General features: G+C 72.4%; 58 protein-coding genes, 1 tRNA gene and 2 pseudogenes (1 of these 61 only partly in view). 22 read left to right on the top strand and 39 right to left on the bottom strand.

Features of this window, described 5'->3' with window-relative positions; translation table 11 throughout:
- From B124_RS16990 to B124_RS17000, 3 genes and pseudogenes are all read right to left on the bottom strand, one after another.
- A pseudogene (locus B124_RS16990) lies at positions 1 to 395 on the bottom strand (hypothetical protein); the annotation flags it as partial.
- A 245-nt stretch (positions 396 to 640) separates the two neighbouring features.
- On the bottom strand, positions 641 to 1,663 hold the full coding sequence (locus B124_RS16995; protein ID WP_496503696.1) for an RNA polymerase sigma factor SigF: 1,023 nt from the start codon (positions 1,661 to 1,663) through the stop codon (positions 641 to 643).
- Positions 1,664 to 1,985: 322 nt separating this feature from the next.
- Positions 1,986 to 2,195, bottom strand: coding sequence for a hypothetical protein (locus tag B124_RS17000; protein ID WP_496503697.1), 210 nt, complete (start codon positions 2,193 to 2,195; stop codon positions 1,986 to 1,988).
- A 641-nt stretch (positions 2,196 to 2,836) separates the two neighbouring features.
- Between B124_RS17000 and B124_RS17005 the strand changes: the two genes are divergently transcribed.
- Positions 2,837 to 3,862, top strand: coding sequence for an ADP-ribosylglycohydrolase family protein (locus B124_RS17005; protein WP_496503806.1), 1,026 nt, complete (start codon positions 2,837 to 2,839; stop codon positions 3,860 to 3,862).
- 74 nt (positions 3,863 to 3,936) lie between these two features.
- Here the strand turns inward: B124_RS17005 and B124_RS17010 are convergent, their stop codons facing one another.
- From B124_RS17010 to B124_RS17030, 5 genes are all read right to left on the bottom strand, one after another.
- Positions 3,937 to 4,485 (bottom strand): DUF6578 domain-containing protein, encoded by a 549-nt coding sequence (locus tag B124_RS17010; RefSeq protein WP_496503698.1) that lies wholly within the window; start codon positions 4,483 to 4,485, stop codon positions 3,937 to 3,939.
- 185 nt (positions 4,486 to 4,670) lie between these two features.
- Positions 4,671 to 4,757: transfer RNA gene (locus B124_RS17015), tRNA-Ser, on the bottom strand.
- Positions 4,758 to 4,798: 41 nt separating this feature from the next.
- The gene (locus B124_RS17020) at positions 4,799 to 5,311 is read right to left on the bottom strand and encodes a nucleoside deaminase (RefSeq protein WP_496503699.1); all 513 of its coding nucleotides are present in this window, start codon (positions 5,309 to 5,311) and stop codon (positions 4,799 to 4,801) included.
- A gap of 56 nt (positions 5,312 to 5,367) precedes the next feature.
- Positions 5,368 to 5,916: a tRNA adenosine deaminase-associated protein gene (locus B124_RS17025; protein WP_496503700.1), complete on the bottom strand. Its 549-nt coding sequence runs from the start codon at positions 5,914 to 5,916 to the stop codon at positions 5,368 to 5,370.
- 191 nt (positions 5,917 to 6,107) lie between these two features.
- Positions 6,108 to 6,293 (bottom strand): hypothetical protein, encoded by a 186-nt coding sequence (locus tag B124_RS17030; RefSeq protein ID WP_496503701.1) that lies wholly within the window; start codon positions 6,291 to 6,293, stop codon positions 6,108 to 6,110.
- A 152-nt stretch (positions 6,294 to 6,445) separates the two neighbouring features.
- Here B124_RS17030 and upp point away from each other — a divergent pair, with 152 nt between their 5' ends.
- Complete coding sequence (gene upp / locus B124_RS17035; RefSeq protein ID WP_496503702.1) at positions 6,446 to 7,078, top strand: uracil phosphoribosyltransferase; 633 nt, start codon at positions 6,446 to 6,448, stop codon at positions 7,076 to 7,078.
- A gap of 454 nt (positions 7,079 to 7,532) precedes the next feature.
- Here upp and B124_RS17040 read toward each other — a convergent pair whose 3' ends face one another.
- From B124_RS17040 to B124_RS17075, 8 genes are all read right to left on the bottom strand, one after another.
- Positions 7,533 to 8,186 (bottom strand): LytR C-terminal domain-containing protein, encoded by a 654-nt coding sequence (locus B124_RS17040; protein ID WP_496503807.1) that lies wholly within the window; start codon positions 8,184 to 8,186, stop codon positions 7,533 to 7,535.
- A 94-nt stretch (positions 8,187 to 8,280) separates the two neighbouring features.
- A complete protein-coding gene (locus tag B124_RS17045; protein ID WP_018836497.1) occupies positions 8,281 to 8,577 on the bottom strand; it encodes a type II toxin-antitoxin system VapB family antitoxin in 297 nt (98 codons plus the stop codon).
- Positions 8,578 to 8,826: 249 nt separating this feature from the next.
- On the bottom strand, positions 8,827 to 10,359 hold the full coding sequence (locus tag B124_RS17050; RefSeq protein ID WP_496503703.1) for a M28 family metallopeptidase: 1,533 nt from the start codon (positions 10,357 to 10,359) through the stop codon (positions 8,827 to 8,829).
- Between the two features lie 136 nt (positions 10,360 to 10,495).
- On the bottom strand, positions 10,496 to 11,110 hold the full coding sequence (locus B124_RS17055; protein ID WP_496503704.1) for an HhH-GPD-type base excision DNA repair protein: 615 nt from the start codon (positions 11,108 to 11,110) through the stop codon (positions 10,496 to 10,498).
- A gap of 157 nt (positions 11,111 to 11,267) precedes the next feature.
- On the bottom strand, positions 11,268 to 12,203 hold the full coding sequence (locus B124_RS17060) for an HdeD family acid-resistance protein (RefSeq protein WP_496503705.1): 936 nt from the start codon (positions 12,201 to 12,203) through the stop codon (positions 11,268 to 11,270).
- A 360-nt stretch (positions 12,204 to 12,563) separates the two neighbouring features.
- Positions 12,564 to 12,932, bottom strand: a complete 369-nt coding sequence (locus tag B124_RS17065) for a DUF488 domain-containing protein (protein WP_496503706.1) — start codon at positions 12,930 to 12,932, stop codon at positions 12,564 to 12,566.
- A gap of 52 nt (positions 12,933 to 12,984) precedes the next feature.
- Positions 12,985 to 14,316 carry an SPFH domain-containing protein gene (locus B124_RS17070; protein WP_496503707.1) on the bottom strand — a complete coding sequence of 444 codons (1,332 nt, stop codon included), beginning with the start codon at positions 14,314 to 14,316 and terminating at the stop codon, positions 12,985 to 12,987.
- Positions 14,313 to 16,073, bottom strand: a complete 1,761-nt coding sequence (locus B124_RS17075) for an SPFH domain-containing protein (protein WP_496503708.1) — start codon at positions 16,071 to 16,073, stop codon at positions 14,313 to 14,315. The genes B124_RS17070 and B124_RS17075 overlap by 4 nt, the downstream gene beginning before the upstream one ends.
- A 280-nt stretch (positions 16,074 to 16,353) precedes the next feature.
- On the opposite strand from B124_RS17075, the gene B124_RS17080 reads away from it, so the two are divergent.
- Positions 16,354 to 17,262, top strand: coding sequence for a hypothetical protein (locus B124_RS17080; RefSeq protein WP_496503709.1), 909 nt, complete (start codon positions 16,354 to 16,356; stop codon positions 17,260 to 17,262).
- 428 nt (positions 17,263 to 17,690) lie between these two features.
- On the top strand, positions 17,691 to 18,557 hold the full coding sequence (locus tag B124_RS17085; RefSeq protein WP_496503710.1) for a GNAT family N-acetyltransferase: 867 nt from the start codon (positions 17,691 to 17,693) through the stop codon (positions 18,555 to 18,557).
- 51 nt (positions 18,558 to 18,608) lie between these two features.
- Here the strand turns inward: B124_RS17085 and B124_RS17090 are convergent, their stop codons facing one another.
- A complete protein-coding gene (locus tag B124_RS17090) occupies positions 18,609 to 19,001 on the bottom strand; it encodes an ester cyclase (protein WP_496503711.1) in 393 nt (130 codons plus the stop codon).
- A 314-nt stretch (positions 19,002 to 19,315) separates the two neighbouring features.
- Here B124_RS17090 and B124_RS17095 point away from each other — a divergent pair, with 314 nt between their 5' ends.
- A complete protein-coding gene (locus B124_RS17095; protein WP_496503808.1) occupies positions 19,316 to 20,218 on the top strand; it encodes an aminoglycoside phosphotransferase family protein in 903 nt (300 codons plus the stop codon).
- A 36-nt stretch (positions 20,219 to 20,254) separates the two neighbouring features.
- A complete protein-coding gene (locus B124_RS17100; RefSeq protein WP_496503809.1) occupies positions 20,255 to 21,541 on the top strand; it encodes an MFS transporter in 1,287 nt (428 codons plus the stop codon).
- Between the two features lie 89 nt (positions 21,542 to 21,630).
- Here B124_RS17100 and B124_RS17105 read toward each other — a convergent pair whose 3' ends face one another.
- Positions 21,631 to 22,761: a sialidase family protein gene (locus tag B124_RS17105; protein WP_496503712.1), complete on the bottom strand. Its 1,131-nt coding sequence runs from the start codon at positions 22,759 to 22,761 to the stop codon at positions 21,631 to 21,633.
- A gap of 193 nt (positions 22,762 to 22,954) precedes the next feature.
- On the opposite strand from B124_RS17105, the gene B124_RS17110 reads away from it, so the two are divergent.
- On the top strand, positions 22,955 to 23,953 hold the full coding sequence (locus B124_RS17110) for a helix-turn-helix domain-containing protein (RefSeq protein ID WP_496503713.1): 999 nt from the start codon (positions 22,955 to 22,957) through the stop codon (positions 23,951 to 23,953).
- A gap of 42 nt (positions 23,954 to 23,995) precedes the next feature.
- Here B124_RS17110 and B124_RS17115 read toward each other — a convergent pair whose 3' ends face one another.
- Complete coding sequence (locus tag B124_RS17115) at positions 23,996 to 24,415, bottom strand: MarR family winged helix-turn-helix transcriptional regulator (protein WP_496503714.1); 420 nt, start codon at positions 24,413 to 24,415, stop codon at positions 23,996 to 23,998.
- A gap of 87 nt (positions 24,416 to 24,502) precedes the next feature.
- Between B124_RS17115 and B124_RS17120 the strand changes: the two genes are divergently transcribed.
- Entirely contained in the window at positions 24,503 to 25,987 is a 1,485-nt protein-coding gene (locus B124_RS17120) for an MFS transporter (protein WP_496503715.1), read from the top strand.
- An 80-nt stretch (positions 25,988 to 26,067) separates the two neighbouring features.
- Here B124_RS17120 and B124_RS17125 read toward each other — a convergent pair whose 3' ends face one another.
- Complete coding sequence (locus B124_RS17125) at positions 26,068 to 26,967, bottom strand: LysR family transcriptional regulator (RefSeq protein WP_496503716.1); 900 nt, start codon at positions 26,965 to 26,967, stop codon at positions 26,068 to 26,070.
- Between the two features lie 80 nt (positions 26,968 to 27,047).
- On the opposite strand from B124_RS17125, the gene B124_RS17130 reads away from it, so the two are divergent.
- Complete coding sequence (locus tag B124_RS17130) at positions 27,048 to 28,478, top strand: MFS transporter (RefSeq protein ID WP_496503717.1); 1,431 nt, start codon at positions 27,048 to 27,050, stop codon at positions 28,476 to 28,478.
- A 143-nt stretch (positions 28,479 to 28,621) separates the two neighbouring features.
- A complete protein-coding gene (locus tag B124_RS17135; protein ID WP_496503718.1) occupies positions 28,622 to 29,350 on the top strand; it encodes an SDR family oxidoreductase in 729 nt (242 codons plus the stop codon).
- A 42-nt stretch (positions 29,351 to 29,392) separates the two neighbouring features.
- On the opposite strand, the gene B124_RS17140 is transcribed toward B124_RS17135, so the two are convergent.
- The 4 genes from B124_RS17140 to B124_RS17155 all read right to left on the bottom strand — a co-directional run bounded on the left by B124_RS17140 (position 29,393) and on the right by B124_RS17155 (position 31,775).
- Complete coding sequence (locus tag B124_RS17140) at positions 29,393 to 30,142, bottom strand: Clp protease N-terminal domain-containing protein (RefSeq protein WP_496503719.1); 750 nt, start codon at positions 30,140 to 30,142, stop codon at positions 29,393 to 29,395.
- Positions 30,143 to 30,200: 58 nt separating this feature from the next.
- A complete protein-coding gene (locus B124_RS17145; protein ID WP_496503720.1) occupies positions 30,201 to 30,584 on the bottom strand; it encodes a PIN domain-containing protein in 384 nt (127 codons plus the stop codon).
- Positions 30,581 to 30,865, bottom strand: coding sequence for a hypothetical protein (locus tag B124_RS17150; protein ID WP_496503721.1), 285 nt, complete (start codon positions 30,863 to 30,865; stop codon positions 30,581 to 30,583). Before B124_RS17150 ends, B124_RS17145 begins: the two co-directional genes overlap by 4 nt.
- Positions 30,866 to 30,977: 112 nt before the next feature.
- Positions 30,978 to 31,775 (bottom strand): metallophosphoesterase, encoded by a 798-nt coding sequence (locus tag B124_RS17155; RefSeq protein WP_496503722.1) that lies wholly within the window; start codon positions 31,773 to 31,775, stop codon positions 30,978 to 30,980.
- A 350-nt stretch (positions 31,776 to 32,125) separates the two neighbouring features.
- Here B124_RS17155 and B124_RS17160 point away from each other — a divergent pair, with 350 nt between their 5' ends.
- Positions 32,126 to 33,376, top strand: a complete 1,251-nt coding sequence (locus B124_RS17160; protein ID WP_496503723.1) for an alginate lyase family protein — start codon at positions 32,126 to 32,128, stop codon at positions 33,374 to 33,376.
- 219 nt (positions 33,377 to 33,595) lie between these two features.
- Positions 33,596 to 33,895 (top strand): annotated as a pseudogene (locus B124_RS17165) (sigma-70 family RNA polymerase sigma factor); the annotation flags it as partial.
- Positions 33,896 to 33,946: 51 nt separating this feature from the next.
- On the opposite strand, the gene B124_RS17170 reads toward B124_RS17165, so the two are convergent.
- Positions 33,947 to 34,864, bottom strand: a complete 918-nt coding sequence (locus B124_RS17170) for an alpha/beta hydrolase (protein ID WP_496503724.1) — start codon at positions 34,862 to 34,864, stop codon at positions 33,947 to 33,949.
- Between the two features lie 12 nt (positions 34,865 to 34,876).
- A complete protein-coding gene (locus B124_RS17175) occupies positions 34,877 to 35,698 on the bottom strand; it encodes a helix-turn-helix transcriptional regulator (protein WP_496503725.1) in 822 nt (273 codons plus the stop codon).
- A 106-nt stretch (positions 35,699 to 35,804) separates the two neighbouring features.
- Here B124_RS17175 and B124_RS17180 point away from each other — a divergent pair, with 106 nt between their 5' ends.
- Positions 35,805 to 36,182, top strand: a complete 378-nt coding sequence (locus tag B124_RS17180) for a cupin domain-containing protein (RefSeq protein ID WP_496503726.1) — start codon at positions 35,805 to 35,807, stop codon at positions 36,180 to 36,182.
- Between the two features lie 3 nt (positions 36,183 to 36,185).
- Here B124_RS17180 and B124_RS17185 read toward each other — a convergent pair whose 3' ends face one another.
- Entirely contained in the window at positions 36,186 to 36,650 is a 465-nt protein-coding gene (locus B124_RS17185) for an ATP-binding protein (RefSeq protein ID WP_496503727.1), read from the bottom strand.
- A gap of 208 nt (positions 36,651 to 36,858) precedes the next feature.
- Here B124_RS17185 and B124_RS17190 point away from each other — a divergent pair, with 208 nt between their 5' ends.
- The 3 genes from B124_RS17190 to B124_RS17200 are packed head-to-tail and all read left to right on the top strand — an operon-like array spanning position 36,859 to position 39,051.
- Complete coding sequence (locus tag B124_RS17190; RefSeq protein ID WP_496503728.1) at positions 36,859 to 38,040, top strand: helix-turn-helix domain-containing protein; 1,182 nt, start codon at positions 36,859 to 36,861, stop codon at positions 38,038 to 38,040.
- Positions 38,041 to 38,087: 47 nt separating this feature from the next.
- Positions 38,088 to 38,642: a GNAT family N-acetyltransferase gene (locus B124_RS17195; protein WP_496503729.1), complete on the top strand. Its 555-nt coding sequence runs from the start codon at positions 38,088 to 38,090 to the stop codon at positions 38,640 to 38,642.
- A 52-nt stretch (positions 38,643 to 38,694) separates the two neighbouring features.
- On the top strand, positions 38,695 to 39,051 hold the full coding sequence (locus tag B124_RS17200; protein WP_496503730.1) for a hypothetical protein: 357 nt from the start codon (positions 38,695 to 38,697) through the stop codon (positions 39,049 to 39,051).
- A 379-nt stretch (positions 39,052 to 39,430) separates the two neighbouring features.
- On the opposite strand, the gene B124_RS17205 is transcribed toward B124_RS17200, so the two are convergent.
- The 5 genes from B124_RS17205 to kdpF all read right to left on the bottom strand — a co-directional run bounded on the left by B124_RS17205 (position 39,431) and on the right by kdpF (position 44,470).
- Positions 39,431 to 39,862, bottom strand: a complete 432-nt coding sequence (locus tag B124_RS17205) for a hypothetical protein (protein WP_496503731.1) — start codon at positions 39,860 to 39,862, stop codon at positions 39,431 to 39,433.
- A 128-nt stretch (positions 39,863 to 39,990) separates the two neighbouring features.
- Positions 39,991 to 40,602: a potassium-transporting ATPase subunit KdpC gene (kdpC, locus tag B124_RS17210; RefSeq protein ID WP_496503732.1), complete on the bottom strand. Its 612-nt coding sequence runs from the start codon at positions 40,600 to 40,602 to the stop codon at positions 39,991 to 39,993.
- A gap of 14 nt (positions 40,603 to 40,616) precedes the next feature.
- A complete protein-coding gene (gene kdpB / locus B124_RS17215; RefSeq protein WP_496503733.1) occupies positions 40,617 to 42,710 on the bottom strand; it encodes a potassium-transporting ATPase subunit KdpB in 2,094 nt (697 codons plus the stop codon).
- Entirely contained in the window at positions 42,707 to 44,371 is a 1,665-nt protein-coding gene (kdpA, locus tag B124_RS17220) for a potassium-transporting ATPase subunit KdpA (RefSeq protein ID WP_496503734.1), read from the bottom strand. The genes kdpB and kdpA overlap by 4 nt, the downstream gene beginning before the upstream one ends.
- A 9-nt stretch (positions 44,372 to 44,380) precedes the next feature.
- On the bottom strand, positions 44,381 to 44,470 hold the full coding sequence (gene kdpF, locus B124_RS17225; RefSeq protein WP_496503735.1) for a K(+)-transporting ATPase subunit F: 90 nt from the start codon (positions 44,468 to 44,470) through the stop codon (positions 44,381 to 44,383).
- Between the two features lie 233 nt (positions 44,471 to 44,703).
- Between kdpF and B124_RS17230 the strand changes: the two genes are divergently transcribed.
- From B124_RS17230 to crcB, 4 genes are all read left to right on the top strand, one after another.
- Entirely contained in the window at positions 44,704 to 45,948 is a 1,245-nt protein-coding gene (locus tag B124_RS17230; RefSeq protein ID WP_496503736.1) for an IS110 family RNA-guided transposase, read from the top strand.
- A gap of 614 nt (positions 45,949 to 46,562) precedes the next feature.
- Entirely contained in the window at positions 46,563 to 47,048 is a 486-nt protein-coding gene (locus B124_RS17235) for a fluoride efflux transporter FluC (RefSeq protein WP_496503737.1), read from the top strand.
- Positions 47,045 to 47,398, top strand: a complete 354-nt coding sequence (locus tag B124_RS17240; RefSeq protein WP_496503738.1) for a DUF190 domain-containing protein — start codon at positions 47,045 to 47,047, stop codon at positions 47,396 to 47,398. Before B124_RS17235 ends, B124_RS17240 begins: the two co-directional genes overlap by 4 nt.
- Positions 47,395 to 47,769: a fluoride efflux transporter CrcB gene (gene crcB, locus B124_RS17245; RefSeq protein ID WP_496503739.1), complete on the top strand. Its 375-nt coding sequence runs from the start codon at positions 47,395 to 47,397 to the stop codon at positions 47,767 to 47,769. The genes B124_RS17240 and crcB overlap by 4 nt, the downstream gene beginning before the upstream one ends.
- Positions 47,770 to 47,837: 68 nt before the next feature.
- Here crcB and B124_RS17250 read toward each other — a convergent pair whose 3' ends face one another.
- Positions 47,838 to 48,692, bottom strand: a complete 855-nt coding sequence (locus B124_RS17250; protein WP_496503740.1) for a hypothetical protein — start codon at positions 48,690 to 48,692, stop codon at positions 47,838 to 47,840.
- 496 nt (positions 48,693 to 49,188) lie between these two features.
- On the opposite strand from B124_RS17250, the gene B124_RS17255 reads away from it, so the two are divergent.
- Entirely contained in the window at positions 49,189 to 50,511 is a 1,323-nt protein-coding gene (locus tag B124_RS17255) for an FAD-binding oxidoreductase (RefSeq protein ID WP_496503741.1), read from the top strand.
- A 48-nt stretch (positions 50,512 to 50,559) separates the two neighbouring features.
- Here the strand turns inward: B124_RS17255 and B124_RS17260 are convergent, their stop codons facing one another.
- From B124_RS17260 to B124_RS17285, 6 genes are all read right to left on the bottom strand, one after another.
- The gene (locus B124_RS17260; RefSeq protein WP_496503742.1) at positions 50,560 to 51,360 is read right to left on the bottom strand and encodes a DUF8832 domain-containing protein; all 801 of its coding nucleotides are present in this window, start codon (positions 51,358 to 51,360) and stop codon (positions 50,560 to 50,562) included.
- 105 nt (positions 51,361 to 51,465) lie between these two features.
- A complete protein-coding gene (locus B124_RS17265; protein ID WP_496503810.1) occupies positions 51,466 to 52,782 on the bottom strand; it encodes an MFS transporter in 1,317 nt (438 codons plus the stop codon).
- 90 nt (positions 52,783 to 52,872) lie between these two features.
- Positions 52,873 to 53,241, bottom strand: a complete 369-nt coding sequence (locus B124_RS17270) for an ArsR/SmtB family transcription factor (RefSeq protein WP_125935767.1) — start codon at positions 53,239 to 53,241, stop codon at positions 52,873 to 52,875.
- A gap of 77 nt (positions 53,242 to 53,318) precedes the next feature.
- A complete protein-coding gene (locus B124_RS17275) occupies positions 53,319 to 53,741 on the bottom strand; it encodes a PIN domain nuclease (protein ID WP_496503743.1) in 423 nt (140 codons plus the stop codon).
- On the bottom strand, positions 53,738 to 53,953 hold the full coding sequence (locus tag B124_RS17280; RefSeq protein ID WP_496503744.1) for a type II toxin-antitoxin system VapB family antitoxin: 216 nt from the start codon (positions 53,951 to 53,953) through the stop codon (positions 53,738 to 53,740). The genes B124_RS17275 and B124_RS17280 overlap by 4 nt, the downstream gene beginning before the upstream one ends.
- Before the next feature lie 90 nt (positions 53,954 to 54,043).
- Complete coding sequence (locus B124_RS17285; protein ID WP_496503745.1) at positions 54,044 to 54,472, bottom strand: GNAT family N-acetyltransferase; 429 nt, start codon at positions 54,470 to 54,472, stop codon at positions 54,044 to 54,046.
- A gap of 310 nt (positions 54,473 to 54,782) precedes the next feature.
- Between B124_RS17285 and B124_RS17290 the strand changes: the two genes are divergently transcribed.
- Positions 54,783 to 55,062, top strand: partial view of a hypothetical protein gene (locus B124_RS17290; protein ID WP_496503746.1) — the start only. Its footprint extends 512 nt past the window's final position; the window shows 280 of its 792 coding nt (coding positions 1-280); it begins with the start codon at positions 54,783 to 54,785; the stop codon falls past the right edge of the window.

Raw genomic sequence — 55,062 nt, forward strand, 5'->3', positions numbered from 1 at the left:
GCGTCGGGATCAGCCGCGTCGGGATCAGCCGCGCCGGGATCGGCGGCCTCGGTCTCCGGGGCGGTGCCGGGCCCGGTGGTGGCGCCGGTCTCCGGGGCGGTGGCTTCGTCCGCCGGGGCGGCGGGGGGTACAGCCGGGGCGGCGGGGGCCGGTACGGCCGGGACGGCGGCGTCGGGCCCGCTCGGGGGCGCCGTGGCCGCAGCCCCGTGTAGTGGTGGCGGTGCTGGCGGGGCCGGCGGCGCCGGGGCGTGGCCGGCTGCCGCCGGGTCGGTGGACGGGGTCAGGGTGCGGTCCGGGCCCTGGGCCGTGGCGGCCGGGGCGTCGGGGAAAGCCGCTTGTGCGCCGAGCGGCGCGACTTCGGTGAGCATCTGCGAGCTGCCCAGTTCTGCGGACATGCCACCCCCTTGAGGTCGCGGACGGTTCCAGGCTGCCCCTCCCGGAACCGGTCGGGAGCATCCGCTCCCGCCGGGCCGCCGAGAGAAGCAGCCTCCGACTGAGATACCGGGTGCCGGGGCATGCCAAACACCGTTCCAGCAGAATGTCACAAGTCGGCAACGCGCTGTAGCGTCAAGTCGACATATACGCGCAGATACGGAGCCTGGGCGTCAGCGATGACCTCGAAGAGTCCTACCCGATCCGGTTAGGAATCGATCCGGTTTGCGGATCGCAGCCGTGCGAAGCTGCGCGACAGCAGCCGCGAGACGTGCATCTGGGACAGCCCCAGCTCCGCGCTGATCTGCGACTGGGTCATGTTGCGGTAGTAGCGCAGCATGAGGATGCGCTGCTCGCGCTCCGGCAGTTGGACGAGGAGGTGGCGTACGAGGTCGCGGTGCTCGACGCCGGCCAGCGCCGGGTCCTCGTACCCGAGCCGGTCCAGCAGGCCCGGCATACCGTCGCCCTCCTGGGCGGCCTCGAGGGAGGTGGCGTAGTACGAGCGGCCCGCCTCGCGGCAGGCCCGTACCTCGTCCTCGCCGACCCTCAGGTGCGCGGCGATCTCGGCGGTGGTGGGCGCGCGGCCGTGCCGTACGGTCAGGTCCTCGGTGGCGCCGCTGACCTGGGCCCACAGCTCGTGGAGCCGGCGGGGGACGTGGACGGTGCGGACGTTGTCCCTGAAGTAACGTTTGATCTCGCCGATCACGGTGGGCATGGCGAAGGTCGGGAACTGCACGCCGCGGGCCGGGTCGAAGCGGTCGATGGCGTGGATGAGGCCGATGGTCCCGACCTGGAGGACGTCCTCCATGGGCTCGTTGCGGCTGCGGAAGCGGGCGGCGGCGTAGCGGACGAGGGGGAGGTTGGCCTCGATCAGCGCGGTACGGACGCGGGTGTGCTCGGGGGTGCCGGGTTCCAGGGCGGTGAGCTGGGCGAAGAGGGCGCGGGTGAGGGCGCGGGAGTCGGGTTTACGGGGTTCTTCGGGGTCGCCGGGGTCGCCGTCGTGGGGACCGCCGGGGGCGCCGGGGGCGGGCTCGGGCTCAGCGGCGGCCGGGCGGCCGGGCGCGGGCTCCCCCGGCGCGGAAGCCGGGGCGGGGGCCAGGGCTGGAGCGGGGGCCGGAGCCGGGGTCTGGGCGGGCGTCGGCGCGGGTGCGGCGGCCGGTGGTGCGGCCGGCGTAGCGGCGGGTGGGCCGGGGGCACGCGGGGCGGTACGCGCGGACAACGGCTGCACCACACCACCACCCCTTCGCGGCCACATGACGTACGGCCGGCGCCACGGCGCGCACCGCAGGCGGGACCGGCAAATCGGGAAAATCCCGAAAATCAGTCATAGCATCACAAGAGATGCGCACTCTGTGCAAGCACCGTAATTCGCCGTGTTGGCGGCCAGTTGGCCGCCGCCGCGGGCCCCGGCCGGGAGCCGTTCGGCCAGGCCGGAGCGCTGGTCTCGTACGGGCGTACGGGGCCGATCGCGTGGTCGGCGATCACCCGGGCGGGCAGCCGCCGCAAGCCGGCCGCCGGCCCGCGCGCGGAGCCCCGGGCGCCACTCCGAGGCGTCAGTCCGAGGAGGAAGCGTCGTCCAGCAGGTCGGACATGACGTCGCCGATGCCCTTGGCCAGCTCCGAGATCCACTCGAAGACGATCTGGACGACATCGGCCGCCTGCGAGGGGGAGCTGATGATGGAGTAGATGGCGAAGAGCCCGACGAGCGCGAGCGCTATCTTCTTGTAGTCCACGAGCGTCGATGCCTCCCCTGTGCGGCACACGCCCGTTTCCTGCTCTCTCCCCAGGCGCAGTCGGCTAATTCTATCCGCGCTTGGAGTCGTACCCACGTTTTATGGACTAAAGGCCCGGTCACAGGGGGCTTTTGCAGGTCACGCCGACGGCCGCCCGCGGCGCACCATGGACGGAGAGCCCGCCGGGTCTGGCAGGACCCCGGCGGGCTCGGGGTGGGCCCACTGCGCGTCCGCCGCGGCTACTCCCCCCTCGCCGCGCGCGGTCGTAAGGCCCGCCCTCCGCGGGGGGAGGCGGCCGGATCCCCCCGGGGCCGCCTCCCCCTCCGCCGCCGTGCCCTCTTCGGGGGCCGCGCCGGCACCGGAACGGGAGGCGGACGGCGGTACGGAGAGTCCCCCGGCCGGCGAACTCGCTGCGGTAGATTGGGCGTTGATCGCGAGCCCGGAGTGGTCTCCTGCTCCCGCCGGCGGCCCGCGGACGACATGGAGCTGGGCAGGATCACCGACGTCACGCACTTCTGCGGCGTCGGCACGAAGCCCTGACCGACGCAACGGGCGGGAACCGAGAGGGGATTCCGGCCCCCGGACCCCGGTCCGCACACACCGTCGCGGCTGGCAGCGAGGGAAAGACAGTGGCCTGACCGGTGGGGAGCCGGTTGGATGGGCGGGTGACCATGACTGCTGGCGGCAAGCGTGCCGCGACCGGGGCGATGACCGGGTTGGCCCTCGGGGACGCCCTCGGGTTTCCCACCGAGTTCAACGACGTTCCGCAGATCCTCGCCAAGTGCGGGCCGTGGCGGTCCATGGGACTGCCCGACCCGGCGTTCGTCACAGATGACACGCAGATGACGCTGGCCCTCGGACGCGGGCTGCGTACGGCGATGGAACGGGGCCCGCTCGCGCCGCTGAGGGTGGTACGGCCGGTTCGTGAGGAGTTCGTCGACTGGTGGCGCTCGCCGGACAACAACCGGGCACCGGGGAATACGTGTCTGACGGCGTGCGAGCTGCTCAGCCACGAGAGGCCACGATGGCAGGAGGCCAGCCAGGTCGGCTCGAAGGGCTGCGGGGCGAACATGCGGGTGGCGCCCGTCGGCCTGATCCCCGGGCTGCCGCCGGAGACCCGGGCGGGTGCGGCGCAGCTCCAGTCCGCGCTCACCCACGGCCATCCGACCGCCCTGGCAGCCAGCGACCTGACGGCGCACGCGGTGTTCCTCCTGGCCAACGGCACGCAGCCGGGCCAACTCCTCGGCCTCCTACGGGACTACGCGCTGGCCAGCCGCTCCACCTACCGGGAGCGCTGGCTGGGAGACCTGTGGGAGTTCGCGCAGGACCACAGCGCGGTGGAGTTCGCCCGGCGAGGGTGGGACGAATGCCTGGCCGTCCTCGACGGGGTGGAGGCCGCCGTGCGCCAGGCGGACCCGGAGGCCGACCCGTGCGAGGCCACCGGAGCGGGCTGGGTCGCCGAAGAAGCACTGGCCACGGCGCTGCTGTGCTTCCTGCTCTTCCCCGAAGAACCGCTCACGGCGATCCGCCGCGCCGCCTGCACGTCCGGCGACTCCGACTCCATCGCCTGCCTGGCCGGCGCCTTCGCGGGCGCGTACCTCGGCGCCGACGCCTGGCCGCGCGAATGGGCGGAGCGCATCGAATACCGCGACGAACTCACGGCCCTCGCCCAACTCTGGGACGGCGCCGGGCAGTAAGCGGGGTGCCTTGTGACGTCGTAGTCCGTGGACGCGGCAGCGCATGGCGCCCATCGTCGCCGACGCGCCCCGCGTCAGCCGTCTGCGATCTCCAGGTCGACGAGCACGCCGGACTCGGAGCGGTAGTGGTCGCCTGCGGCGGGTGCGCGCTTGCCGTACGGTGCCCCGCTGTCGAACCACTTCGGGCAGGCCGGCACCTCCCGCAGCCAGCGCTCCCCCGGCACCCGTACGTACGCGGCCTCCGCAGGATCGAAGCGATAGCCGCTGGTCACCATCTGGATGCGGCGCACCGTGCCCGTGGTCGGCGGCAGCTCTCGCGGGCCGGGACCGTGCCGGTCCACCTCCAGCAGCCCGGTCAGCCGTACCGGATCCGTGCCGATTGCCGTGCCCGCCGGCAGCTCCCCCGGCCACCACGCCGCCAGACCACCGGAGCGGATCACCCAGCAGATGCCCTCCATCTCCACATCCCGCCGTTCGACCGGCCCTTCGACCGTGCTCAAGTCCGGGTCCGCCGGCTCCGGCCCCCGGAGGGACAGCGGCCAGGACACCTCATCGCCCACGGAGAAGGGGTCTCCACAGCACTCCATCTCCCAGTCCGCGTACATCACTTTCCACAGCGCCATCCCCCAAGTCTGCCGCCCCGCCCGCGCGGCGGCACCGCGCCGCGGAAGCCCATCACGGGCCGGACGATGATGGCGACGGGCTGGCCGGGGCGCTCGTACGAGTCAACTAAGACGCAAACTGAGACCGGCACAGCGAAAGGGCCGGACCCACCGGGGTCCGGCCCTTCGTTTTTCCTGTTCAAGAGCGGTAGCGGTGGGATTTGAACCCACGGTGGAGTTGCCCCCACACTCGCTTTCGAGGCGAGCTCCTTCGGCCGCTCGGACACGCTACCGCCACGCAGCTTAGCCCACCCCCCGCCGTGAGCAGAAATCGTTACTGGCGCGGGCCGCCCGCCGTCGGGTCGTCGCGGAAGAAGGCGGTGAGCAGGGCGGTGGCCTCCGGGGCGAGGACGTGGGGGATGACCTCCGGGCGGTGGTTGAGGCGGCGGTCGCGGAGTACGTCCCAGAGGGAGCCCGCCGCGCCCGTCTTGGGGTCGCGGGCGGCGTAGACGACGCGGTCGACGCGGGCGAGGACCGCGGCGCCCGCGCACATCGTGCACGGTTCCAGCGTGACGACCAGCGTGCAGCCCGTCAGCCGCCAGCCGCCCAGCGCCGCCGCCGCGGCGCGCAGGGCCAGGACCTCGGCGTGGGCGGTGGGGTCGCCCGTCGCCTCCCGCTCGTTCCTGGCGCGGGCCAGGATCCGGCCCCTGGGGGGTGCCTCGATCAGGGTCTCGTACGAGTTCGCGGACCCGTTCCCGGACGCGTTCACCGGGCCCAGGACCACCGCGCCCACCGGGACGTCCCCCGTCTCCAGCGCGCGTTCCGCCTCCGCCAGGGCCTGGCGCATCGGCGGTTCCCACAACTTCTCGTACGGGCCGCTCTCCCCTCCTTCGCCGGGCTGTGTCAGCGGACCGTCTCCAGCACGTCGGCCGCGCCGAGCAGCTCGGCGATCTCGTTGACCGCGTCGCCGTGCAGCGCCAGCAACTGCTTCTCCGAGACGCCGAGGTCCTCCAGCAGCTCCGTGTCGCCCACCGGGCCCGCCGGCGTGCCGGGCGGGGCGTCGGGGTCCGCGTCCGTGTCGGCGTCCGCGTCGAGGCCGGCGTCCGGCTCGCCGTCCTCCGTGCCGTCCAGGTCCGTCAGGCTGTCGAGCGCGCTGTCGTCCTCCGGCTCCCGGCCGAGCAGCTCGGGGGTGAGCAGGATCTCCCCGTACGCGCTGCGCCCGGCCGCGGCGGCGTTCGAGACGAAGACGCGCGGGTCGTCCTCGCCGTCTATGCGGACGACGCCGTACCAGATGTCCTCCTGTTCGAGCAGCACCAGCACGGTCTCGTCGTCATCGGCCGTCGCCTCGCGGGCGAGGTCGGCCAGGTCGTCCAGCGTCTCCACGTCGTCGAGCTCTGTATCGCTCGCTTCCCACCCGTCTTCGGTGCGCGCGAGCAGTGCGGCGAAGTACACCGTGACTCTCCCACTGGTCCTAGGTGTGCCGGGCCGGGTGGTCGAGCTTGCCTGCTCTCTCCCCCCGACCAGGGGCGGGGGACCCGCCCTCACCGGAATCGTGACAGAAACCCGCGCAGTCTGCGGGGTCTTCCGCGCTGCGTCGTGAATTGGACCGCCGCAGGGCCCGTGTTCCGCGGCCGGCCGGGCGTCTACCAGCGGAACGTCCGCATACGGTGGAGACGCCGCCGCCGCGCCGCCCGGGCGCGCCGCGGCTGCACGCGGGCCCGCAGTTCCTCGGCTTCGTGCAGGTCGTGCAGGAAGGCGGCGCGGCGCCGGCTGCGGTCGTCGGCGGCCTCGGCCAGCGGATCACCGCTGCGCAGATCACGATCCGGCATCACACACCTCCAGCGTCGGGGCGATCCGGGCGGACATATCCACCTTGCACCCGGTTGGCGGTTGTGTGTGAACCGCAGCCCGTTCCTTCACGCGTACCCCCGGGCCCCCACGCGTATCCGTGCCCTGCCGGGTCTCGGATAGATTCGGGTGCATGCGGATTCACGTGGTCGACCACCCCCTGGTGGCACACAAGCTCACCACGCTGCGCGACGAGCGCACGGACTCTCCCACCTTCCGGCGGCTGGCCGATGAGCTCGTCACGCTCCTCGCGTACGAGGCGACGCGCGACGTCCGCACCGAGCAGGTCGACGTGCGCACCCCCGTCGCCCAGACCACCGGGGTGCGGCTGGCCCGTCCCAGGCCGCTCATCGTGCCGATCCTGCGCGCCGGGCTCGGCATGCTCGACGGCATGATGCGGGTGCTGCCGACGGCGGAGGCGGGCTTCCTCGGGCTGATACGCGACGAGAAGACCCTGCAGCCCAGCACGTACGCGAACCGGCTGCCGGAGGATCTCTCCGGGCGGCAGGTCTACGTCCTGGACCCGATGCTGGCCACCGGCGGCACGCTGGTCGCGGCGATCCGCGAGCTGATCCGGCGGGGCGCGGACGACGTCACGGCGATCTGCCTGCTGGCGGCGCCGGAGGGCACGGAGGCGGTGGAGCACGAGCTGGCGGGCGCGCCGGTGACGGTGGTCACGGCGGCGATGGACGAGCGGCTGAACGATGCGGGGTACATCGTGCCGGGGCTGGGCGACGCCGGGGACCGGATGTACGGGACCGCCTAGCGGCGGGCGGCGGGCGGCGGGCCGGGGGCCGGGGTGCCAGCGCCGGTTGCCGGTTGCCGGTTGTCTGGTGGCCGGGTCTGGTGGCCGGGGCCGGTGGTGCCGGGGCTGCGGGGGTGCGTGTGCGCCGGGTGGCGGGGGCCGGGGGCGCGTTCGGGGCCGGGTGGCGGGCGGGTGTGCGCCGGGCTCTGCCGGGCGGGCGGGCGCGCCGGGGCGGCGGCTTGGCCCGAGTGGTGCGGACGAGGCGGCAGTGCCTTGACCGTCCAGGCGCCGGATTCTTCCGGGCGGGCGGTGCGCCGGGGCGGTGGCCTGGCCCGGGTGGCGTAGTCGGACGGTGCCGTTTTCGCGGTTTTTCTGCGGTCTTCTACGGTGCCTGCCGCGGCGGCTTCGTCGTCCCGGGGCCGGGTTCTCCGGGCGTGCCCGTACGGGCCCCGGGCGGGAGGCCGGTCCGTACCCCTCAGTCGCACCGCCCCGGCTTGGGGGCCGGTTCCGCCAGCGCCTGCAGCGCCGCCTTCGCCTCCGCCGGCTTCGCCAGCCCGTGGAAGTCGTCGCCGATGATCAGGTCGACCACCGCGCCCTTGCGCTCCACCGCCTTCGGCTTCGCCTTCGCCAGATGGGTGCCCAGCACCTTCAGCTCGCCGTCCACCGTCCCCGGGGCGCCGAGCAGCACGCCCGTGCCCCGTACCTTCTTGTCGTACTCCGCGGGTGCGTTGGCGACCTTGCCGATCCGGAAGCCGCGCTTCTCCAGTTCGTCGGCAGTCTTCTGCGCGAGGCCGGTCCTGGCAGTGGCGTTCAGCACATTGACCTCGACCCGTGCCGGCGCGGGCAGCCTCGCCGGTCTCTCCTCCGGCTTGTCCCCCTCGCCGGACTTCGCGCCCGTGCCCCGGGCCTCGCAGTCCTCCTGCTTGCCGGCCGGCGCCGCCCGCTCCTCCTCGCCGCCGCCCCCGAAGGCGTCGACGAGTTGCAGGGTGCCCCAGCCGACGACCGCGACCGCGAGCACGGCACCGAGCAGGGCCAGCACTTTCCGGCGTCTGCCGCTGCGCCGCCGCATACGTGGATATTTGGTGCCCTTGATGCGGTACGGCCCGCCCATCTCGGGGGGCGTCAGCATGCTCATGGCGGCAGCGTAGTAGCCGGACGGTGCCGTGCCTACTAAATGATCTATGCGATGGACCCGGGTCCCCCCGAAAGGGTCAACAGACTGGTCAGTCCAGCTCAAGAACGCGCGCGTGCAGCACCTGGCGCTGTTGCAGCGCCGCCCGCACCGCGCGGTGCAGTCCGTCCTCCAGATAGAGGTCGCCCCGCCACTTCACGACGTGGGCGAAGAGGTCACCGTAGAAGGTCGAGTCCTCGGCGAGCAGGGTCTCCAGGTCCAGTTGCTGCTTCGTCGTCACCAACTGGTCGAGGCGTACCGGGCGTGGCGCGACGTCAGCCCACTGGCGGGTGGACTCCCGGCCGTGGTGGGGGTACGGCCTCCCGTTTCCGATGCGCTTGAAGATCACACGGAAAGCCTACCGGGGATGCGCCTCCGGGCGCAGCAGTGAGGCACAGGAGCGACAAGTCAGCGACAAGTGCGAAGCAAGGCAGAGGCAAGCGGAGGCCGGTGGAAACAAGGCGGAAGCAAGGGGGGAGCGACGAAGAAGTAACGAAATGAGAGCAAGCGTGGGGGAGGGAGGCGGGAGGGAAACGGCGGGAGCCCGGGCCGGCTGCGGCCCGGGCTCCCTCTGCGGCTGTGCTACGCCGTCACGCGCTCACCGCTCCGCGTGGTGGTCGTGCGCACCTCCGCCGCTGCCCTCGTGGCCCTCGGTCGGCACGAACGACACCGGCTCGCGCAGCGAGCTGACGTCGTGCGCGTACGTCCCCACCGCGTTGGCGATGACGTCGATGTTCGCGTCGAACGCCGGCATGCTGATGTTGTCCAGGTCGTCGCACGCCGCGTGGTAGCACGGGTCGTACGCCTCGCCCGCCGTGCCGCCCCACTTCACGGCCTGCGCCTCCGTCTTCGTACCCTCCGCGCCCGTGAACGTCCCGCCGGACGGGATGCCGGCCTCGATGAACGGGCCGTAGTCGGAGCGGCCGGTGAAGTCGGTGCCCTCGTGCGGCAGGCCCTTCTTGTCCATGAAGTCGGTGATCTGCCGTTCCAACTGTGCCGAGCCCTCCGGGCCCGGGCCCTCGCCGGCGCCGTCGGAGTCGTCACCGTCGTAGACGAAGAGGCCGTAGTTGGGCGAGGCGACCATGTCGAAGTTGAGGTACAGCTCGATGTCCCGCAACTGGCGCGGGGTGAGCCGGCTCACGTAGTCCGTGGCGCCGACGAGGCCCAGCTCCTCCGCCGACCAGAACGCGAACCGCACCTGGTTGCGCGGCTTCTTCTCGGCCTTGGCCAGCTCCTTCGCGACCTCCAGCAGCGCCGCGGAGCCCGAGCCGTTGTCGTTGATGCCGGGGCCCTCGGCGACCGAGTCGAGGTGCGCGCCGAGCATGACGGTGCGGTCCTCGGCGCCGCGCTTGGTCTCGGCGATGACGTTCCGCGTCGTACGCGGCTCGACGATCATCTGGATGTCGACGTGGACGGTGACCTCGCCCTGCGTCAGCAGCGTGGCCAGCGCCTCGCCCTCGGCCTTGGAGATGCCGCCGGTGGGCACCTTCACGGCGTCGGGGTCGCCGAGGGTGCCGTTCAGCGCGCCCTCGGTGTTGTTGTAGATCACGGTGGCGACGGCGCCCGCGTCCGCGGCGTTGGCCTGTTTGACGGAGAAGTTGCAGCCGCCGCGCTGGACGAGCGCGACCTTGCCCGTGTAATCGCCGCCCGCGAAGTCGCCGGGCTCGCAGCCCGAAGTGCCGTCGGCGTCCACGGGCGTGGCGGCCAGCGGGGCGTCGAGGCCGCCTTCGGGGGTCGCCTTCGAGAAGGTCATCGCGTATATCTCGATGTCCCGCGCCTCGGGCGAGACGACCGCGAACTCGTCCTTGAGCGTCTCGGAGTAGGTGAAGTCGAAGGTGTCGTACGAGACGTCGTAGCCGGCCTTCTCAAGCTGGTCGTAGACGTACGCTGCGGACGCGTCGTACCCGGGCGAACCGGCGGCGCGGTGGCCGCCGTTGCGCTCGGCGAGCCGCTGGAACGCCTGGAGGTGCTTGTACGCGTCCGCGGCGCTGGACGTGCGCACCAGCTCACGGGCCAGCTTCGCGCCGTCCTTCGCGGGGGTCGCGGCGCCGGCGGGGGCCGAGCTGGCCAGGAGCAGGGGGAATGCGAGGGCTGCCGCACCCAGCGCGGCCGTGAATCTTCGAGGGAACACAGGAGTCCTTCCGACGTCTTCGGTGGGCGAACCTGTCCGGCGTGTGGGGTCTCCTGTCCGCAAGGCGGACGGGGTCCGTGCAACCTAGCGACTCGAACGGCGTTGCGGAATGGGCCGGAGGGCAACTCCTCCCGGCTCAGGGCGTCTTCTTTGCCTTCGTGGCCTTCTGCGCCTTGTTCGCCTTCGCCGCGGCCTTCGCTTCCTGCTTGTACGCCCGTACCTCGGCCAGGGTGTCCGGGCCGGTGATGTCCGCGACCGAGCGCCGGCTGCCGTCCTCGCCGTACGCGCCCGCCGCCTCGCGCCAGCCGTCGGGCGTGACGCCGTACTGCTTGCCCAGCAGCGCGACGAGGATCTGCGCCTTCTGCTTCCCGTACCCGGGCAGCGCCTCCAGCCGCCGCACCAGCTCCCTGCCGCTGCCGACGCCGCGCCAGAGCGCCTCGGCGTCGCCGTCGTACTCGTGCACGAGGTACGTGCAGAGCTGCTGGATCCGCTTGGCCATCGAGCCGGGGTAGCGGTGCACGGCCGGCTTCTCGGAGAGCAGCGCGGCGAACGCCTCGGGGTCCTGCGCGGCGATGGCGTGGGCGTCGAGGCCGTCGCCGCCCATGCGGTGGGCGATCGTGTACGGGCCGGAGAACGCCCACTCCATGGGGACCTGCTGGTCGAGGAGCATGCCGACCAGGACGGCCAGAGGGCTGCGGCCGAGCAGCGCGTCGGCCTCCGGTTGCTGCGCGAGACGGACGGTGACGTTCATCGGAGCATCATGGCAGTTGGCCGGCGGGTGCCCGTTGGGCAACACGCGGGCCTCCGGCGGGGGCGGCGGCGGGTCTGCGGTGGGGCCTGGCTGCGGGCTCCGGCCGCGGGCCCCCGGCGTGCGCCGTTGCGCGCCGGGGGCGGACGGGGCGTCCCGCTCAGACGCCGGCCGGGAGGTGCTTCGCGCGGTGGCGGATGCCGATCGCGGTGACGATCTCAAGGACGCCGACCGCCAGCAGCCAGGCGCCGGCGAGGTAGGTGAGGACCGCGATCGACGTCAGCGGCGAGACAATCAGCACGATGCCGGCCAGCGCGGAGATCACGCCGAGGCCGAGCTGCCAGCCGCGCGCCGGCATCGTCTCGTCGGAACTGGCGGCCACCGCCTGGGTGATGCCGCGGAAGAGCCAGCCGATGCCGATCCACAGGGCGAGCAGCAGGATGGACTGCAGCGCGCTGCGGAAGCACAGCAGGCCCAGGAGGACGAACAGGGCGCCGCTGATGAAGGCCATGACGCGCAGCGCGGGCACGGCGTGCGTACCGAACGCGGCGACGAGCTGCATCACGCCGCTGACCAGGAGGTACAGGCCGAAGAGTATGCCGACGACGCGGAGCGTCTCGCCGGGCCAGGCGAGCGCGAGCACGCCGAGGACGAGGGCGGCGATGCCGCTGAGCAGCACCGTCTGCCAGGCGCCTCTGGCGAGGAGGCCGAGGGGACCGAGGGAACTGGGGGAGCCGGGGGAACCGAGGTAGCCCGGGAAACCGGGGGAGCCTTCGGGCGGGGTGCCGCGGTCGCGGGGGGCGGTATGTTCCGCGGCACCGCCGCCGGGGGACGGGCCGCGGTGCTCGCGGCCTTCGACGACGGTCAGCCGGCGCTCTGTGGACGGGGGACCGGCCGGGGAGCCGGCTGAGGGACCGGCTTCGTGACCGGCTTGCGAGCGGGCCGGGGTGCCGGCCTGGGGTGCGGTGCCGTCGTCCACGCGGCGGGTGCGGTCGCCGACGGGACGTATGCCGCCGTCCGCGGGGCGTACGCCCTCGTCGGCGTCCCGGCCGGGCTCGGGCCGGCCGGGGCGGTGTGCTGCCGGGCCGCTGCTCATGCTCCAGGCTGTGGGCGGGTCCGGCCGGACTGCCAGCGGCGGTGGGCCGAACGGGTGACCGGGCCGGTGCTGCCGCGGGGGCGTACGCCGAGGATCCCCCGGGAATCTGCGCTTGTCAGAGGGGCGGCCTACCCTAGGGCGGGTGTGCGGGGGAGGCTTTCCGCGGCGCCTGTTCGGCGCCTGCCCAGCCCCTGCTGGCTCCGGGCTGGCTCCGGGCTGGCTCCTCGCTGAACTCCGCTCCAGGTCCTCGCTCAGCCCTGTTCCAGGTCCTCGCTCAGCTCCGCCCGGCTCCTCGCTCAGCCCTGTTCCAGCCTGCTCAGCCCCACGCCAGTCCTTGCTCAGCCCCGCGCCAGCTCTCCCTCAGCCCCGCTTCAGCTCCTCCGCGAGCACCGGCACGTGGCTGCGCTGTACTTCCTTCGTGCTCGTCACCAGCGTCAGCGGTCCCCGCGCGTACAGCTCGCGCAGCCGCGCCAGCGCCTCGGCGCGCTCGCCGTCGGACAGCTCCGCGCGGTAGCGCTCGACGAAGTCGTCGTAGCGGTCGAGGTCCGCGTGGAGCCAGTGGCGCAGCTCGTCCGAGGGTGCGACGGCCTTCAGCCACTCGTCCACGTGCGCCCGGTCCTTGGCGACGCCCCGGGGCCAGAGGCGGTCGACCAGGACGCGGGTGCCGTCGTCGGGATCGGGGTCGTCGTAGACCCGCCGGATCCGAGGGGGTGCGGGTTTTGTCGCCATACGTCCACGGTAGCCGTGCGGCGAGCCCCCCGCGCCCGCCGCACGGCACCGCTCACTCCTCGTCGGCCCCGTGTCCTTCAGCCGCCACCGCCCGGAGCAGCCCGCCCGCCGGCGGCACGGGACCGCCCGCCTGCGAGCCGGCCGTCAGCCGGGGGAGCAACTGTGCCGTGAGGAGGGTCGAGAGCGCGGAGACGTCCTGGCCCCCGCCGCCGTCCGTGCGGATGACCGTCGGCTGCGGCGCGCTGCCCGCGAGCACCGCGCCCACCTCCAGCCGCCGCCGGGCCAGCTCGTACTGGAGCACCGCGCGGTTGTCGCGGTACGCCTGCGCCAGCCGGCGCTGCGCCTTCGCCTCGTTCTCGGCGGCGATCAGGCCGCTGCGCCCGCGGGTCTCGATCTCGAAGCGGACCTTCTGCGCCTCGGTCTCCTGCTGCTCCAGCAGCCGGGCGACCTCCTCGCGGGCCCGGTTCAGCGCCGCCTTGACCTCGACGAACCGTGCGTCGCGCGCCTTCTTCGCCCGTTCGATGTCCATCTGCAGGTTGTCGATGCGGCGCTTGCGGGTCAGGCCCCACTCCTGCTCGTACGCGGTCCGCTCCTTCGCCACCCGCTCGCGGGTGGCGAGGTGCTGCTGGTACTGCGCGGGCAGTTGGACGTCGGGGATGTTGGAGCCGGTGATGCGCACGCCGTAGCGGGCCAGTTGGTGGTTGAGCAGCTCCTGCATGTCCGCGACGTCCGAGCCGCGCAGGTCGAACGCCCGCTCCGTACGCACCCGGCGGGCGCGCTGGCGGATGGCGTCCTGGACGGCGCTGGAGAGCACCAGGTCGAAGTTGCCGGCGCCGATGGTGCGGACGAAGAGCACCGCGTCGGTGATGCGGAACTTCAGGAAGAACTCGATCGAGCGCAGCGGCACGTTCTCCTGCGTCGGGCAGGCCATCACCGGCGCCGAGTACGGGATCTCGGTGGCCGTGTCGACGACGAAGTCCACCCGCGACCAGGGGTGCCAGACGAAGTGCCGGCCCGGGCCGAGCGTGCGGGAGATGGCGCCGTAGCGGGTGAGGACGCCGTTCGTACCCTGCTCGATCTTCACGATCGAGGAGCGCCACCACCACAGCACGCCGACGGCGAGCAGGAAGACGCCGGTGCCGTACGAGGCCACGGACAGCGCGTCGTTTGCGCTGCCGCCCTCCAGCCCGGCCATCACGCCGGTCGACAGCGCCAGCAGCGACAGCCACAGCGGCACCATCCACCACAGCCGGCGGCGGTGGCGGGGGATGATGACGGGTATCAGGGTGCCGGCCTCGCCGCCGCGCAGCAGTTGGGGGATGTCGCCCCAGGCCGCGACGAGTTCGGAGATGACCGACCTGCGCTTCATGGTCGCCGTGCTCATGCCCCGGCCTCCTCGTGCCCGTAGTCCGCGGGCCCGAAGCCCGTGCTCTCGTGTCCGCTACCAGCGTGTGCGCTACCTGCGTGTCCGCCGCCTGCGTGGGCTGCGGCCACTGCCTGCGGGGTCTGCTCCCCGGCGCCGCCCGCCGGGGCCGGCACCGGTGCCGGCCGCTCGGCCTCGCGCAGCGCCCGGATCTCCGGCTCCCGCTCGGCGATCCGCGCCGCGACCTCGGCCAGCCGCTCCCGTACGGCCGCCATCTCGGCCTCCGAGAACAGGTCCGCGCCGTGCTCGCCGATCAGCTCCCGGGCGAGCGCCAGGAAGTCGACGCCGGCCCCGCCGCCGCCCGCGCCGTCCGCGGGGCCGCCGATGCGCAGCAACTGCGGCAGGTGGTCGGCGACCTGCTCCAGGGTGTCGAGGACCTGCTGCTGGTAGCGGTACTCCAGGATCTCCGGCGCCTCGGCCGTCGTCACCGCGCGGATGTCGAGCGCCTGCGCCTCCAGCAGCGCGGCGTTCGCCCGCGCCTCCGACTCGGCCTGCACGTACCGCTGGCGGGCCAGCGCCTCGGCGCGGTTGGTCTCGCGCTCGACGGCGGTGTCCATCTGCGCCTGGTACTGGGCGATGTCCGCCTGGATCGCGGACAGCTCCTCCTCGCGGGTCGCCAGCTCCTTGCTCAGGTCGCCCTCGTCCTGCTCCTTGCGCAACTGCAGCGCGTACTCGTGGGTGTACGCCTCCTTGGCCATCCGCACCATCTCCGGCGCCGCGAGGTCCATGCGGTACGGCTGGTCGGAGGGCTCGGCGTGGGTGATGTTGGCATTGGTCAGCTCGACCGCGGGCCGGAACTGGTGGTTCAGCGCGTCGAGCAGCCGGGTGGTGTCCTCGCCGACCATGTCGTAGATGCCGGCGGCCTCCTGCTCGTAGATGAGGCTGCGGATCGTCTCGCTGACGGCGTTGTTCAGCTTCTCCTGGAAGCCGCGCACGGCGCCGAGGGTGTAGACGAACTCCACCGGGTCGCTGATCCGGAACTGGATGAACAGGTCGATGGACGCCTTCACCCCGCCCTTCGTCGGGGCCTCGCGCACGGGCGCGTTGAAGGGGTACTCGCGGGTGGTGTTGAGGATGTACGAGACCCGCTTCCACGGGTTCAGCAGGATGACGCGGCCGGGGCCGACGACCTGCTCCAGCTTGCCGAACTTGGTGATCAGCGCATGGCACCCGTCGGGCACCATCACCATGCCCTGCCGCCACCACACGAACCCGACGGCGAAGACCGCCAGCACCCAGTAGTGGGCGCCGAACACCGGATTGGTCACCACGTCGTCGCCGGCGGCGGCCACCGCGATGGTGCCGACGGCGCCGACGACAAGCAGCAGCGACACCGGCAGCATGCTGAGGAACGAGCGCCCGCGCGGCAGCACCATCGGACAGATGGCGTGCACCTGCTCAAGCCCCTCGCGCTTCAGCTCACTGCGGTTCAGCACCTCCCCGGCCTCGTCCAGCGGCACGGACTGCTGCGTCATGACGGTGTCGAGGCTGCCGCCCTGGTCGCGGGCCGCGGGGAAGTCGGCCGGGTCCATCCCCTCCTCCCGGGGCACCCCACCGCCCCGGCTCCGACCGCCTTCCCCGCTCCCCCGGCCCCCCTGCTCCCCCTCGGGCAGCACACCGCGGCGACGCAACTCGTCCTGGGCGAGCTGCCTCGGATCGTTCCCCTGCATCACGGCCTGTGCCGCGCCTCTGATGCTCTGCGCGCGCGAACGTGCCATGTCGTCCCCCTCTTTCAGGTCGTGCGATCACTCTCCGCAATCAGAACTCTGTCGTACGGCAGTGCGCAAACATCAGGCGCGGATCGTGACAACACGGAGACGGGGTCATTGCACGATCCCGGCAGCGAGGGGGGTGCGGCGTAGCCGGCGGCCGGCGGCCGGCGGCTGGCGGGCGGCGTGCCGGAGGGCCGGAGGGAATCCGCCGGCTGCGGAAACCTTTCCGGCGGCAGCGGCGACTTCTTCACACACCCCCCACAGCCGAAAGGCGACCGTCATGGCCATGTCCGTTCACCGATCACCCACCGGGCGAAGCCGCCTGGGCCGCGCTCTCCTCGCCGCAACCGCCGCCGCTGCCGCGGTCACCGCCTTCGCCCTCGTCGCCCCGGCCGCCGGGCAGGAGCCGGCCGCCGAGTCCGCCGCCGAGTCCCCTGCCGTCCAGGAGTGGAACCCGCCGGCGAACCTGGCGCAGGGGCTGGACGAAGTCTGGAAGCACATGGAGGACACCTACGGCGACCTCTACGGCTTCAGGAACTACGGCTGGGACCAGCTGATGGCCAACCGCGACGGCACGATCCACTACTGCGTGCGCTGGGAGTCGGGCACCCCGGTCACTGCCGCGGAGCGGGACGACGTGCACGCGGCGCTGCAAAAGCAGTACAACAAGTGGATCGACTCGGTCGCGGGCTTCGACGGCTTCCCGTACGAGCAGGTGGAAGTGGACGTCGTCGGCTGGGCGGTGGCGGACCGCGACACCCTCCAGTGGCAGGACGACTCGGTCGACATCTACGCCGGCAACCTGGACGCCGACGGCGCCCCGCAGTGCTCGCCGGACTGCGGTCGCTTCTTCCACCAGGACGGCAACTACTCCCAGTGCCCGGGGGGCGAGGAGCGCCACTACGACCAGTCGCTGTGGCTGACCGAGGGGTTCGGCGGCGGCGCAGGCGGCGACTGGGGGCAGCGGATGGGGCGTAGCTACTTCATGGACGCCGTCGGCCAGAACCAGGAGAACATCCACATCCTGCTGCACGAGATGGGCCACACCTGGGGCCTGGACGACTTCTACGACTGGACGCCCACCGGCGTCGACGGCTTCCTCATGAAAGCGGGCAGCGCCACGCAGATCACGGAGTTCGACACCTGGATGCTGCGCGACTTCTGGCGGCACCTCAAGGACCGCTACGAGGTGTGAGGCAAAGGCCCCGTGCCGCCACCGCGCCGAGATCCCGGAGCCCGCGTTGGAGGCTGCCCCCGGACCCGGAGGCCGGCCGCACCGCCTCGCAGGGACCACATGCACCACCGCGTGCACGCCAACGGGCACAAGTCGCCCTCCGTGTGCGATTTGCCCCGATTTGGAGGCGGGTTTGCCGCGAGTTTTGCCTGGCCGCATTCACTCAGGGGGCTGGGTCATCGCACGATCCCGGCAGCGAGGCCCGGGACAATAACTGGTCGGCAGCTTTCAACGGCGGTGTGATCACCTACATCGTGTCGAACAGGTATCTCATCATCAACGTGATCGCTGTGGTCGGCTTCTGACTAGACCGAACGGTCTGCAACGTTGTCCGCTGCTCGCCACGTATTTCGGGTGCGTATCAGTCGGGGCCGGGGTGGAATCGGGGGATGGCGATCACGTTGCGTACGCCCGTCGTTGGCGAACTCGGCCATACCGCCCGGGCGCTGGGCACCTGGCAGCGCGACGACGGGCCCGTGCAGCTTCACCCCGGTGACCTCGGCTGGTTCTGGCGGTTCGGGGCGGCGCGGACGGCCGCGGCCGTGCGGGTCTGGAGCCGGGCGGGGGAGGTGCTGGCGGTCGGGTTGCTGGACGGGGCGGAGTTGTTGCGGCTGGGGGTCGCGCCCGGGGCGCTGGAGGACGGGGAGCTGGCGCGGCGGGTCGCTGAGGATGTGGCGGTGCCGGGGCGGGGGGTGCTGCCCGGGGGTGAGGTGTACGTGGCCGCCCCGCCGGGGGCGCTGGTCCGGGAGCTGCTGGCGCGGGACGGCTGGGGAGCCGACGAGCCCTGGACGCCGCTGCGCCGCGACCTCGGCGGGCCCGTACCGGATCCCGGGGTGCACGTCGAGGTGGTGGGGCCGGAGCAGGCGGGCGAGCGGGCCGCGGTCCAGCGGTCGGCGTTCGGCCGGTCCACGTTCACCGCCGAGCGCTGGCACACGATGGCCGCGGCGGCGACCTACGCCGACGCGCGCTGCCTGCTCGCCCGCGACGACCGCGGCGAGCCCGTGGCCGTGGCGACGGTGTGGTCGGCGGGGGCGGGCCGGCCGGGCATGATCGAGCCGATGGGCGTCCACGCGGACCACCGCGGCCACGGCTACGGCCGGGCGATCACCCTCGCCGCGGCGGGTGCGCTGCGGGAGATGGGCGCCTCCAGCGTCGTCGTGGACACGCCCGGTGCGAACACCGCCGCCGTCGCCACGTACGAGTCGGCGGGGATGAGGCGGCTGCCGGACCTGCTCGATCTGCGTCGTGGCGCTTAGCCGGCGGCGGCTGCCGGCAACCCGCCTCCTGCCTGGCCGAGCCCGACTGGGTCAGCCCGCGAGCTGCTTCTTCAGGGCCTCGACGTCGTGGACGTTGGACATCTGCACGAACTTTCCGTCGCGGATCCGGTAGAGGGCGAACTCGTCGATCTCGATCGGGGCGCCAGTGGGGGCCACCCCGAGCCATTCCTTGGTGGGCGTGCCGTGGTTGACGGAGTGGCAGGCCAGGGTTTCACCGTGGATCGCCACCTCCTTGATCTCCCAGTTCATGTCGGGAACCGCGTCGGTGATGCCCTTGAGCGCCGCGACGACGTCCGCGCGAGTGGCCGGCTCGCCGTGCGAGAGGATGGACTCACTGACGAACTCGTCCATGCGGTCGAACTCATGCGCGTTGAGCGCCTCGCAGTAGCGGTCGTAGAACTCGCGAATGTCGAAGTCGGACATGACTGCCTTTCTCGCCCGGTGTCCGGGCTGTACTCGTGTGCTCTTGGTTCATCTGCGAGATCGATAGTGCGGGAGCAGCGGAGTAGCATCCATAATGTGCAGTCCTGCATTCTTTACGCATCGTCCAGGAGGTGTCGTCGGTGCTCGGCTCATCGCCCGCACAGTTCCGGAACCGGGCACGGCAGCCGGCGGGCCCGGCCGCGAACGGAAGCTGACGGCGGCGTTCTCCTGCTCGGACGGCCGCGTCACCGCCGGATATTCGGTGGGAGGCGGGGAGCCGTCCGCGTAGGGTCGCGGGCATGTCTGCTGTCCGGATGCACGCCGACGAGGCCGAGATGGACGCCGGTCTCGTACGGCGCCTGATCGCCGCCCAGTTCCCGCAGTGGGCCACGCTGCCCGTCGAGCGGGTCGCCTCCGGCGGCACCGTCAACGCCGTCTTCCGGCTGGGGGACGAGCTGGCCGTGCGGATGCCCTTGACCGCGGGTGGCGCCAAGGACGTTGATCTGGAGTACTCCCACCTGCCCCGGCTCGCCGCCGCCCTGCCGCTGCCGGTGCCCGAGCCCGTCGCCAAGGGCGAGCCCGGCGAGGGGTATCCGTGGCCGTGGACCGTCTGCCGCTGGCTTCCCGGTACGGTCCTGCCGCCCGACGCCGGCGTCGCCGCCCCCGGGCCGCTCGCCGGTCAGCTCGCCGGCTTCGTCAACGCGATGCGCGCCGCCGACCCGGCCGGCGCCCCGGCCTCGTACCGCAGCGAGACCCTGGCCGACCGCGACGCCGGCACCCGCGCCGCCCTCGCCCAGCTCCGCCCCGAGGACGGCGTGGACGTGCCCGCCGTCACCGCCGCCTGGGAGGCCGCCCTGCGCACGCCCGCGCACGCCGGGCCGCCGGTGTGGCTGCACGCCGACCTGTCCCCCGGCAACGTCCTGCTCACCGGCGACGGCCGCCTCGGCGGCGTCATCGACTTCGGCTGCATGGGCCTCGGCGAACCCGCCGTCGACCTGATCGCCGCCTGGAACCTCTTCACCGGGCCCGCGCGCGAGGCGTTCCGCGCCGCCGTGGCGGGCGGCGGCCTTGCCGACGACGAGGAGGCGGCGTGGGCGCGCGGGCGCGGCTGGGCGCTGTCGATCTCGCTGATCCAACTGCCGTACTACCGGCACACCAACCCGGTCATGGTCGCCAGTTCGAAGTTCGTCATCGCCGAGGTGCTGGCGGATGGGTAGGGTGGCGCCATGAACCGGCGACATTGATTCGTACGTATCACCGCTTGTTTTTACGCGTACTCCTTCCTTGACGACTTCGTCCTGCTCTATCCCGTGTACGCGCTGCTTTTCGCCGACCACGGGCTGTCCCTGTGGCAGGTCTCCTCGCTCTTCGCCATCTGGTCGCTGTCGTCCGTCCTGCTCGAAGTCCCCTCCGGCGCCTGGGCCGACGCCTTCTCGCGCCGGCTGCTGCTGTGCGTGGGGCCGCTGCTGACGGCCGCCGGGTTCGCGCTGTGGGTGCTGGCGCCGTCGTACGGGGCGTTCGCGGCGGGGTTCGTGCTGTGGGGGGCGAAGGGCGCGTTCACGTCGGGGGCGCTGGAGGCGCTGGTCTACGAGGAGTTGGACCGGGCAGGCGCGGCTGACCGGTACGCGCGCACGCTGGGGCGGGGGCGTGCGGCGGGCACGGTGGGCGTGATGGCGTCGATGGCGGTTGCGGCGCCGGTGTTCGCGGCGGGCGGGTACGCGGCGGTGGGGGCGGCGAGCGTGGCGTCCAGCCTGCTGGGGGCGGCGGTGGCGACGCGGTTTCCGGAGCACCGGGGGGCGGGCGGTGGGGCGGGCGCGGGTGCGGGCGGTTCCGGAGGGGGTGGCGGTGGCGGGGGCCAGGGCGTCGGCGTACGGGATGAGGGTGGCGAGCACGGTGGCGCGGGCGGTGCTGAGTCCGGTGGCTCCCTCGGCTGGGGCGGCACCCTCCGCGCCGGGTTCGCCGAACTCCGCGCCGACTCCTCCGTCCGCGGCGCCCTCCTCCTCGTCCCCGCCGTCTTCGCCGTCTGGGGCGCCCTCGACGAGTACACCCCCTACCTCGTCCGCGAATCCGGCGTCGCCGCCCCCGCCGTACCCCTGTACCTGCTGCTTGTATGGGCCGGTGCCGCCGCCGGCGGGCTGCTGGCCGGGCGGGTCGAGGAGCGGGGGCGGGCCGGGCGGACGCCGGCGGGGGTGCTGGCCGCGCTGCTCGCCGGGTCGGCGGTGGCGCTGGCCGCGGGCGGGCTGCTGGGTACGGCCGCGGGGATCGCGCTGGTGGGTGTCGCCTTCGGAGGGTTCCAGGTGGCGACCGTGCTCGCGGAGGCCCGGTTGCAGGAGCGGATCACCGGCCCGGCGCGGGCGACCCTGACCTCGCTGGCCGGCGTCGGCACCGATCTGGGGACGGTCGCGGTCTACGGCGCGTACGGCCTGCTCGGCTCGGCGGCCGGGCTCGGGCACGGGGCCGCGTTCGCGGTGTGCGCGCTGCCGTATCTGCTCGTCGCCCCGGTGGTGTTGCGCGGTGGTCGGCGGCGTGGGGCGGGGTAGGCCCTCACCGGCCGGTGAGGCGGCGGGGCCGGTGAGGCGGCGGGGGCCGGCCACCGGTCGCCGGCCCCCGCGCCAGTCCCCGGCGCTGCTTACCTGTGCGGCGGCACCGACTCCAGGCCCACGTGCAGCACCTCCGGGTCGGCCGGGCTGACGGCGAGCGCGCCCATCCCGTGGTGGTGCGAGTGCCGGATCGCCAGCTCGTCCTCGTCCGCCTCGTAGCGGTAGAGGTTGGTGCCCGTCCACTCGTCGCCGTACTCGAAGTAGACGACGTCCGCGTCGGTCGGGTCGGGGCGGATCCAGCCGCCGTTGTAGATCACCACGTCCTCGCCGTCCTGGAACTGGTCGACCACGGGCTTGAAGGTGAGCCCGCCGTCCGTGGAGCGGTAGAGGTGCCGGCCGTGTTCGCCGGCGTCCAGCTCGGTGACGTTCAGCGCCTTCGCGTAGACCACGCGCGGGTCGACGGGCGAGATCGCCACGGAGAAGCCGTTGACGTCGTCGCCCGCGGCGCCGAGCTGGGAGCGCTGCCAGGTGCGCCCGCCGTCGTCGCTGGTGAAGCCGCCGGCGTCGCTCACCCCGACGACGATGCGGTCGAAGTCCGCGGTGGAGATCTTCGCGTCGTAGAACATGGTGTGCGGCCCGACTTCGGCCAGCGGGACGGGGGTGCCGACGGCGGCGAAGCTGCGCCCGCCGTTGACGGACTCCAGCACCCGGCCCTCGTCGGTGACGGCCCGCAGGCGGCTGGCGCGCCGCGGGTCGGCGCTGAGCCCGTAGAGCCCGCCCAGCGCCTCCCCGTCGAAGGCCGGCATCTCGGCGATCCTGCCGCCGTCGACCCGGTAGACCCGGTCGCCGCGCAGCTCCCACACGTAGGCGCTGCCGTCGCGCGCCGGGGAGACGAACCAGTGGCCGTTGCCGAGCTTGGCGACGGTGCTCCAGGTGCAGCCGGAGTCGGTCGAGCGGGTCACCTGGCCGTTGATGTCGGTGGCCAGCAGCCGGTTCGGGGTGGCGAGGGTCTCCAGGCCGGTCACCAACTGGTAGTACGGGGGGCGCTCGGCGGTGGTGGTCGGGGCGAAGGTGGCGCCGCCGTCCCGGGTGTAGGAGAGCGAGCCGTCGCTGACGACCTGCTCGCACTCCGGCCCGTCCCACTGCTTGCCGGACGTGGTGGCGTGGGCGGGAGCGGCGGCCGTGAACAGGCTCGCGACGAGCGCTGCGCCGGCCGTCACGGTGGTAATCGCACGGTGCAGGGGTTTCACCGGGACCCTCCTCCTCGATGACGTTGTCCTCACCAGGAAGTACCGTGATCGTCAGGATGTCCACGTCCTTTGGCTGGCGAACGGACGCCATGGCGCCCATGCGCCGCTCGCTCTGCCCCCATCAGGCGGGATAATTCCGATACGCCCCTGGGGAGTTCAGGCCATGTTCGAACCGTTCGGCGTCCTCGCGTCCGACGAGGCCCTCTACCGGCTGCTGCTCCGCCACCCGCCCCTCGACATCGCGGAACTGGGCGCCGTGGCGGGGCGTACGGAGGCCGAGACCGCCCCGGCGGTCGAGCGGCTCACGGAGCTGGGCCTGCTGACGCTGCTGCCCGGCGCCCCGGTCCGGCTCGTCGCGACCCGGCCGGACGCGGCCGTCGAGCAGCTCACGGTGCGCTGGCAGGACCAGGTCGCCGTGGCCAGGACCGCCGCCGCCGCGCTCCTCGCCGACCTGCCGGTGGACCGCCGGCACCGCCCCGAGGACCAGGTGGAGATCCTCTTCGGCCGCGGTTCCGTCGCGGCGCGCTTCGACCGGCTCCAGCGGTCGGTGCGGCGCGAGTTGCTGGTCCTGGACCGGCCGCCCTACGCGCAGGAGCCCGCCGAGCCGAACCGGGCGGAGCTGGAGATCCTGGCGCGCGGCGTGCGGGTGCGCGGGCTGTACGCGCCGGAGGCGCTGGAGGTGCCGGGCGCGTTCGACATCTTCGAGGCGGTCGTCGCGGCCGGCGAGCAGGCCCGGGTCCATACGGACGTGCCGCTCAAGCTCGCCGTCGCCGACGCCTCGACGGCCATCCTGCCGTTCAGCAGGGAGGCCCACGAGATGGTGGACAGCGCGTTCGTCATCCACGAAGGGGCCCTGCTGGACGCCCTGGTGCAGCTCTTCGAGCTGCTGTGGGCCGCGGCCGTGCCCCTGCCGGGACCGCTGCCGGCCGCGGGCGCCGCCGGGGGCCCGGCGGGCGAACCGGCCGCCGCAGCCGCCGAGTCCGACCGGCAACTGGTCACGCTGCTCGCCGCCGGGCTGAAGGACGAGGCCGTGGCGCGGCGCCTCGGGGTGAGCGCCCGTACCCTCAACCGCCGGGTCAGCGCGCTGATGCAGCGCCTCGGCGCCCGTACCCGCTTCCAGGCGGGGCTGCAGACGGCCCGCGACGGCCTCATCGACACCTGACGTTCGGTCCCAGGGAGGCGTACGGTCGCCAAGGGGGAGGCGTCAGTCCAACTGCACGTCGGCCGCCGGCTCCGTACCGGGCAGCTCTTCCGCCAGCACCTCGCGGTGCGTCGGCCTGGCGTCCTCGTACAACTGCCGGCCCTTCTCCGTCAGCAGCACGAAGATGCCCCGCCGGTCCACGTCGCACATCGCCCGATACACCAGCCCCGCGCGCTCCAGCCGGGCCGTCAGCCGCGACGTCGCGCTCTGGCTCAGGTGCGCCGCCTCGGCCAGCTCCGCCGCGCGGCACTTGTCGTGGTCGCAGGTGGCCAGGCCCTCCAGGGCCTCGAACTCGCTGACGCCGATGCCGTGCCTGCTCTGCAACTCGCGCTCCAGCGCGCCCCACACCGCCGCGTGACAGGCCAGGAGGCCGTGCCAGCGGTCCACCAGGGCGCGCTCCGCGCCGACGTCGCTCACGCTCACGCGACCCAAAGTAACATGCGCGTGAATTTAATGCGACTCCATTAAATGCTTTGGCATTAGATGCTTGCGCATGTAGTCTCGTCCGTCATGAGCACTTCCGCACCACCACACCTGTCCACGACCTCGACCAAGTGGGACGCCCGCCTCTGGGGCATCCTGCTGACCGTCTCCCTCGTGGTCGGCCTCGACGCTCTCGACGTGTCGATGGTGGGGGTCGCCCTCCCCTCCATCCAGGCCGACCTCGGACTGTCCACCAGCACCCTGCAATGGGTCGTCAGCGGGTACGTCCTCACCTACGGCGGACTGCTCCTCCTCGGCGGGCGCACCGCCGACCTCCTCGGCCGGCGGCGGGTGTTCCTCATCGCCGTCGCGGTGTTCGCCGTCACCTCGCTGCTCGGCGGGCTGGTCGACGACGGGGGGCTGCTGATCGCGACCCGGCTGCTGAAGGGCGCCTCCGCCGCGTTCACCGCACCCGCGGCGCTCTCCATCATCACCACGACCTTCCACGAGGGCCCCGCCCGCAACAAGGCGCTCGGGATCTTCGCCGTCTTCGGCGCCAGCGGCTACAGCGCCGGGCTCGTCTTCTCCGGCCTGCTCACCGAGGTCGGCTGGCGCTGGACCTTCTTCCTGCCGTTCCCCGTCGCGCTGATCGCGCTGGCCGCGGCCTTCCGCGTGCTGCCGAAGGAGGGGCCGCAGGAGCGTAACGGCGGCTACGACCTCCCCGGCGCGGTGACCGGCGTCGGCGCCATGCTGCTGCTCGTCTACACCGTCGTCGAGGCGCCGGAGGTGGGCTGGGGCGCGGCCCGTACGCTGCTGCAGTTCGTCGCCGCCGCGGTGCTGCTGGCCGCGTTCCTCGCCATCGAGGGGCGCAGCAAGCACCCGCTGATCCGCCTGGGCATCCTGCGCTCCGGCCCGCTGGCCCGCGCCAACCTCGGTGCCGCCGTGTTCTTCGGCGGGTACCTGGGCTTCCAGTTCCTGGTGATGCAGTACCTGCAGTCCGTGCTGGGCTGGTCGGCGATGGAGACGGCGCTCGGCTTCCTGCCGGCGGCGCTGATCGTCGCGTTCGGTTCGCCGCGGATGGTCCCGCTGATCATGCGGTTCGGCACCGGGCGCACCATCGCGGGCGGGGTGGTGGCGCACCTGCTGGCGTACGTGCTGTTCCTCGCCATCGACCGGGACGCGCCGTACGCGGTCGGCACGCTGCCGAGCATGGTGCTGCTGGGCATCGGCTTCACGCTGGCGTTCGCGTCGTTCAACATCCAGGCCACCGCGGGCATCGAGGACCACGAGCAGGGGCTCGCGGGCGGGCTGCTGAACACCTCGCTGCAGGTGGGCGGGGCGATCGGGCTGGCCGTCGTGACCGCGGTGCTGACCGCGAACGCGGAGGGCGCCACCGGCTCGCAGGCGCTGCTCAACGGCTTCGACCCGGCGCTGTACGTGGTCGCGGCCATGGCGCTGCTCGGTCTCGTCATCGCCGTGACGGGCATCCGCGGCCCGCGCCACCAGGCGCCGGAGTCGGAGCTGGAGCAGAAGTCGGCGGAGGACCGCGAGTTCGTGTACGCCACCGACTGAGCACCACCGCCCGGACTACGGGGAACCGGGGGTGAGCGGACCCGGGCCGGCAAGGCCCGGGTCCGCTCGTGCGCGCCGGTTCACCCCGCCGGGTGGTGCTCCTCCTCGTCCGGGTCCACCCCCAGGCTGTGGAGGAACGCCGCCGCCGCCGGGGACGGGCGGGTGCGGGGCCAGATGAGGCGCTCCTCGCGGGACGGGCCGTCCGTCACACGGACCGTGGCCAGGCCCGTCAGGCGGGGGGCGAACCCGCTCGCGAGCAGCGCCACGCCCAGGCCGGCGCGGACCAGGTCCGCCATGAAGTCCATCGACGAGACCTCGAAGCCCACCGTCCGCCGCAGCCCCGCCGCCGTGAACGCCTCCTCCGACTGCGCCCGCGCCGCCGTGCCCGCCGCGAAGTCGACGAACGTCTCCTCCGCCAGCCGCGCCAGGTCCGTCTCCCCGGCACCCGCCAGCGGGTGGTCCGGCGCCACGACGGCCAGGTGCCGGTCCCGTACGAGCACGCGCTCGCGGACCCGCTCCGCGCGAAAGCCCACCGGCACCCCGAGCAGCGCCAGGTCGTACGTCCCCTCCGCGACCGCCCCCACCAGGCGCTCGCTCGCCCCCACCGCCAGGCTGATCCGCACCTGCGGGTACGTGTCGTGGAACTCCCGCAGCGCCGCGGGCAGGTTCACCGCCGCCACCGTCGGGATCGCCCCGATCGCCAGCCGCCCGCGCACCTCCCCCGTCGCCGCCGCGACCTCCGCGCGGGCCCGCTCCGCCGCCGCGAGGGTGGCGCGCGCGGCGGGCAGGAACGCCTCGCCGGCGCGGGTGGGGCGCACCTTCCGGCTCGTACGGTCGAAGAGCCGGGCGCCCAGCTCCCGCTCCAGCTTGCCGATCTGGTGGCTCAGCGCCGACTGGACGACGTGGCAGCGCTCGGCGGCCCGGGTGAACCCGCCGGTGTCCGCGACGGCGACGACGTAGCGCAGTTGTTGCAGCTCCATACGATCCATCGTGATGCGTGATGGATCAGATGACAACTATGTGTTGGACTCATCACTGCTGGTGGGCGCAGTCTGAGAGCATGACAACGGACTCGGTATCCCCGCGCGAGCAGCCCGCCGCACTCGGGCGCGGCCTGCTGCTCCTCATGGCGACCGCCACCGGCCTGTCCGTGGCGGGCAACTACTTCGCCCAGCCCCTCCTCGACCTCATCGGCCGCGACCTGCACATCGGCAGCACGCTGGCCGCGCTCGTCGTCACCGCCGCGCAGACGGGCTACGCGCTGGGCCTCATCCTCCTCGTCCCCCTCGGCGACGTGACCGACCGGCGGAAGCTGTCCGTCGCGCTCTTCGTCGCCACCGCCGCGTTCCTCGCCCTCACCGCCGCCGCGCCCAACGGCCCCGTGCTGCTCGCCGGTACGGTGCTCACCGCGCTGGCGTCCGTCGGCGCGCAGATCGTCGTGCCGTACGCGGCCGGGCTCGCCGCTCCGGAGGAGCGGGGGCGGGTCGTCGGCGTCGTGATGTCCGGCATCCTGCTCGGCGGGCTGCTGGCCCGTACCGCCTCCGGGGCGCTGTCTGAACTCGGCGGCTGGCGCACCATCTACTGGGTCAACGCCCTGCTCATGGCGGGCATGGCCGTCCTCCTCCACCGCCACCTGCCGCGCCTGCCCGCGGCCCCGGACACCGGCATGCCGTACCCGGCGCTGCTGCGCTCCACCGTCGCGCTGCTGCGCGAAGAGCCCGTGCTGCGGCGGCGCTCGGTGATAGCGGCGCTGTCGCTGGCTTCGTACAGCGTGCAGTTGACGGCGCTGACGTTCCTGCTGGCCCGGCCGCCGTACGGCTGGTCGGAGTCGGCGATCGGGCTCTTCGGGCTCGTCGGGGCGCTGGGCGTGGTGACGATGATGTTCGCGGGGCGGCTGAACGACCGGGGCCACGTGCAGGCGGTGACGGGCGCCGGCGTGGTGCTGCTGACGGCCTCGTGGGTGGTGCTGGGCGTGGGGGGCGAGTCGCTGCCGCTGCTCGTCGTCGGCATCGTCGGCCTCAACATCGCGCAGCAGGCGGTGCTCAACAGCAACCAGGCGGTCGTGTACGCGATCCGCCCGGACGCCCGCAACCGCATCAACTCCGCGTTCATGACCAGCTTCTTCGCCGGCGGCGCGGTGGGCTCGGCGCTGACGTCGGTGGTGTGGTCGCGGGGCGGCTGGCCGGCGGTGTCGGCGCTGGGGGCGGTGCTGGCGTCGGGGACGGTGGTGCTGTGGGTGGCGGAGCGGGTGAGCGCGGCGCGCGGGGCGCGCCGGGCGCGCCGGGCGGGGGCGGACGGGGGGCTCGGGACGGCGCCGGACGCGGGGCGGGGGACGGCACCGGATGCCGGGCCGCGGACGGCACTTGCCGTCGGGGCGCAGGCCCCGCGGGGCCCCGGGCCGCGGACGGCGCCGGGCGCCGGGGCGGAGCGCGCGGCGCAGGCCACCGCCCCCGCCGCCGCCGGCCCCGCACGGCGGCGGGGCGCCGCCTGAGGCGTACGGGCGGAGCCGTGCGGCACCGACGACGTACCACCGCATCCGCTTCGGCGAGCGGTTGAGAAGATCGGCATACGGCCCGGCAGGGCCGCTCCGCGCCGCCGGAGACCGCCACCACCGCCGTACGCAGGAGCGATGACATGAGACTCGACGACCGCCGCGTGGTCGTCACGGCCGCAGGCCGTGACTTCGGCCGCACCCTGGCGATCCGGCTCGCGGACCTCGGCGCCGAGGTCTTCCTCTCCGCCCGGAACCTCGCCGCCGCCGAGCGGGTACGGGATGAGATCCGCGACCGGGGACAGCAGCGCGTCCACGCCTTCTCCTGCGACCTGACGGACCCCGCCTCGATCCGCGACTTCGCCGCCGGCGTCGCCCGGCACACGGACCGCGTCGACGTGCTGATCAACAACGGCTCCCGCTACCTCGAAGGCCCGGACCTCCTGTCCGCCTCCGACGCCGACATCGCCGACACCCTCGCGTCCGGCGGCACCGGCACCGTACTGACCGTGAAGAACTTCCTCCCCCTGCTGCTCAACTCGGACAAGCCGGACGTGGTGACCATGGTCTCCGCCTGCGGCACGGCCGGGCACCACCGCTCGGAGGCGCACGACGCCTTCTACGCGGCCAAGAGCGCCCAGGCGGGGTTCGCCGAGATCCTCTCCAAGCGCCTGCGGCCCGAGGGGGTCCGGGTGATCTCCCTCTACCCGCCCGACTTCGACAACCCGGACCCGCTGTCCGCGGAGTGGGAGACCACACCGCGGGGGGCGGAGGACGCCCTCACCGCGCAGTCGCTGGTGGAGTGCGTCCTCTTCGCCGTCGGCCAGCCGCGGGACTGCTTCATCAAGGCGTTCCACTTCGAGCAGGTCTGACGCGGCTCCGGGCTCCCGCCCCCGGACCGGCCGCCGGTGGCCCTACGCCCCGCCGCCACCCCCCTGCTGCTGCAGGGGCGCCAGCGCCGCGGCGATGTGCGCCTCGGCCGCCGCGCGGTCGACGCCGAGCCGGGACAGCACGCCGTCGCCGTTCTCCTGCTCCAGCAGCGCCAGCAGGATGTGCTCCGTACCGATGTAGTTGTGCCCCAGCCGCAGCGCCTCGCGGAAGGTCAGCTCCAGCGCCTTCTTCCCCTCCGCGTTGTACGGGATCAGCTCCGGCACCGTGCCCTCCGCGGCCGGCGGCAGCGCCGCGGTGGCCTCCTGCCGCACGGTGTCGAGGAGGATCTGCTGCGCCACGATCGAGGCGGCGCCGATCCCGGCGGGGTCGGCGATCAGCCCGAGCACGAGGTGGGCGGGGCCGATCTCGGTGTTGCCGGCGGCGCGCGCCTCGTTCTGGGACGCCATCACCACGTTCTTGGCGCGGCCCGTGAACCGGGCGAAGCCCTCGCTCGGGTCGAGCGTGAAGCCCTCGTCCGACCCCTTGGTCACGAACCGCTTCTGCGCCGCCTGCCGGGTGACGCCCATGCTCTTGCCGATGTCCGTCCAGGAGGCGCCGGAGCGCCGGGCCTGGTCGACGAAGTGGCCGATGAGGTGGTCGGCGACGTCGCCGAGGTGGTCGGCGGCGACGACGGCTCCGGTGAGCTGGTCGAGGACGTCGGGGTGGACCTTCTTGATGGCCTCGATGAGGTCGTCGAGGCGTACGGGATGCGTCGAGCGTGTGGGTTCCGTCATGCTGACAACCGTAGGTTGACACTCACGTATCGTCAACCCGGGGTTGACGCTAGTCGATCTACGGCTTTCCTGGATTCACCGGCTCGACCCCCGTCCCCGCGTACAGCTCCGGCAGGAGCGAGAGCACGACCCGCCCCGACGGCCACTCCGCCGACGGCCGGGCAAGGTGGACGGCGTGGGTGATCCGCCAGTCCACGCCGTCATCGATAAGCGCCCCGGTGGCAAGCGCGGCGACGAGGTCGAGTGGTTCGACATCGAGGCCGGGCAGGCAGGCGATGTGCTCCCCTAACCCTCTGCGTCCGCTCTCGGCGGCGGCAAGGGAGAGCGCGGGGACGTGACCGATCGCTTCCCCTTCGGCGGCCGCCACGACGAGCCCGGACAACTGCCGGTGGCCGGCCCCCAGGGCGAGAAGTACCGTGTGGTCCATGAGGAACGGCGTCACGCGGCAGCCCCTCCCGGTCCACTGCGCATACGGCGCGCAATGGTGTCGAGCAGCTCACGGCCCGCGGCCTGGTCTTCGGCGGTGACCTCGACTCCCATGTGCTCACGCAGGAGTTCCCGGGCCAGCTCGCCACGGGCCCGGAGGTCTGCGCGGGTGGGAGTCTCCGTTGCCAACCGCTCCACCAGCGCCCGAATGGTCGTGCCGTGCTCGGCGGCGAGTATCCCCAGGCGCTCGCGCGCGGCCCGGGAGACTTTGATGCTGGTGTCGGGGTCGTGAACCATGACCCTACTCTACTCGCGGTAGAGCCCATGAGGTCGACCGCGGTCTCGATCGCCTCGGCGAGGGGCGGATGGCTTCTTGGTCCGAACCGCCGGCGCTCAGCTGCGTCGACCCCTAGGCCGCCACCGTCCGATAGTGGGTGGTCAGCCGGTGGGCGTCGTCCAGGACGTGGAAGGCGACGGCCGGGGGCTGGTCGAGGTGGACGTGGTGGTCCGGGTGCGCGCGGTGCTCCCAGGGCAGCCGGACGGTGTTGACGACGCCGGGGGCGACCAGCAGCGGGCGGCCGGCGAAGGTGGTGGCCGCGGCGGTGTGCGCGTGCCCGGCGAGGAAGGCGGTCAGCCGCGGCTGCCGCCCGGCCAGCTCCGCGAGCCGGTCCGCGTCGAACTGCCGGATCTCGTCGACGTACGGGACGTGCAGCGGCACCGGCGGATGGTGGAACGCGACGAGCACGGCGTCCCCCTCCGGCGCCCGCGCCACCTCCTCCTCCAGCCACGCCAGCGTCTCGTCGGCCAGCCACCCCTCCGGCTTCCCCGGCACCGACGAGTCGCACGCGACGACGGTGAACCCTGCCCCGCGATGCACCTGGTCCACCGGCTCCCCGCCGCCCGGCTCCCCGCCGGCCGTCCCCCCGCTGACCGGCTCCCCGCTGACCGGCTCCCCGAGCAGCCCCCGCCGGAACGCGGCCCGGTCGTCGTGGTTGCCGGGGCAGACCAGCACCGGATGCCGGGACGCGAGCAGCCCGCGCGCGGTCTCGTACTCCTCGGCCGTCCCGTGGTCGGCGATGTCGCCGGTGACGAGGACGAGGTCCAGGTCGTACGGCAGATCCTCCAGATACCCGACCACCGCGCGGGCCCGGCGGACGCTCCGCTCGTCGTCGATGTGGATGTCGCTGAGATGCGCGATCACGGCCATGGCGTGCTCCCCTCCCCGGCACGCCGCGACCGGCGCCCGTGCCGCCGACGCTACGACGCGGGCGGCGGGGCGGAGAACGGCCACTTGGCGGCCGGTGGCCCGGTGCGGGCGGCGGCGTGCGGGCGGGCGGCCATTGCCGCCCCTGCCGCAGGCATTGACGCCGCCGAGGGCTGGATCCTACGGTCTGACCGGCTAACCGAACTTTGTTCGGTATTTCGTTCGTCCATGTGGAGATCACCACTGACAACACGCGACGAAAAACCGTTATCGCGGGACCTCCGGCACCGTCCCCTGAGAAGGGTGCACCGCACCGTGCGGCGCACCCGGTCCCCCACACGAAGGAGCCGTCCATGGGTCACCACAACGCACACCGCCTGAGCCGCCGCAGCGTGCTGCAGTGGGCCGGAGGTCTGACCGCGGCCGGGGCCGTGGGCGGCGGCGTGATCGCCGCCGTGGGCGGCGACCCCGCCGGCGCCGCGCCCGGGACGCCGGCCGGGGCCGCCGCGTTCACCCACCCCGGCCTGCTGCACGCCTACGGCGAGCTGAACCGGGCCAAGGTCCGGGTGGCCGCGGGCGACGACCCCTGGCTGTCCGGCTGGCAGCGGCTGACCGCCAACCCCCATGCGCAGAGCGGCTGGGCGCCCCGCCCGCAGGAGACCGTCATCCGCGGCGGCGACGGCCAGAACTACACCCTCCTCTACAACGACATCCACGCCGCGTACCAGAACGCCCTGCGCTGGCACATCGGCGGCACCGCCGAGCACGGCGACACCGCACGCGACATCCTCAACGCCTGGTCCGGCACGCTGAAGACGGTCACCGGCAACGCCGACCGCTTCCTCGCCGCCGGCATCTACGGCTGGCAGTTCGCCAACGCCGCCGAGCTGATGCGCGACTACGAAGGCTTCGACCTGGCACGCAGCCAGCAGATGCTGCGGGACGTCTTCTACCCCCTCAACGACCGGTTCCTGGTCAACCACAACGACGCCTGCATCACCAACTACTGGGCGAACTGGGACTTGTGCACCGTCGCCTCGGTCATGGCCATCGGCGTCTTCTGCGACGACCAGGCCCTCTTCGACCGGGCCGTGGAATACATGAAGACCGGCGAGGGCAACGGCTCCTTCCCCCACGCCATCCCGTTCGTCTACGACGACGAAGGGCTCGCGCAGTGGCAGGAGTCCGGCCGGGACCAGGGTCACACCGTCATGGGCATGGGCCAGATGGGCGCGATCTGCGAGATGGCCTGGAGCCAGGGCACCGACCTCTACGGCCACGACGGCAACCGGTTCATGAAGGCCGCCCAGTACGTGGCCAAGTACAACCTCGGCGAGGACGTGCCGTTCACGGAGTACCACTGGGGCACCGGGCAGAACTGCGCCCCCCGGACCCACACCGAGATCTCGGCGGCCAGCCGCGGCCAGGTCCGCCCGGTGTGGGACATGCTCCACTACCACTACGCGCGCCGCCGGGGCCTGTCCGTGCCGTACATCACCGCCATCGCCGAGAGCTTCCGCCCCGAGGGCGGCGGCGGGGACTACGGCCCGAACAGCGGCGGCTACGACCAGCTCGGCTTCGGCACCCTGCTCTACGCCAAGTAGGCGCCCTGGTGCGGGCGGTGACCGGGATGGCAGGGGCGGCCGGGGTGACCGGGGTGACCGGGGTGGCCTGGGTGACCGGGGTGGCCGAGGCGGCCGGGCGTTCCCGGCGGTGACGGTGGAGGGGCGCGAGTGGCGTGCCGCCGCCCACCGCAGGCCGCCACCGTCACCCGTCCTGCCGGCCCTGCCGGTCCTGTCGGCCCCGCCGCCGACCCCCCGGCCGAGGCCGCCGACTTCGCCGAACTCACCGTGCTCCGGCTGCAGCTCCAGGGGCAGCGGCGCGAGGTCGCCGAGGCGACGCGCTGGCTGGACGACGAGGACCGGCAACTGCTCTCCCTGTGGTGGCTGGAGGTCGCCGGCGAGCTGAGCCGCCGCGACCTCGCCGACGCGCTCGGGGTGAAGCGCGCGCACGCGGCCGTGCGCGTCCAGCGGATGAAGGAGCGGCTGGAGACCGCGCGCTCGGTCCGTGTCGCATTCGGCTCGGGTCCGTGGAGTCGCAGGGGGCGTGAGCCGGGGAGGCCACATCGCCACCGGCGAGCTGCGCGCGGTCGCAGGCCACGGGTACCCCGGTTCCTACGATTGCGTCATCCGGTCGCGCAGCCAGGACTCGACGTCGCTGAGTGCCGTCCTCGCCATCGCCGTGGGATGGCCCGTGAAGCCGTGGGGTGACTCCGGGTAGACCCGCAGCTCGACGTCATTGCCGGCCGCTGACAACCGGCCTGCCAGCGCCAGGTTGTCCTCCAGCAGCACGTCTGCGCTTCCGACGACCAGCAGCGTCGGGGGAAGCCCGCGAAGGACGCCGTAGAGGGGGGAGATGCCGGGATCAGTGCGGTCTTCCACGTGGCCGGCGTACGCCTGGATGAAGTACTCGTCCGCGATGCGGCGGCCGGCCGGGGTACGTGCGCTCAGGTCGTAGGTGCCGAACTGGAGCGCAGCGCCGGTGAATCGGCCGACGGCACCTTTGTCACGCAGCCGGAGCAGGGTCGCCAGGGCGAGTGTGGCGCCCGCGGAACTCCCGCCGATCGCAAGCCGGGACGTACCGAAGCGGGCTTCGGCTTCTTCGACGAGCCAGAGCGCCGCCGCTTCACAGTCGTCGGGTGCCGCCGGCCAGGGGTGCTCAGGGGCCAGCCGGTAGTCGACGCTGACGACGGCGAGGTGCAGGGCGTCGGCGAGCGCGCGGTTGCGTCTGTCTCCTCGCGCCGCGGAGTCCATGTAGAAGCCGCCGCCGTGGATGTCCAGGTAGACGCCTCGCGGCGGACCGTCGACAGGGGTGAAGACCCGGACAGGGACGGGCGCTTCCGCGGCTTTGACCGTCACTTCGGCGGCGGGCGGATCGGCGGCCTGCGGAGCAGCCATCCTCGCCCTGACCTCCCTCAGCTCCTCCAGTGAGCCGGGGCCACGGCCCGCCACCCTCGACGCGTAGAAGCTACGGGCCTCCTCGACCTGCTCCGCGGGCACGTCTGCGAACAGTGCCTCCAGCGCGAACCGCACGCGCCCTCCTCGTCACTCGGGTCCCCGCTCCACGCTATCGGCGTAACGCCCGGGTGTGGTGCCCACGTGGCGCGTGAAGTGGCGGTGCAGGTGGGCTTGGTCGTGGAATCCCACGGTGGCGGCGACCTCGGCCGGCCGGTGGCCGTCGAGGAGGAGCCGACGCGCCTGATCGATGCGCTTGCCGGTGAGGTAGGTGTGCGGCGGCAGGCCGTACGTCTGCTTGAAGCAGCGGATCAGGTGGGTGGGGTGGGCGTGCAGCACGGCGGCGGCCTCGCGCAGGGATACCCCGGCGCGGACCCGTGAGTCCAGTAGTTCCCGCAGCCCGGCGGCGAGCCGGCTTGTCTCCCGCCCCGGTGCGCGGGGCTGGAGCGCGTCGAGGTGGAAGCGGAGCCGTTCACGGATGAACGCGAGGCGGGACTCGGCTTCGAACCCCTCGCCGGCGTGGACAAGAGCGGCGTGCAGTTGATGGATCCGCTGGCGCAGCAGCCCGTCGCTGAAGACGGGAGCATCCACCGCACGGCCGGCCAGACGCCGGGGGAGCACGGTGTCGTCGAGATAGAGGTTGCGCTTGCGGAAACCTCCCGCCGTGACGGTCCGGCCGTCATGGGGGACGCCGGGAGGCAGGAGCAGGACGCTGACGGTGCCGGTCGCTCCGTGGCGGCGGCGGTCGAGTGCGAAGTCGACCGAGCCGTCGTCGAGGATCATCAGGTCCCACGTGTCGTGGGTGTGGGCCGGGTACGCGTGGTCGGTGAAGTGCGCGTGGAAGACCTCGGCGATCCCCGGGACCGGCGGTCTCCACGCGCTGACGGAGGTGCGGGGTCGGTCCGGGGCCATGCCAGCAACGTACAAGACCGGCGGAATCTCCGCGCGGCAGGCTCGTCACGTCGGCCGGGGCCTGAGAGGCCGCTCCCGGCTGCCCGCCCTGAGGGAAGGATGTCGAATGTCCGAGTCTGTTGTCCCTGCTCCTGTCAACCTCGCCGAAAAGCTGTCGCAGTTCAGCGAGCTGTGGTCGCAGAAGCAGGTGGCTGTGCTGAACGACTACGAGGTCAAGCTGGCCAAGCTGAAGGGGGAGTTCGTCTGGCACACCCACGAGGACACCGACGAGCTGTTCCTGGTCATCAGCGGGCGGCTCACCATCCAGCTCAGGGATGCCGATGTGGTGCTGGAGCCTGGTGAGCTGTTCGTGGTTCCCCGCGGGGTCGAGCACTGCCCCGTGGCGGACGAGGAGACCGCGATCCTGTTGTGCGAACCGGCGGGAACGCTCAACACGGGTGACGCGGGAGGACCGATGACGAAGGAGGCCGAGGTCCTCGGCTGACTCTCAGCACGCGCTGTCAGCCCCGCGCCCCTCCCGCGCCCCTGAGGGCCGTCCGCCCACCGGATGCCCGTCGCCCGCGGATCCGGGCGCGTTGCAGGGGACCTTGAACGCCGCCCAGACGACTTTGCCGATGCCGGTACGGTCCGAGGCGCCCCAGTCGTCGGCGAGTGCGTCGACCAACCGCAGGCCGCGACCGCGGTCGGCGATATCCGCGGGGGCGCACATGTGCGGGCGTGTGTCGCTGGCATCGTGCACTTCGATACGCACGGTGCCGTCTTCGACGGTGACCTGGACCCGGAACTCGCGACCGCGTGGGGTGCCGTGCACCAGGGCGTTCGTGGCGAGTTCGGACACGCACACGCGGATGTCGTCGGCGCGGGCGACTGGGCCTACCAGAGCCGCGACGAAGTCGCGCGCTTTGCCGACCGAGACGGCACTCCGGGTGAACCCGCGCGCGTAGGTGGTCATGGTGCAAACCTCGTTCCGGGTGGTGTTGAGCGGTGGTGTCACCCTGCTCCGGATGTCCCTGGTCACGCCCGCCTCCCTCATACGTGAATGCGGGCGGTAACCAGATAACTCCTCTGTGCGAAGATCAGTCGACACAGAACTGACACACCGCGATTGGGTGCACACTGGGGGTCGCGGTCGGACCCTTCGCGGGTGGGAGAGTGACGCCATGGACGGCAGGACGCCTACCGCAGGCGAGAACATCGAGGTCTTGCGCAAAGCCCGCGGGATGAGCCAGGTGAAGCTCGCCCGCCTGTCCGGCGTCTCCTCCAGTTACCTGCGCAAGATCGAGAAGGGCGTGCGGCCGGCTATCCCTCCCGTGGTCGCCGCGGTCGCACGAGGTCTGCGGGTGACACCCGCCAGGATCTACGGGCAGCCCTTCAGGGATCCGTCCGAGCAGGCAGAGCTGCTGGACGACCTCCGGGGAGCCGTGCGGCGCCACACCCTCCCCAAGGAGGATGTCCCGGAGCCCGGCGACCTCGAAGCCGGACTGGAGCGGGTCTCGGAACTCCGGGCGGATACGGACTACTTAGGGCTCCTGCGCAGGCTCCCCAAGCTCCTAGGCCAGGCAACGGCCACCGCCTTGGCGGCCGGTGGCGACTCGGTCGCCTGGGGCTACGTCGCGGACACCTACGGGGCCGCGTACACAGTGGCCCACCGTTACTCCCAGCCGGATCTGGCAGACGTGATCGTGTCCCGCCAGCAGTGGGCGTCCACACAGACCTGGAACCCGGGGGCGGAGGCGGCGGCGTCCTGGAACGAGGCCGGGTGCTACCAGTCGGCCGGGCAGTACGAGGACGGGCTCGCCATAGTGGAGCGGGCCATCGTCAAGTACGAGTCGACATCCAGGAACGACCCTCTCCGGTCGGTGATCCTCGGATCACTCCATCTGCGCGGGGTGGTGCTCGCCAGCCGCCACAAGGACGCAAACGCCACGCAGGACCACATCCGGCGCGCCCGTGCGCTGGCCGAGCACATGCCCTACGACGTGGTACGGCACCATCTGACCTTCGGTCCCGGAAACACCGCGCTGTACGAACTGGCCGCCCACGTAGAACTGGAGAAGCCGCACAAGGCCGCGGAGATGGCTCCAGAGCTCATCAAGCGCCCGCCGGACGGGCTGAAGCCCAACAGAATGAGCCGTCTCTACATCGACGTGGCCCGAGCCCGTCTCGCTGTCAACGATCGTGTCGGCGCGGAGGAAGCCCTCAAGCTCGCCTTCACCCTTGCTCCTCAGATGGCCCAGGTCCACCCGATGAGCCGGGAGGTCCTGCGAGTCCTGGTCATACTCCACCAACGGTCCCGGCCCGACCTGCTCACGATGGCCCACCGGGCTGGCTTGACCGACTGAACGACACGAGGTGCGTGTCACCTTGAGCGGATCGAGGTGTCCAGCCGGTGGAACTGAAACGGCACGGCCACACCGACGCCGCCGACGTGCGGTCCCTGCTGCTCGACATCCATGACGAGGTATACGCGGACAACCCCGACCCCTTCCACTCCCGCGAACGCTTCACGTACTTCCTGGACCTGTGGTCCTCCCGGAAGAACTGGCGGTGCGTGTCCGGGTGGGAGGACGGAAGCCCGGTGGGATACGCATACGGGTCGATGCTCGCGCCGGGTGGGTGGTGGAAGGGGAGCGAGCGGCGGTCTGACCTCCGCGGGTCCGTGTTCGCTCTCTCGGAGCTGATGGTGCTGCCCGAGTGGCGCGGTACTGGTCGCGCCAAGAAGATCCACGACGCTTTGATCGCTCCCGTGGCGGCGGACCTGGTGTCCCTCCAGGTGGAGGCCGCCCACGCCAAGGTCGTCTGCCTGTACGAGAGCTGGGGCTACGAGAAGTCCGACGAGTTCACGTCGGACGACGACTGGCCTCGGTACACGGTGATGGTGAAGAGGCTGCCCCGGGCGGGCGGGGTTGGGGGCCTGGGCCCCTTTGCGGGCAGCGGTCTGTGAGGCGGTCCAGGTTCGGTCGTCCAGGCTTCCACGGTCGGTCTGTAGTGAGGCTATGGCTACGACGACGATTCAGGTCTCCCGTGAGGTCAGGGATCATCTGGCCGAGCGTGCCAAGGAGCGGGGGATGAGCCTGGGCCAGTTGGTCGAAGCCCTCGCCGCGGAGCAGCCGACCGCGGCCCAGCGGGCCGAGCGCCTGGCTGCCGACCGCGAGGTCGCGCGCCGGCTGATCGGCGTCGACCTGAGCGACGAGGAGTTCGATCAGGCCCCCGACATCCTCGGCAACATCTACAGGATGGCCGCAGAGAAGGCCCGCGCCGCCCGGGATGCCGCCGCCTCGGTCGGGGGGCTTGGGGGCGTGTCAGGAGGCGAAAGTCGGGTTACATGGGTGATTTGCCCGTGTTTGGCTTGAGGGTTACCCAGAGTTTGTCCCTACGACGTCCACTTCGAGGCCGTCGGCGGTCACCGGGTTCAGCGTGATCCAGCACTGACACCCCCGGCCTGGTTGCCGAAGACTTCTGCGCGTTACGGGAGGCGGAGGTGAGAATTCAAGCTCAGACCGGCAAACCCGCCCCGTCGCCGACTTCCTCGCGTAGCCCACGACATCGGGGCCGTACCGGTACCACCGCGCCGCGACCGTCGGGCGGCGGGCTGCTCGACGTCGGACTCCGTGACGTGGCATGCACGTCCGGGGTCGCCTGGCCGAGCTTGCCGAGGAGCGGGGATGCGCCCGGGCCCGCTGGTCGACGAAGCCTCCGGCTCGATGAGCAGCCCGGTCTGCAAGACCACTGTCACAGCCCAAGCAGGCGTCGGGCCTCGGCCAGCCGCTCGTCTCTGATGCCAGCGGATGCGTCGCCCAACGCAACCGCCTGGGTCTTGAAGCCGTCCCTGCGGTGGAAGACCACCCCGTACATACCGTCAGTCACCGCGACGATGTCCTCCCGGCGCACCTGGTACGTGGCCAGCGGATTGACGATCACCACGGTCTCGTCGCTGAGCTCCACCCGTGGCCGGAACAGCAGCAACCTCCCGAGCAGGCAGATCACGACAAGCAGAGCTGTCGCCACACCGGCGTGCGCAGCCCTTTCGCCGGACCGGTCGACCAGCCAAGCCAGCCAGGCGCCCAGCACCCCCAGCACGGCCAGTGCCCCGAACGCCCCAGCCCAGAGCATCAGCTTCGGGTGCACCCGCCGCACCGCCGCATCCCCATCCTGCTCACGCACGCACTCATGGTGCCGGGCCGAGTTCAGACCGCCGGGATCCCAAACAAGTAGGCAGCCCTACCGATCGGGGTGGCCTCCGGCCCCGGCGGGGGACGGGGTCGCCGTCCCGCGCCGGGGGTGCCGCGGGGTCAGTGGGTTGTGAGGTGGGTCAGGGCTAGGTTCAGTTCCAGGACGTTGATCTTTTCGTTGCCCAGGATGCCCAGGTCGCGGCCCTCCTTGTGCTCCTCTACCAGCTTCTCCACCTGGGCTTTGCCCAGGCCGTTCTCCTTCGCTACCCGGGCGATCTGGATCTCCGCGTACGCCGGGGAGATGTGCGGGTCGATCGCCGAGGCCGAGCCCGTGACCGCGTCCTTCGGGACGTCCGCTACCGGCACGTCGTTGAACGCGGCGACCTGCTTGCGGGCTTCCCGTACCGACTTCACCAGGGTGGCGTCGGAGGCGCCGAGTTGGGAGGAGCCGGTGGTCAGGGGGTCGTAGGCGCTGTTGGAGGGGCGGGGCTGGAACCAGCGGGGGTCGGGTTTGTCCGTGCCCTTGAGGTTCCAGGTCTGGCCGATCAGCTTCGAGCCTGCCTCCCGGCCTTCGTATTCGATCTTTGAGCCGTTCGCCTTGTCGGCGAAAACGCCCTGCGCTACGCCCGTGACCACCAGCGGGTAGATCACGCCGGTGACCACGGTGAGGACCAGCAGCGCGCGCAGCGCGCTGAAGAGCAGCCGGGCGGTGGTGCGTGCGGAAGTGTTCATGTGGTCGGCCTCCGTCAGCCGATTCCGGGGATGAGCGAGACGACGAGGTCGATCAGCTTGATGCCGAGGAACGGGGCCACCAGACCGCCGAGGCCGTAGACCCCGATGTTGCGCCGGAGCATCCGGTCGGCGCTGACCGGGCGGTACCGCACGCCCCGCAGGGCCAGCGGCACCAGCGCGACGATGATCAGCGCGTTGAAGACGACGGCGGAGAGGATCGCCGACTCCGGTGAGGACAACTGCATGACGTTGAGCTTGTCCAGGCTCGGGTAGGCGGTGGCGAACATCGCGGGGATGATCGCGAAGTATTTGGCGACGTCGTTGGCGATGGAGAAGGTGGTCAGGGCGCCGCGGGTGATGAGGAGCTGCTTGCCGATCTCGACGATCTCGATGAGTTTGGTGGGGTTGGAGTCGAGGTCGACCATGTTGCCGGCTTCTTTGGCGGCGGAGGTGCCGGTGTTCATGGCGACGCCGACGTCGGCCTGGGCGAGGGCGGGGGCGTCGTTGGTACCGTCGCCGGTCATGGCGACGAGCTTGCCCCCTGCCTGTTCGCGTTTGATGAGGGCCATTTTGTCTTCGGGGGTGGCTTCGGCGAGGAAGTCGTCGACGCCTGCTTCGGCGGCGATGGCCGCCGCGGTCTTGGCGTTGTCGCCGGTGATCATGACGGTTCTGATGCCCATGCGGCGCAGTTCGTCGAAGCGTTCGCGCATGCCTTCTTTGACTACGTCCTTGAGGTGGATGATGCCGAGGACCCGCGTCCCGCGGTCGTCGGCCACCGCTACTACCAGCGGCGTGCCGCCGGACTCGGCTATCGCGTCGACCACTTCCTGTACTTCGGCGTCCACTTCGCCGCCGTGTTCCCGGACCCACTCCGCCACCGCGCCGGCCGCGCCCTTGCGGATCTGCCTGCCGTCCACGTCCACGCCCGACATGCGGGTCTGGGCGGTGAAGGGCACCCATTCCGCGTGTGCCAGTTCGCCCTGCGGGCGTTCGCGCAGGCGGTACTTCTCCTTGGCGAGGACGACGATCGAGCGGCCCTCGGGTGTTTCGTCGGCGAGAGAGGACAGTTGGGCGGCGTCGGCCAGGTCGGCGACCTCCACCGTGCCGACCGGCCAGAACTCGGCTGCCTGGCGGTTGCCGAGGGTGATGGTGCCGGTTTTGTCGAGGAGGAGGGTGTTGACGTCGCCCGCGGCTTCTACGGCGCGGCCGGACATCGCGAGGACGTTGCGTTGTACGAGCCGGTCCATGCCCGCGATGCCGATCGCCGACAGCAGCGCCCCGATCGTCGTCGGGATCAGGCAGACGAGCAGCGCGGCGAGGACGACGAGGGACTGCTCCGCGCCCGCGTAGATCGCGAACGGCTGGAGTGTGACGACCGCCAGGAGGAAGACGATGGTGAGCGAGGCGAGCAGGATGTTCAGCGCGATCTCGTTCGGTGTCTTCTGCCGGGCTGCGCCTTCGACGAGGGCGATCATGCGGTCGATGAACGTTTCGCCGGGCTTGGCGGTGATGCGTACGACGATGCGGTCGGAGAGCACCTTGGTGCCGCCGGTGACCGCGCAGCGGTCGCCGCCCGACTCCCGGATGACGGGGGCCGATTCGCCGGTGATCGCGGACTCGTCCACGGACGCGACGCCCTCGACGACATCGCCGTCGCCGGGGATGACGTCCCCCGCCTTGCAGACGACGTGGTCGCCGACGCGCAGGCCGGTGCCGGGCACCCGTTCCTCCGAGCCGGCAGCGGTGCGGCGGCGGGCGACGGTGTCCGTCTTCGCCTTGCGCAGGGTGTCGGCCTGCGCCTTGCCGCGGCCCTCGGCGACTGCCTCCGCCAGGTTGGCGAAGAGGACCGTCAGCCAGAGCCAGACCGCGATGACCCAGCCGAACCAGTCGCCGGGGTCGGTGACCGCGAGGACCGTGGTCAGCACCGAGCCGATCTCGACCACGAACATGACCGGCGACTTCGCCATCACCCGCGGGTCGAGCTTGCGCAGCGCGTCCGGTACGGAACGGGCCAACTGCCCGGGGTCGAACAGGCCGCCGGCGACGCGGGGTCCGGGTTCGTGCCGTACGGGATCCACGGGGGTGTCAGTCTGTGTCTGGGTGATCATGCTGCCAGTCCTTCGGCGAGCGGTCCCAACGCGAGCGCCGGGAAGAAGGTGAGCCCGGCGACGATGGCGATGCACGCCACCAGCACGCCGGTGAACAGCGGTTTGTCGGTACGCAGCGTCCCCGCAGACGCCGGCACGGGCCGCTGCCCGGCGAGCGAGCCGGCCAGCGCCAGCACGAACACCATCGGCAGGAACCGGCCGAGCAGCATGCACAGGCCGAGCGCGGTGTTGTGGTACTCGGTGTTCGCCGCGAAGCCCGCGAAGGCGCTGCCGTTGTTGTTGGAGGCGGAGGTGTAGGCGTAGAGGACCTCGGAGAAGCCGTGCGGGCCGGTGTTCGTCATCGAGGACTCGCCGTTGCCCGTGCCCATCGCCAGCGCCGTGCCGGTCAGCACCAGCGCGGGGGTGACGAGGATGTAGCAGGCCGCGAGCTTGATCTCGCGGGGGCCGAGCTTCTTGCCCAGGTACTCGGGCGTACGGCCCACCATCAGCCCCGCGAGGAACACCGCGACGACCGCCATGACCAGCATTCCGTACAGCCCGGAGCCGACCCCGCCGGGCGCGATCTCGCCGATCATCATGCCGAACAGCAGCACGCCGCCCGACAGGCCGCCGAAGGAGTCGTGGAAGGAGTTGACCGAGCCGGTCGACGTCATCGTCGTCGACACCGAGAACAGCGACGAGGCGCCCTCGCCGAACCGCTGCTCCTTGCCCTCCATCGCGCCGCCCGCCAACTGCGCGGCGGTGCCCGGGTGCGCGGCCTCCAGCCAGGTCACGGCGATGACGCCGGCCAGCCAGATGCCGGCCATGGCGGCGACGACGGCGTAGCCCTGCCGGACGCTGCCGACCATCCTGCCGAAGGTCCGCGGCATGGCGAACGGGATGACGAGCAGGAGGAATATCTCCAGGAGGTTGGAGATGCCGTTCGGGTTCTCGAAGGGGTGGGAGGAGTTGGCGTTGTAGAAGCCGCCGCCGTTGGTGCCCAGGTCCTTGATGGCCTCCTGGGAGGCGACGGCGCCGCCGGTGAGGTGCTGCGTCTGCCCGGTCACGGTCGTCACGGACTGCGCGTCGGAGAAGTTCTGGATCGCGCCGCACGCGACCAGCAGCACGGCCGCCACGGCAGCGACCGGCAGCAGGATGCGTATCGTGCCGCGGACCAGGTCGGCCCAGAAGTTGCCCAGCTCGCCGGTGCGGGAGCGGGCGAAGCCGCGGATGAGCGCCACCGCGACGGCCATGCCGGTGGCGGCGGAGACGAAGTTCTGCACGGCCAGGCCGCCGGTCTGGGTGAGGTGGCTCATGGCCGACTCGCCCGAGTACGACTGCCAGTTGGTGTTGGAGACGAACGAGGCGGCGGTGTTGAACGCCTGGTCGGGGCTGATCGCGGCGAAGCCGAGGGAGAGCGGCAGCGTGTCCTGGACCCGCTGGAGCAGGTAGAGGAAGAGCACGCCGGCCAGGGAGAACCCGAGCACGGCGCGCAGGTACGCGGGCCAGCGCATCTCGGCGTCGGGGTCGGCGCCGATGGCGCGGTAGATCCAGCGCTCGACGCGGCTGTGCTGCTTGCCGGCGTAGACCCCGGCCATGTAGTCCCCGAGGGGGCGGTGGACGAGCGCGAGGGCGGCGACCAGCGCCGACACCTGGAGCACGTCCGCGAGTATCGGGCTCATGGGGGGTCCTCAGAACCTCTCGGGGAAGACGAGGGCGAGGATCAGGTAGCCCAGCAGGGCGGCGGCCACGACGAGGCCGGCCACGTGGTCGGCGGTCATTAGTGCAGGCTCCTTCCTGCGGCACCTGCGAGGGTGTTCGTGCAAGTCCGGTGAGAGTCGGGGTGACGGCCTGTGGCGGTCGCTCCGTGAGGGCCCCTGTGACACTGCCGCCCCCGGCTCTCCTGGAGCTGCCGACCGGCAACAAGGGGACGCGCCGCAGAGCGCCAGTTAATGACCACCCGGGGACCAGCTCCGTCACCGGGTAGTCGTTGCCGTGCGCAAAGGGGAGAAGTGTGTCGCTGCCGGAAGCCGCCTACTACGTCGGCGTGGACTGGGGATCGACCGAGCACGCCGTGTGCGTCCTGGAGGAGTCCGGGCGGGTGCACACCCGGTTCACCATCCGCCACACCGCCGCTGGGTTCGCCGACCTCGCCCGGCGCTTGGGCAAGCTCGGTGAGGCCGAGCTGGTTCCCGTCGCGATCGAGCGGCCGGACGGCCGGCTGGTCGACGCCCTGCTGGAGGCCGGACACCCGGTCGTGCCGGTGAAGCCGGGCGCCATCAAGGCATGGCGGGACGCCGAGGTCCTCTCCGGCGCCAAGAGCGACGCCGGCGACGCCCGGGTGATCGCCGAGTACCTGCGGCTTCGGCGCGGACGGCTGGACGCCACCCGTCCGTTCTCCGACCACACCCGCGCGCTGCGCACCGTGGTCCGCACCCGGGAGGACATCGTGCACCTGCGGGTGATGGCCACCAACATGCTCTCCGCCCTGCTGGACGCCTTCTGGCCCGGAGCCAAGCACATCTTCAAGGACGTCGAATCGCCGATCGCACTGGACTTCCTGGCCCGCTACCCCACCCCGGCCTCGGCCGCCCGCCTGGGCGAGAAGCGCATGGCGGCCTTCTGCGTCCGGCACGGCTGCAGCGGCCACCGCAGCCCGGCCCAGCTCCTGGCGCGCCTGCGCGGCGCGCCGGCTGGCGTCACCGCCCCTGCCCGGACCGAGGCCGGAGGCGACGCTGTCCTGGCGCTGACCAGCGTGCTGCGAGCCCTCGGCACCGCGAAGAAGGACCTGGACCGCCGGGTCGCCCATCACGTGGAGAGCCACCCCGACGGGCACATCTTCACCTCGCTGCCCAGGGCCGGCCGCGTCAACGCCGCGCAGATCCTCGCCGAGTGGGGCGACAGCCGCCAGGCATTCGCCGACCCGGACGCCGTGGCAGCCCTGGCCGGTGTCGTCCCCGTGACCAAGGCATCCGGCAAGCACTCCACCGTCGCCTACCGCTGGGCCTGCAACAAACGCTTCCGACAAGCACTGGTCAGCTTCGCCGACAACAGCCGACACGCCAGCCCATGGGCCGCCAACGTCTACCAGCACGCCCGCGAACGCGGCATGGACCACCCCCACGCCGTTCGCGTCCTGGCCCGCGCCTGGGTCCGAGTGATCTACCGCTGCTGGCTCGACAGCAAGCCCTACAACCCCGCCCGACACGGCGCGGCCCAACGCTCCACAGACGATCCCACTCTCATCAAAGCGGCTTGAGGTTGACACAAGGGGTGTCACAGCCGGGCCACCCCTCGGGCGATGAGCGCCACCAGCGCGAAGACCGCGAGTGTGGTGACGACGAAGGCCACGTCGGCCATCGGATGCTCCTGGACGGTGTCGAATCGAACGGACAGATCCAGAGAAACCCCTGGGAGGAGGGGTTGTGCCGTTCGTTGACGGTGCCCTGACGAGGAGGGGGGCGGCGTTGACGGAATCCTTACCCAGATGGCGGGGGCGCGAGAGCGGGGTTCTTGCGGGAGAGAGGTGCTCTCGCGCGTGTGCGGTGCTCTCGGGGGAGAGTCCTGCTCTCGGTGTGGGCCGGTGCTCTCGCGGGAGAGCAGTGCTCTCTGTGTGGAGCGGTGCTCTGAGGTGGCCGGGTTAGCGGGTCGGGGATGGCTGCAGGTGTGCGAGTGCGTGCGGCGCCGCGCAGGGCGGGTGTGTGACGGGTAACCTGTGGTGACGATGACGACCACCCGTTCGCCGGGCCGGCCGTCGCGCGGCGGTGGGGCTCGCCGTACCCGAACCGCGGCACCGGCGCCGCCAACGGTCCCTGCTTGCGATCAGGCGCACCCTGAGACTGGGGTGCCCGGCGAGTAGGAGACGTTGTCCCGATGAAGGTCCCGCACTCCCCGGCCGTGGGTGAACCCACGGACCCGGACGTCGACCTCCACGTCCCCGTGCAGCGCCCCGGCCCCTGGCGGGCGCAGGTTCCCGTGGTGGCCGTGGTGGCGCTGGGCGGTGCGATGGGCGCCTCGGCCCGCTACGGCGCGTCCCTGCTGTGGCCCACGTCCAGCGGCGGCTTCCCGTGGACCACGCTGGCGGTGAACGCGGCAGGCTGCGCGGTGATAGGCGTGTTCATGGTCGTGATCAGCGACGTGTGGGCGGCTCACCGGCTGGTGCGGCCGTTCTTCGGCACCGGGCTGCTGGGCGGGTTCACGACGTTCTCGACCTACGCGGTCGACATTCAGAACCTGGTCGACACAGGCCACGCCCGTACGGGGCTGGCCTACCTGGGGCTGACGCCGCTGGTGGCGCTGGCGGCGGTAGGGAGTGCGGCGCGGGCGACGCGCCGGTTCGTGATGTGGAGGCAGGCATGACAAGGCTGACCGGTCGCGCGCTGCGCGTGACGATCTTCATCGGAGAGAACGACGTCTGGCACCACAAGCCGCTGTACACCGAGATCGTGCACAGGGCCCGTAAGGTCGGGCTCGCGGGGGCGTCGGTGTTCCGCGGCATTGAGGGCTTCGGCGCCTCGTCGCTGATCCACACCAGCAGGCTGTTGTCGCTGAGCGAGGACCTGCCCGTCGCCGTGGTCATCGTCGACGACGAACAGCGCATCCGCGATTTCCTGCCGCGTCTGGACGATCTGGTCACCGAGGGCCTGGTGATCCTGGACGACTGCGAGGTCATCCGGTACGTCGGCAGGACCGGCGAGCGCGCGAAGTGAACTGGCTCCTGGTCATCGCCGGCGCCTCCGTCGGCGCCCCCCTGCGGTACCTGACCGACCTGACGGTGCAGAAGCGGCACGACACTGTCTTCCCCTGGGGCACCTTCACCGTGAACGTGGCCGGCTGTCTGGTCCTGGGCCTGCTCACCGGCGCCGTCACCCACGGCGCCGCCTCCGACTCGGTACGGTTTCTGGTCGGGACCGGGCTGTGCGGGGCACTGACCACCTACTCGACGTTCTCCTACGAGACGATGCGGCTGGCGGAGACCGGGGCGAAGTTCTTCGCCGCGGCCAACATCCTCGCCAGCGTCGTCGCCGGGCTCGGCGCGGTCTTCGTCGGCGTGGCGGTGGCGGAGGCGGCGTGGGGGTGAGGGAACACTCGAGCGCAGCCGCTACGGGCTGAGCGCCCGCGTACTCCGGTTCAGAGGCCCGGGCCGGGTCAGAGGGGGTCCGGGAGCAGGGGGAGGTCGAGGTCGATGCCCCCGCCGCCGGAGTCCTCGGTCGAGTCGCCGCCGGAGTCCCCGGAGCCGCCGGAACCGTCGCCGCTGCCGCCGTCGCCGGTGTCGCCCTCGTCGCTCGGCGTGGGCGTCGGGGTGCCGGTGGACGGGGTCGACGACTCGGGTTCACCGGTGTCCGACGCCGTGACGCTGCCCTCCGCCGGGGTCGTGGTCGTCGGCTCCGGGCTGTCCGTCGCCGGATCCGCGCTCTGCGTGGGCCGGTCCGCGCCGCGGGCCGCCTTCGCCGGCGGGGTACGCGGCTCGGCGGGCTGCGCGTCGTCCGGCTGCGCCGCGCCCGAGGGGCGGTCGCCGTCGGGGGAGGCCCGCCGGGTGTCGGAGCCGGGCTCTTCGGACGGGAGCGGCTGCATCGGTGTGTCGGCCTGGGCCACGGCGTTGTCCGTACGGGCTCCGCCGCCGCCCATGCTGTTCGCGGCGAGCAGCCCGCCGGTCAGCACCGTCATCCCGGCAGCCGCCAGCCCGGCCAGCCGCCGGCTGCGCTTCTTGTCGCGCCGGTGCCGCGACCGCGGCCGTACGGGCACGAGTTCGGCCCCCACGCTTCTGGTCTCCGCGGTCTCCGCGGGCTCCGCCGGCGCGGGTGCCGGCCGGTCGCGGTCCGCGAACAGCTCCAGGTCCCCGGGCGCGGGCCCGCTCGACGCCGCCGTGGGCGGCTGCACCGCCGGCAAGCCCAGGGTCCCGTAGATCTCGGGGCCCGCGGGGACGTTCCGCGGCTGCGCGCACCAAGGTGCTCCCGCCGGGTCGTGCCGGCTGTCGCAACGCGGGCAGTAGATCGTCGTCACTGTCCTGGCGTCCCTTCCGTTGCGTGGGGTGGGAGGGGTGCTCGACGACCGAACAATGTGCCAGCGCCGGAATCCCTCGGAGCGTGAAGAATCCCCATAAGGCACAACGGTGGTGAGACCTATCTCACACTCGCTGACCCGGCGCAGACCGCCTCCGGTCCGGACATCGCCCCCCATGCCCGCCGTGATCGCCGCCGGACGCGTACCGCAGGAAGGGCAGTCGCCCTACGGCGGTTGCCGGGCTGCGTCGGGAGCATGGACGGGCGGATGTACGCGGTATCGATCGGGGCGATCGGGTAGCGCGCCGGGTGCTGCTGCCGTGGGGTGCCGTGGGGAGGTTTGCGGGGCTCGGTCCGTACGGACCGAACGGCCGCCTCTTCCACCGTAGTTGCCGCGGAACCCCCGCCGCCGCCTACCCCCCCGGCGCTCCGATGTCAGACCTATGCGCAATGCTCGGATCCGGACTGTTTGCTGGCGACTTTCGTAAGGATCCGAGATGAGCAACCTCGAAGAACTGCGTTCCGCCGTCCGCGGCCGGGTGCTCCTGCCCGGTGACGACGGCTTCGAGCCGGCCACCCAGCCGTGGAACCGAGCCGTGCCGCAGCCCGCCGCGGCCGGCGTCGTGGAGGCGGCCGACGCCGACGACGTCGCCGCGCTGGTCCGTTACGCGCGGCGGGCCGGGCTCAGCGTGGCCGCGCAGCCCGGCGGGCACGGCGCCTCGGGGGACGTGGAGGGCGCCCTTCTGCTGCGTACCGGGCTGCTGGGCGAGATGCGGGTCGACCCCGATGCGCGGATCGCGCGGGTCGGTGCCGGGGTGAAGTGGGGGCGCGTACAGGAAGAGGCGTCCAAGCACGGGCTGACCGGGCTGCCCGGCAGCGCGCCCGTGGTCTCCGTGACGGGCTACACGCTGGGCGGCGGCCTCAGCTGGTTCAGCCGGCTGCACGGCTGGGCGGCCGACTCCGTCACCGCTTTCGAGGTCGTCGACGCCGACGGCACGCCCGCGCGGGTGACCGCCGAGTCCGACCCCGAGCTGTTCTGGGCGCTGCGCGGCGGCGGCGGGGACTTCGCGCTCGTCACCGCGACGGAGTTCCGGCTCCACCCCGCGCCCGCCCTGTACGGCGGCGAGATGCTGTGGCCGGCGGCGCAGTCCCGGCAGGTGCTGGACGCCTTCCGCGCGGTGACCGCCGCCGCGCCGGAGGAGCTGACCGTCTGGACCGGGCTGCTCAACTTCCCCGGGGCCGAGCCGTTGACCGTCATCCACACCACGTATCTCGGCGAGGGCGCCGGGGAGGCCGGGCCCGAGCTGCTGCGGCCGTTCGACGCCGTGGAGGGACGGATCAAGGACACCCGCGCCGTGCTGCCCGTCCACGAGCTGGCCGCCATCACCAACGACCCCACGGACCCCAGCCCCGGTCTGGCCCGCGGTGAGCTGCTCACCGCGCTGGACGACACCGTGATCGACACGCTCCTCGCGGAGCCGATCGACCCGCTGGTCGGCGTCCAGCTCCGGCACGTGGGCGGTGCGCTGGCGCGCTCCTCGGACTCCCCGCACGGGGCGCTGCCGGAGCCGTACCTCCTGTACTGCTTCGGTATCCCGTTCTCGCCCGAGGTGGCCGCCGGCGTCCCCGCCCGCCGCGACGCGCTGCGGAAGGCCCTCGGTTCGTACGTCTCGGGCCGCAAGCCGTACACGTTCCTCGGCGCCGGCGAGCGGGCGGCCGACGCCTTCGGCGCCGAGAGCCTGGCCCGCCTGCGGGCCGTCAAGCGCGCCCGCGACCCGCAGGGGGTGTTCCGCAGCAACTTCCCGGTGGGCAGGGACTGAGCCGGGGACTCGACCGGCACGGACCGGGCTGACCAGGACTGAGCGCCCTCACGCCACCACCCTGGTGAACTCCGCGGTGCGGACGGCGGCCTCGTGCTTGAAGTCGAGGAACAGCCGGTACGTCCCCGGGCCCGGCACCTGCGCGTGGAACGCCAACGCCCCGACACGGCCGCCGGGTTCTGTGGTGCCGTCGCCCGGGGCGCCGTCCGGGTGGACGTGGACGTACGCGAGGTCCTCCAGGCGCAGTGCCACGAGGTGGCCGTACGCGGCGAGATAGGGCTGCAGGTCGGTGACCGGCCTGCCGTCGCGGGCGACGGCGAACTCCAGCCGCCGTCCCTCGCCCGCCGCCAGCTCGCCGGTCAGCGTCACCTCGCGGCCGTCGATGGTGAAGGCCGGTGCGGGCGCGGGGAGTTCGCGCGCGGGGCCGGCGCCGTCGCCGGCCTGGAAGTCCGCGCCCAGGGTGAGGGTGCGGCCGAGCGCGGCGGGGGCGAAGTCGGCGAAGGCGCGGTAGCCGCCGGCCCCGGGGAGGCGTACGCGGACGGACCAGGTGCCGTCGTCCGCCTCTGCGGGGTGGACGTGGACGAAGCGGGTGAGGTCGCGGCTGACGACGATCAGGTGGACCTGCTTGTCGTGGATGAGCGTGAGGTCGGTGACGGGGCGGCCGTCGGTGCCCAGGAGGCGGAAGCGCAGCTCGGTCTCGACGTCCGCGGGGAGGGCGGTGGTCTCCAGCGCCAGCGTGTAGCCGTCCTCGGAGCTGGCCTGCCCGGCGGGGCCGGCGGGCGCGTGGTGCCCGTGGTGGGCGTGGGCGTCGTGGTGACCGCGGCCTGCGTCGTGGTGGGTGGCGTTCATGGCGGTGCCCTTCGGTTCCTTGTGCTCCGTGTCTGGTGATCAGCGTAGCAGGTATACCCCCGGGGGGTATATCGAGCAGGGGTGACGCACGTCACGCCCGGCGGCTCACGCCGCGGTGGTCGTACGGTCCCGGGTGAGCCGCGCGGCCCGGACGAGCCGGTACGCGTACGCCCCGGCCGTACGCGCCGAGCCCACCGGCCGCCACAGCAGCACCGCCGCCACCGCCGCCGCGAGCGCGATGGCCGCCAGCACGCCCGCCGCCACGGCCGTCCCCGCCCGCGCCGCCAGATAGCCGGCCAGCGGGTACGTCAGCAGCCACGCGACGTGCGACAGCGAGAACTGCGCCGCGAACGCCGCCGGCAGGTCCGCCTTCCCCGGCACCGCGGCGCGGATCAGCCGCCCCGTCGGCGTCACCATCGCCGAGGTCGCCGCCCCCAGGACGGCCCACGCGGCGAGCAGCGCCGGCCAGGTCCGCACCCCCGCCGCGAGCCCCGCCCCGACGACGGCCAGCACCGGCACCGGCACGAACGCCGCCGGCAGCATCACCGCGCGGTCGCCGACCCGCTCCAGCACCCGGGGCAGCGCCAGCGCCACGGCCATCGACCCGGCGCCGAAGGCGCCGAGGGCGAGCGACACGTCGCCGACCGAGCGGGCGAAGTGGTCGCGGACCAGGACCACGGTGTTCACGATCACCATCGCGCCGGCCGCCGCCACCGCGAGGTTGAGCGCGAGGAGGGCGCGGAGCTCGGGCGCGGAGCCGAAGAGCCTCATGCCGTACGCGGCCTTGGCGAACACCCCGCCGCCTGCCCCGCCGCCCGTCCGGCCGCCCGCCCCGCCGGTGTCGCGGGGCGCCGGCTTCGGCAGCGCCACGGAGGCGACCAGCGCGGCGGAGGCGGCGAACCCGGCGGCGGTGCCGAGGAAGAGCCGGTCGTAGGTGATCAGCGTCAGGAGCCCGGCGGCGAGCACGGGGCTGAACAGGCTCTCCATGTCGTACGCCAGCCGGGACAGCGACAGCGCCCGGGTGTAGTCGCGCTCGGCGGGCAGCACCTCGGGGATGGTCGCCTGGAACGTCGGGGTGAACGCCGCGGAGGCGGACTGGAGCAGGAAGATCAGCACGTAGACCTGCCAGACCTCGGTCACGAACGGCAGCGTGAGCGCGACGACGCCGCGCACGAGGTCGGCGGTGACCAGCAGGGCGCGGCGCGGGATGCGGTCGGCGAAGGCGCCGATGACGGGGGCGATGCCGACGTAGGCGGCCATCTTGACGGCCAGGGCGGTGCCGAGCACGGCGGAGGCGTTGCCGCCGGCGAGGTCGTACGCGAGGAGGCTGAGCGCGACGGTGGCCAGGCCGGTGCCGAGGAGGGCGACGACCTGGGCGGTGAAGAGGTGCCGGTAGGTGCGGTTGCGGAGTACGGAGATCATGGCCTGACGCCTCTTCTCTGCTCGTGTGCGCATATACGCACATGCTAAACAGAGGTGGGTCCGCGGTATTCCCGCCGGGCGGAACTTTTCTCAGGAGTGCCAGGGCTCGCCGGTCATGAGGTGATCGGCGTGGTTGAGCGCCTCGACGACGAGACCGCGCAGATGCCCGTCGCGCAGCGAGTACACGACGCGGCGGCCCTCCTTCCTGGAGTGCACCAGGTGGGCGAGGCGCAGCTTGGCCAGATGCTGGCTGACCGCCGGCCGGGCGGCGCCGCTGGCGGTGGCCAGCTCGGTGACGTCGGCCTCGCCCTCGGCGAGCAGCCACAGCAGATGCAGCCGCGTCGCGTCGGCGAGCAGCGCGAAGACCGTACTGGCGGCTTCGAGCTGCTCCCGGTCGGGCGTCCACTCGTGGCGGTGGACGGCGGGGGTGGGCGAGGGGGCGGTGTCACGCTCCGGCATGCGCCTATCGTATGGCCGTACGAGGCCCGGGGCGGCCGGCGAGGCTGCTCAGGCGGCACGGACGGCCGGGCGCCGGATCACTTCCCGGCCTCGGGGCCGTACCACTGGAGAGCCTGCCCGGTCGCGGCGGCGATGCAGTCGAAGTCCCGGTCGCGGTGGAGCAGAGTCAGCCCCTGCAACTCCGCGGTGGCCGCCACGACGAGGTCGACCGGGCCCGCGCCGCGATGCTGCCCGCGCTCGGTGAGCGCCTCCTGCACCTGCCAGGCCCGGTCGTACGCCCGGTCGTCGACCGGTACCCACCCGAAGATCATCCGCAGGTCTTCCACGCCCCGCGCCCGGTCGTCGGCCGAGCGTGCGCTGTAGAGGAACTCCAGCTCGGTGATAGGGCAGACCGCGATGAGCCCGGCCGCAGCCGCACGGTCCCACCCGAACTGCTCTGCGTCCCCGCGCATCATCCGGGCGAGCGCGCTGGTGTCGATGAGGTACTGCGAGGCGTTCACCCGCGGTGGTTCCTCTTGTCCTCAAGAAGGTCGAGGTCGAACGCGCCCTCCTCGGCCGCGGCCCGCAGCCGGGTGAGCGCCAGAGCCCTCCGCCGGTTCTCCAGCACCTCGTGCAGAGCGGTGTTGACCGTCTCCTTCTTGGTGCTCGTGCCGAGGGCCTGAGCGACGTCGGCGAGCAGGCCGTCGTCCAGATCGATCACTGTGCGACTCACCGTGCACCTCCTCTGATATCAAACGTGGGCACCTTTGATATCGATGATAGTGCTTACTCCTCACGCGTGGCAGGCGGCCGGTGGGGCTGCTCAGGCGTGGTGATAGCGGTACATGCCGAGGGAGTCGTGGCCGGCGACGTCGGCGAAGCCGAACTTCTCGTACAGGAACCGCGCGGGTCCGTCGGCGATCAGTGACACGTACGCGGTGGCGGGCGCCCGGCGGTCCAGCTCCGCGACGAGCGCCGCCATGATCCGCTTTCCGAGGCCCTGCCCCTGGTGGTCCGGCAGCACGCACATGTCCACCACCTGGAACGCCGTCCCCCCGTCCCCGACGACCCGCCCCATCCCCACCGGCGCCTCGCCGTGGTACACGACGACGCCGTACCACGTGTTCGGCAGCGCGACGGCGGCGGCCTCGGGCGACTTGTCCGACAGCCCGGCCCCGGTCCGCAGCCGCCGGAAGTCCTCGACGGAGGGCACCCCGGGACGTATCTCGTAAGGGTCGTTATTCGATTCCATGTGTTACACCCTAACGGGCGGCTCCTCGGCGATCACCCGCCGGGGCGTTGATCGGCGGCGCGGACCTGCGAGCGCCGGAGCGTGCCCGAAGTGACGGGGAACGGGTGGAAAGTGTGCCCGTTCCGGAGGGGTGTGCCCGGGTCGTGCCCGAGTCGCGCCCATCCGTCTCAGGGGCACGCGGAGTAGGTCATCACCTCGTAACCGTGCTTCCGCTGAGCGCACCGGACCGTGCAGGCTCGAGATCGACCAAGCACAGAGCACCACCGGCCGACCGGCCGCACATCCGTTCAACCGTGGGGGGAACCACACCATGCTTCGCAACCGCCGCCGCAAGGCCGTCCTCACCGCCGCCGCCCTGATGGCCACGACCGCCCTGCTCGCCTCCTGCCAGGGGGACTCGGACGGCGGCAAGAGGTCGAGCGGTTCCCGGTCGTCGGTCTCGGACTCCGACCCGAAGGACTCCTCCGACGGCGGCGGTGCGGCTGCCGCCGACGGCGCGGAGGCGCAGACCGGCAGCGAGCCGGAGGCCGGCGCGGAGGGCGGGGGTGCGACCGGCACCTGGTACGGCACCGTCTCCTACCTGGCGCCCG

The organism is Streptomyces sp. CNP082, assembly GCF_059570535.1.

Coding starts and splice junctions, on each gene's coding strand:
- kdpC (WP_496503732.1), bottom strand. CDS start 40,602: ATGAACACTTCCGCACGCACCACCGCCCGGCTGCTCTTCAGCGCGCTG.
- B124_RS17040 (WP_496503807.1), bottom strand. CDS start 8,186: ATGCTGACGCCCCCCGAGATGGGCGGGCCGTACCGCATCAAGGGCACC.
- B124_RS17135 (WP_496503718.1), top strand. CDS start 28,622: ATGAGACTCGACGACCGCCGCGTGGTCGTCACGGCCGCAGGCCGTGAC.
- B124_RS17140 (WP_496503719.1), bottom strand. CDS start 30,142: ATGACGGAACCCACACGCTCGACGCATCCCGTACGCCTCGACGACCTC.
- B124_RS17180 (WP_496503726.1), top strand. CDS start 35,805: ATGTCCGAGTCTGTTGTCCCTGCTCCTGTCAACCTCGCCGAAAAGCTG.
- B124_RS17090 (WP_496503711.1), bottom strand. CDS start 19,001: ATGTCCGACTTCGACATTCGCGAGTTCTACGACCGCTACTGCGAGGCG.
- B124_RS17080 (WP_496503709.1), top strand. CDS start 16,354: ATGTCCGTTCACCGATCACCCACCGGGCGAAGCCGCCTGGGCCGCGCT.
- B124_RS17240 (WP_496503738.1), top strand. CDS start 47,045: ATGACAAGGCTGACCGGTCGCGCGCTGCGCGTGACGATCTTCATCGGA.
- B124_RS17175 (WP_496503725.1), bottom strand. CDS start 35,698: ATGGCCCCGGACCGACCCCGCACCTCCGTCAGCGCGTGGAGACCGCCG.
- B124_RS17065 (WP_496503706.1), bottom strand. CDS start 12,932: ATGGCGACAAAACCCGCACCCCCTCGGATCCGGCGGGTCTACGACGAC.
- B124_RS17270 (WP_125935767.1), bottom strand. CDS start 53,241: ATGCCGGAGCGTGACACCGCCCCCTCGCCCACCCCCGCCGTCCACCGC.
- B124_RS17020 (WP_496503699.1), bottom strand. CDS start 5,311: ATGCGCCAGGCCCTGGCGGAGGCGGAACGCGCGCTGGAGACGGGGGAC.
- B124_RS17070 (WP_496503707.1), bottom strand. CDS start 14,316: ATGAGCACGGCGACCATGAAGCGCAGGTCGGTCATCTCCGAACTCGTC.
- B124_RS17160 (WP_496503723.1), top strand. CDS start 32,126: ATGGGTCACCACAACGCACACCGCCTGAGCCGCCGCAGCGTGCTGCAG.
- B124_RS17125 (WP_496503716.1), bottom strand. CDS start 26,967: ATGGAGCTGCAACAACTGCGCTACGTCGTCGCCGTCGCGGACACCGGC.
- B124_RS17085 (WP_496503710.1), top strand. CDS start 17,691: ATGGCGATCACGTTGCGTACGCCCGTCGTTGGCGAACTCGGCCATACC.
- kdpA (WP_496503734.1), bottom strand. CDS start 44,371: ATGAGCCCGATACTCGCGGACGTGCTCCAGGTGTCGGCGCTGGTCGCC.
- B124_RS17190 (WP_496503728.1), top strand. CDS start 36,859: ATGGACGGCAGGACGCCTACCGCAGGCGAGAACATCGAGGTCTTGCGC.
- upp (WP_496503702.1), top strand. CDS start 6,446: ATGCGGATTCACGTGGTCGACCACCCCCTGGTGGCACACAAGCTCACC.
- B124_RS17005 (WP_496503806.1), top strand. CDS start 2,837: ATGACTGCTGGCGGCAAGCGTGCCGCGACCGGGGCGATGACCGGGTTG.
- B124_RS17030 (WP_496503701.1), bottom strand. CDS start 6,293: ATGCCGGATCGTGATCTGCGCAGCGGTGATCCGCTGGCCGAGGCCGCC.
- B124_RS17075 (WP_496503708.1), bottom strand. CDS start 16,073: ATGGCACGTTCGCGCGCGCAGAGCATCAGAGGCGCGGCACAGGCCGTG.
- B124_RS17285 (WP_496503745.1), bottom strand. CDS start 54,472: ATGGAATCGAATAACGACCCTTACGAGATACGTCCCGGGGTGCCCTCC.
- kdpB (WP_496503733.1), bottom strand. CDS start 42,710: ATGATCACCCAGACACAGACTGACACCCCCGTGGATCCCGTACGGCAC.
- B124_RS17200 (WP_496503730.1), top strand. CDS start 38,695: ATGGCTACGACGACGATTCAGGTCTCCCGTGAGGTCAGGGATCATCTG.
- B124_RS17150 (WP_496503721.1), bottom strand. CDS start 30,865: ATGGTTCACGACCCCGACACCAGCATCAAAGTCTCCCGGGCCGCGCGC.
- B124_RS17265 (WP_496503810.1), bottom strand. CDS start 52,782: ATGATCTCCGTACTCCGCAACCGCACCTACCGGCACCTCTTCACCGCC.
- B124_RS17130 (WP_496503717.1), top strand. CDS start 27,048: ATGACAACGGACTCGGTATCCCCGCGCGAGCAGCCCGCCGCACTCGGG.
- kdpF (WP_496503735.1), bottom strand. CDS start 44,470: ATGACCGCCGACCACGTGGCCGGCCTCGTCGTGGCCGCCGCCCTGCTG.
- B124_RS17260 (WP_496503742.1), bottom strand. CDS start 51,360: ATGAACGCCACCCACCACGACGCAGGCCGCGGTCACCACGACGCCCAC.
- B124_RS17120 (WP_496503715.1), top strand. CDS start 24,503: ATGAGCACTTCCGCACCACCACACCTGTCCACGACCTCGACCAAGTGG.
- B124_RS17255 (WP_496503741.1), top strand. CDS start 49,189: ATGAGCAACCTCGAAGAACTGCGTTCCGCCGTCCGCGGCCGGGTGCTC.
- B124_RS17185 (WP_496503727.1), bottom strand. CDS start 36,650: ATGACCACCTACGCGCGCGGGTTCACCCGGAGTGCCGTCTCGGTCGGC.
- B124_RS17095 (WP_496503808.1), top strand. CDS start 19,316: ATGCACGCCGACGAGGCCGAGATGGACGCCGGTCTCGTACGGCGCCTG.
- B124_RS17235 (WP_496503737.1), top strand. CDS start 46,563: ATGAAGGTCCCGCACTCCCCGGCCGTGGGTGAACCCACGGACCCGGAC.
- B124_RS17060 (WP_496503705.1), bottom strand. CDS start 12,203: ATGAGCAGCGGCCCGGCAGCACACCGCCCCGGCCGGCCCGAGCCCGGC.
- B124_RS17155 (WP_496503722.1), bottom strand. CDS start 31,775: ATGGCCGTGATCGCGCATCTCAGCGACATCCACATCGACGACGAGCGG.
- B124_RS17110 (WP_496503713.1), top strand. CDS start 22,955: ATGTTCGAACCGTTCGGCGTCCTCGCGTCCGACGAGGCCCTCTACCGG.
- B124_RS17010 (WP_496503698.1), bottom strand. CDS start 4,485: ATGGCGCTGTGGAAAGTGATGTACGCGGACTGGGAGATGGAGTGCTGT.
- B124_RS17055 (WP_496503704.1), bottom strand. CDS start 11,110: ATGAACGTCACCGTCCGTCTCGCGCAGCAACCGGAGGCCGACGCGCTG.